At 64.5% G+C, this 57301-nt stretch carries 53 protein-coding genes (2 of these 53 cut by a window edge); 22 read left to right on the top strand and 31 right to left on the bottom strand.

The window, feature by feature from the left end:
• Window positions 1–98, bottom strand: the beginning of a protein-coding gene (pepN, locus tag DZK26_RS02190) for an aminopeptidase N (protein WP_116897273.1). 2548 nt of this gene lie to the left of the window's left edge; 98 of the gene's 2646 nt are visible here — the first part of the coding sequence; it begins with the start codon at window positions 96–98; its stop codon lies off the left edge, out of view.
• Window positions 99–137: 39 nt separating this feature from the next.
• On the opposite strand from pepN, the gene DZK26_RS02185 reads away from it, so the two are divergent.
• Both DZK26_RS02185 and DZK26_RS02180 read left to right on the top strand, forming a co-directional pair.
• Window positions 138–1091, top strand: a complete 954-nt coding sequence (locus tag DZK26_RS02185; protein WP_116897272.1) for a threonine/serine dehydratase — start codon at window positions 138–140, stop codon at window positions 1089–1091.
• A gap of 78 nt (window positions 1092–1169) precedes the next feature.
• Window positions 1170–1646, top strand: a complete 477-nt coding sequence (locus DZK26_RS02180) for a histidine phosphatase family protein (RefSeq protein ID WP_116897271.1) — start codon at window positions 1170–1172, stop codon at window positions 1644–1646.
• On the opposite strand, the gene DZK26_RS02175 is transcribed toward DZK26_RS02180, so the two are convergent.
• The 10 genes from DZK26_RS02175 to pilM form a co-directional block, all read right to left on the bottom strand.
• Complete coding sequence (locus tag DZK26_RS02175; RefSeq protein ID WP_116897270.1) at window positions 1625–2083, bottom strand: GAF domain-containing protein; 459 nt, start codon at window positions 2081–2083, stop codon at window positions 1625–1627. The genes DZK26_RS02180 and DZK26_RS02175 overlap by 22 nt on opposite strands.
• Window positions 2080–2685 carry a DUF938 domain-containing protein gene (locus DZK26_RS02170; protein ID WP_116897269.1) on the bottom strand — a complete coding sequence of 202 codons (606 nt, stop codon included), beginning with the start codon at window positions 2683–2685 and terminating at the stop codon, window positions 2080–2082. Before DZK26_RS02170 ends, DZK26_RS02175 begins: the two co-directional genes overlap by 4 nt.
• A gap of 5 nt (window positions 2686–2690) precedes the next feature.
• On the bottom strand, window positions 2691–4037 hold the full coding sequence (gene hutF, locus DZK26_RS02165) for a formimidoylglutamate deiminase (RefSeq protein ID WP_147306597.1): 1347 nt from the start codon (window positions 4035–4037) through the stop codon (window positions 2691–2693).
• Window positions 4034–4816 (bottom strand): N-formylglutamate deformylase, encoded by a 783-nt coding sequence (gene hutG, locus DZK26_RS02160; RefSeq protein ID WP_116897267.1) that lies wholly within the window; start codon window positions 4814–4816, stop codon window positions 4034–4036. The genes hutF and hutG overlap by 4 nt, the downstream gene beginning before the upstream one ends.
• A 96-nt stretch (window positions 4817–4912) precedes the next feature.
• On the bottom strand, window positions 4913–7573 hold the full coding sequence (locus DZK26_RS02155; protein ID WP_116897266.1) for a hypothetical protein: 2661 nt from the start codon (window positions 7571–7573) through the stop codon (window positions 4913–4915).
• Between the two features lie 60 nt (window positions 7574–7633).
• A complete protein-coding gene (gene pilQ / locus DZK26_RS02150) occupies window positions 7634–9802 on the bottom strand; it encodes a type IV pilus secretin PilQ (protein ID WP_181918272.1) in 2169 nt (722 codons plus the stop codon).
• A 65-nt stretch (window positions 9803–9867) separates the two neighbouring features.
• Window positions 9868–10398 (bottom strand): pilus assembly protein PilP, encoded by a 531-nt coding sequence (locus tag DZK26_RS02145; protein WP_116897264.1) that lies wholly within the window; start codon window positions 10396–10398, stop codon window positions 9868–9870.
• A complete protein-coding gene (locus DZK26_RS02140) occupies window positions 10395–11018 on the bottom strand; it encodes a type 4a pilus biogenesis protein PilO (RefSeq protein ID WP_116897263.1) in 624 nt (207 codons plus the stop codon). The genes DZK26_RS02145 and DZK26_RS02140 overlap by 4 nt, the downstream gene beginning before the upstream one ends.
• Window positions 11019–11021: 3 nt before the next feature.
• A complete protein-coding gene (locus tag DZK26_RS02135; protein WP_116897262.1) occupies window positions 11022–11609 on the bottom strand; it encodes a PilN domain-containing protein in 588 nt (195 codons plus the stop codon).
• Complete coding sequence (gene pilM, locus DZK26_RS02130) at window positions 11609–12682, bottom strand: type IV pilus assembly protein PilM (protein ID WP_116897261.1); 1074 nt, start codon at window positions 12680–12682, stop codon at window positions 11609–11611. Before pilM ends, DZK26_RS02135 begins: the two co-directional genes overlap by 1 nt.
• Window positions 12683–13089: 407 nt before the next feature.
• On the opposite strand from pilM, the gene DZK26_RS02125 reads away from it, so the two are divergent.
• From DZK26_RS02125 to mnmG, 4 genes are all read left to right on the top strand, one after another.
• Complete coding sequence (locus DZK26_RS02125; protein WP_181918271.1) at window positions 13090–15414, top strand: penicillin-binding protein 1A; 2325 nt, start codon at window positions 13090–13092, stop codon at window positions 15412–15414.
• Entirely contained in the window at window positions 15414–16064 is a 651-nt protein-coding gene (locus tag DZK26_RS02120) for a nucleotidyltransferase (RefSeq protein ID WP_116897259.1), read from the top strand. Before DZK26_RS02125 ends, DZK26_RS02120 begins: the two co-directional genes overlap by 1 nt.
• On the top strand, window positions 16061–17014 hold the full coding sequence (locus tag DZK26_RS02115; RefSeq protein WP_116897258.1) for a hypothetical protein: 954 nt from the start codon (window positions 16061–16063) through the stop codon (window positions 17012–17014). Before DZK26_RS02120 ends, DZK26_RS02115 begins: the two co-directional genes overlap by 4 nt.
• A gap of 276 nt (window positions 17015–17290) precedes the next feature.
• The gene (mnmG, locus tag DZK26_RS02110) at window positions 17291–19171 is read left to right on the top strand and encodes a tRNA uridine-5-carboxymethylaminomethyl(34) synthesis enzyme MnmG (protein WP_116897257.1); all 1881 of its coding nucleotides are present in this window, start codon (window positions 17291–17293) and stop codon (window positions 19169–19171) included.
• 16 nt (window positions 19172–19187) lie between these two features.
• Here the strand turns inward: mnmG and DZK26_RS02105 are convergent, their stop codons facing one another.
• The 3 genes from DZK26_RS02105 to DZK26_RS02095 all read right to left on the bottom strand — a co-directional run bounded on the left by DZK26_RS02105 (window position 19188) and on the right by DZK26_RS02095 (window position 24247).
• Entirely contained in the window at window positions 19188–20606 is a 1419-nt protein-coding gene (locus DZK26_RS02105) for a sodium:alanine symporter family protein (RefSeq protein WP_116897256.1), read from the bottom strand.
• A 129-nt stretch (window positions 20607–20735) separates the two neighbouring features.
• The gene (gene sppA, locus DZK26_RS02100) at window positions 20736–22571 is read right to left on the bottom strand and encodes a signal peptide peptidase SppA (RefSeq protein WP_181935605.1); all 1836 of its coding nucleotides are present in this window, start codon (window positions 22569–22571) and stop codon (window positions 20736–20738) included.
• Window positions 22572–22840: 269 nt separating this feature from the next.
• Complete coding sequence (locus DZK26_RS02095; RefSeq protein ID WP_220337021.1) at window positions 22841–24247, bottom strand: MATE family efflux transporter; 1407 nt, start codon at window positions 24245–24247, stop codon at window positions 22841–22843.
• Between the two features lie 104 nt (window positions 24248–24351).
• Between DZK26_RS02095 and DZK26_RS02090 the strand changes: the two genes are divergently transcribed.
• Window positions 24352–24945, top strand: a complete 594-nt coding sequence (locus DZK26_RS02090; RefSeq protein ID WP_116897253.1) for a hypothetical protein — start codon at window positions 24352–24354, stop codon at window positions 24943–24945.
• A gap of 20 nt (window positions 24946–24965) precedes the next feature.
• Here the strand turns inward: DZK26_RS02090 and DZK26_RS02085 are convergent, their stop codons facing one another.
• Together DZK26_RS02085 and panD are read right to left on the bottom strand one after the other, a co-directional pair.
• The gene (locus DZK26_RS02085) at window positions 24966–26390 is read right to left on the bottom strand and encodes a glucose-6-phosphate isomerase (protein ID WP_116897252.1); all 1425 of its coding nucleotides are present in this window, start codon (window positions 26388–26390) and stop codon (window positions 24966–24968) included.
• A 22-nt stretch (window positions 26391–26412) separates the two neighbouring features.
• The gene (gene panD, locus DZK26_RS02080; protein WP_116897251.1) at window positions 26413–26793 is read right to left on the bottom strand and encodes an aspartate 1-decarboxylase; all 381 of its coding nucleotides are present in this window, start codon (window positions 26791–26793) and stop codon (window positions 26413–26415) included.
• Window positions 26794–27108: 315 nt separating this feature from the next.
• On the opposite strand from panD, the gene DZK26_RS02075 reads away from it, so the two are divergent.
• Genes DZK26_RS02075 through DZK26_RS02065 form a run of 3 tightly spaced genes read left to right on the top strand, consistent with a single transcriptional unit; the run spans window position 27109 to window position 31345 of the window.
• Window positions 27109–27801: an ABC transporter ATP-binding protein gene (locus tag DZK26_RS02075; protein WP_116897250.1), complete on the top strand. Its 693-nt coding sequence runs from the start codon at window positions 27109–27111 to the stop codon at window positions 27799–27801.
• The gene (locus DZK26_RS02070; protein ID WP_116897249.1) at window positions 27801–30230 is read left to right on the top strand and encodes an FtsX-like permease family protein; all 2430 of its coding nucleotides are present in this window, start codon (window positions 27801–27803) and stop codon (window positions 30228–30230) included. The genes DZK26_RS02075 and DZK26_RS02070 overlap by 1 nt, the downstream gene beginning before the upstream one ends.
• Window positions 30230–31345, top strand: a complete 1116-nt coding sequence (locus DZK26_RS02065) for a lipocalin-like domain-containing protein (protein WP_116897248.1) — start codon at window positions 30230–30232, stop codon at window positions 31343–31345. The genes DZK26_RS02070 and DZK26_RS02065 overlap by 1 nt, the downstream gene beginning before the upstream one ends.
• A 256-nt stretch (window positions 31346–31601) precedes the next feature.
• Here DZK26_RS02065 and DZK26_RS02060 read toward each other — a convergent pair whose 3' ends face one another.
• From DZK26_RS02060 to erpA, 3 genes are all read right to left on the bottom strand, one after another.
• Entirely contained in the window at window positions 31602–32894 is a 1293-nt protein-coding gene (locus DZK26_RS02060) for an amidohydrolase family protein (protein ID WP_116897247.1), read from the bottom strand.
• A gap of 62 nt (window positions 32895–32956) precedes the next feature.
• Complete coding sequence (locus DZK26_RS02055; RefSeq protein ID WP_116897246.1) at window positions 32957–33769, bottom strand: hypothetical protein; 813 nt, start codon at window positions 33767–33769, stop codon at window positions 32957–32959.
• Between the two features lie 66 nt (window positions 33770–33835).
• Window positions 33836–34177 carry an iron-sulfur cluster insertion protein ErpA gene (gene erpA, locus DZK26_RS02050; RefSeq protein ID WP_116897304.1) on the bottom strand — a complete coding sequence of 114 codons (342 nt, stop codon included), beginning with the start codon at window positions 34175–34177 and terminating at the stop codon, window positions 33836–33838.
• A gap of 299 nt (window positions 34178–34476) precedes the next feature.
• Between erpA and DZK26_RS02045 the strand changes: the two genes are divergently transcribed.
• Entirely contained in the window at window positions 34477–34896 is a 420-nt protein-coding gene (locus DZK26_RS02045) for a CopD family protein (RefSeq protein WP_116897303.1), read from the top strand.
• Window positions 34897–35179: 283 nt separating this feature from the next.
• Here the strand turns inward: DZK26_RS02045 and nudE are convergent, their stop codons facing one another.
• From nudE to gspG, 10 genes are read right to left on the bottom strand one after another with little or no spacing between them, the layout of a single operon-like run.
• Complete coding sequence (nudE, locus tag DZK26_RS02040; protein WP_116897244.1) at window positions 35180–35743, bottom strand: ADP compounds hydrolase NudE; 564 nt, start codon at window positions 35741–35743, stop codon at window positions 35180–35182.
• Window positions 35740–36501: an inositol monophosphatase family protein gene (locus DZK26_RS02035; RefSeq protein ID WP_404976174.1), complete on the bottom strand. Its 762-nt coding sequence runs from the start codon at window positions 36499–36501 to the stop codon at window positions 35740–35742. Before DZK26_RS02035 ends, nudE begins: the two co-directional genes overlap by 4 nt.
• 35 nt (window positions 36502–36536) lie before the next feature.
• A complete protein-coding gene (gspN, locus tag DZK26_RS02030) occupies window positions 36537–37247 on the bottom strand; it encodes a type II secretion system protein N (RefSeq protein ID WP_116897243.1) in 711 nt (236 codons plus the stop codon).
• Window positions 37240–37722 carry a type II secretion system protein GspM gene (gene gspM, locus DZK26_RS02025; protein WP_116897242.1) on the bottom strand — a complete coding sequence of 161 codons (483 nt, stop codon included), beginning with the start codon at window positions 37720–37722 and terminating at the stop codon, window positions 37240–37242. Before gspM ends, gspN begins: the two co-directional genes overlap by 8 nt.
• Window positions 37719–38894 (bottom strand): type II secretion system protein GspL, encoded by a 1176-nt coding sequence (gene gspL / locus DZK26_RS02020; RefSeq protein WP_116897241.1) that lies wholly within the window; start codon window positions 38892–38894, stop codon window positions 37719–37721. Before gspL ends, gspM begins: the two co-directional genes overlap by 4 nt.
• A gap of 2 nt (window positions 38895–38896) precedes the next feature.
• Complete coding sequence (gene gspK / locus DZK26_RS02015; protein WP_116897240.1) at window positions 38897–39838, bottom strand: type II secretion system minor pseudopilin GspK; 942 nt, start codon at window positions 39836–39838, stop codon at window positions 38897–38899.
• Window positions 39835–40416, bottom strand: coding sequence for a type II secretion system minor pseudopilin GspJ (gspJ, locus tag DZK26_RS02010; protein WP_116897239.1), 582 nt, complete (start codon window positions 40414–40416; stop codon window positions 39835–39837). The genes gspK and gspJ overlap by 4 nt, the downstream gene beginning before the upstream one ends.
• Window positions 40413–40772 (bottom strand): type II secretion system minor pseudopilin GspI, encoded by a 360-nt coding sequence (gene gspI, locus DZK26_RS02005; protein ID WP_116897238.1) that lies wholly within the window; start codon window positions 40770–40772, stop codon window positions 40413–40415. The genes gspJ and gspI overlap by 4 nt, the downstream gene beginning before the upstream one ends.
• Window positions 40769–41269, bottom strand: coding sequence for a prepilin-type N-terminal cleavage/methylation domain-containing protein (locus tag DZK26_RS02000; RefSeq protein WP_116897237.1), 501 nt, complete (start codon window positions 41267–41269; stop codon window positions 40769–40771). Before DZK26_RS02000 ends, gspI begins: the two co-directional genes overlap by 4 nt.
• Entirely contained in the window at window positions 41241–41678 is a 438-nt protein-coding gene (gspG, locus tag DZK26_RS01995; RefSeq protein ID WP_116897236.1) for a type II secretion system major pseudopilin GspG, read from the bottom strand. Before gspG ends, DZK26_RS02000 begins: the two co-directional genes overlap by 29 nt.
• A gap of 79 nt (window positions 41679–41757) precedes the next feature.
• Between gspG and DZK26_RS01990 the strand changes: the two genes are divergently transcribed.
• The 6 genes from DZK26_RS01990 to DZK26_RS01965 all read left to right on the top strand — a co-directional run bounded on the left by DZK26_RS01990 (window position 41758) and on the right by DZK26_RS01965 (window position 48109).
• Entirely contained in the window at window positions 41758–42489 is a 732-nt protein-coding gene (locus tag DZK26_RS01990) for a 16S rRNA (uracil(1498)-N(3))-methyltransferase (RefSeq protein ID WP_116897235.1), read from the top strand.
• The gene (gene prmA, locus DZK26_RS01985; RefSeq protein WP_116897234.1) at window positions 42486–43415 is read left to right on the top strand and encodes a 50S ribosomal protein L11 methyltransferase; all 930 of its coding nucleotides are present in this window, start codon (window positions 42486–42488) and stop codon (window positions 43413–43415) included. The genes DZK26_RS01990 and prmA overlap by 4 nt, the downstream gene beginning before the upstream one ends.
• Window position 43416: 1 nt before the next feature.
• Window positions 43417–44274: a hypothetical protein gene (locus DZK26_RS01980; protein ID WP_116897233.1), complete on the top strand. Its 858-nt coding sequence runs from the start codon at window positions 43417–43419 to the stop codon at window positions 44272–44274.
• 51 nt (window positions 44275–44325) lie between these two features.
• Window positions 44326–45480, top strand: coding sequence for a trans-aconitate 2-methyltransferase (locus tag DZK26_RS01975; RefSeq protein ID WP_116897232.1), 1155 nt, complete (start codon window positions 44326–44328; stop codon window positions 45478–45480).
• Complete coding sequence (locus DZK26_RS01970) at window positions 45477–46889, top strand: MBOAT family protein (RefSeq protein WP_116897231.1); 1413 nt, start codon at window positions 45477–45479, stop codon at window positions 46887–46889. Before DZK26_RS01975 ends, DZK26_RS01970 begins: the two co-directional genes overlap by 4 nt.
• A 221-nt stretch (window positions 46890–47110) precedes the next feature.
• Window positions 47111–48109, top strand: a complete 999-nt coding sequence (locus DZK26_RS01965; RefSeq protein ID WP_117238625.1) for a hypothetical protein — start codon at window positions 47111–47113, stop codon at window positions 48107–48109.
• Window positions 48110–48294: 185 nt separating this feature from the next.
• Here the strand turns inward: DZK26_RS01965 and ppa are convergent, their stop codons facing one another.
• On the bottom strand, window positions 48295–48828 hold the full coding sequence (gene ppa, locus DZK26_RS01960; protein WP_116897229.1) for an inorganic diphosphatase: 534 nt from the start codon (window positions 48826–48828) through the stop codon (window positions 48295–48297).
• Between the two features lie 427 nt (window positions 48829–49255).
• Between ppa and DZK26_RS14230 the strand changes: the two genes are divergently transcribed.
• Window positions 49256–49546: a hypothetical protein gene (locus tag DZK26_RS14230; protein ID WP_181918270.1), complete on the top strand. Its 291-nt coding sequence runs from the start codon at window positions 49256–49258 to the stop codon at window positions 49544–49546.
• A gap of 173 nt (window positions 49547–49719) precedes the next feature.
• Window positions 49720–51741: a sodium-translocating pyrophosphatase gene (locus tag DZK26_RS01950; RefSeq protein WP_116897228.1), complete on the top strand. Its 2022-nt coding sequence runs from the start codon at window positions 49720–49722 to the stop codon at window positions 51739–51741.
• Between the two features lie 322 nt (window positions 51742–52063).
• On the opposite strand, the gene DZK26_RS01945 is transcribed toward DZK26_RS01950, so the two are convergent.
• The gene (locus DZK26_RS01945) at window positions 52064–52771 is read right to left on the bottom strand and encodes a M48 family metallopeptidase (protein ID WP_116897227.1); all 708 of its coding nucleotides are present in this window, start codon (window positions 52769–52771) and stop codon (window positions 52064–52066) included.
• A gap of 224 nt (window positions 52772–52995) precedes the next feature.
• Here DZK26_RS01945 and DZK26_RS01940 point away from each other — a divergent pair, with 224 nt between their 5' ends.
• From DZK26_RS01940 to DZK26_RS01930, 3 genes are all read left to right on the top strand, one after another.
• Window positions 52996–54906, top strand: coding sequence for an ATP-binding cassette domain-containing protein (locus DZK26_RS01940; RefSeq protein WP_116897226.1), 1911 nt, complete (start codon window positions 52996–52998; stop codon window positions 54904–54906).
• An 83-nt stretch (window positions 54907–54989) separates the two neighbouring features.
• Window positions 54990–56243: a metallophosphoesterase gene (locus tag DZK26_RS01935; RefSeq protein ID WP_116897225.1), complete on the top strand. Its 1254-nt coding sequence runs from the start codon at window positions 54990–54992 to the stop codon at window positions 56241–56243.
• Window positions 56240–57301, top strand: the 5' end (the start) of a protein-coding gene (locus DZK26_RS01930; RefSeq protein WP_116897224.1) for an AAA family ATPase. 2385 nt of this gene lie beyond the right edge of the window; the window shows 1062 of its 3447 coding nt (coding positions 1–1062); the start codon lies at window positions 56240–56242; the stop codon falls past the right edge of the window. Before DZK26_RS01935 ends, DZK26_RS01930 begins: the two co-directional genes overlap by 4 nt.

Here is a 57301-nt window from a genome sequence, read left to right as displayed (position 1 = left end):
AGGTCGAAATCGAGTTCGACGTGGTCGACCCACCATTCCGGTGGCCGGTATTCCTGGCGAAGAACGGGGGTGCGGGGCTGGTCTCCGCGTGCGGACATGACGAACTCCTGTAAAGACTGGATCGGTATTATAGGCGGATGTCTGTCAAATCCCTGCCGAACCCCGAGGACGTGGTCCGGGCGCGCGAACGCATCCGGTCGATGATCCGGGAAACCCCGGTCATGACATCCGATATGCTCGATGAGTTGACGGGCGCGACGCTGTTTTTCAAGTGCGAGCATCTGCAAACCACCGGCTCCTTCAAGCTCCGGGGCGCAAGCCATGCGGTTTCGCTCCTTTCCGACGACTGCCCGGGTGTGGCCACCCACTCCTCGGGCAATCATGGCGCCGCCCTCGCCCGCGCGGCCTCCCTGCGCGGTTTTCGCGCCGAAATCGTGGTGCCGGAAGGCGCGGTCGCCGACAAGGTCGAAAACATCCGTCGTCACGGGGGCAATATCCACTTCTGTGAACCCACCCAGGCCGGCCGCGAAGCGGCGCTTGCCCGCCTGGTCGATCAGGGTTTCGAGCCGGTGCCACCCTATGACGACGACCGCATCATCACCGGTCAGGGCAGTGCAGCGCTGGAGTTGATGGAACAGGTCGAGAACCTCGACATGATCGTCACGCCCGTGGGCGGCGGCGGATTGGTTTCGGGAACGGCCCTGGCGGCGCAGACGGCGGCCCGGCCGCCGAGGGTCGTGGGCATCGAGCCGTCGGGCGCCGACGACACGGCGCGATCGCTGGCGATGGGACGCCGGGTCGACGACCACCGCCCCGAAACCATCGCCGATGGCCTGCGCGCCCTGGTCGGCGAGCGAAACCTCGCGCTGATCCGGTGTCACGTCGATGCCGTCCTGACCGTGTCCGAGGACCAGATCATCTCGGCGATGGAGCGAGTCTGGGCGGAACTCAAGCAGACCGCCGAACCCTCGGGTGCGGTGGCCCTGGCCGGCATCATGGCCGACCCGGATCGATTCTCGGGTCAACGCGTGGGCGTGATGATCAGCGGTGGCAACCTGGCAGTGAGCGTCCTTCTCGGGGCATTGCGCTGACCAAGAGACGGCGACGCACAGCGGATCACACACTGGTATGCTGGCCGACCTTGAAGTGCACCGGGGAATCTTGTTCGCATGGAGTTATGGCTACTGCGTCACGCGCGCGCCAGGGCAGCAGCGTCCGACGAAAAGGACCGGGATCGACCGCTTACCGAGTCGGGACGTGAAACGGCCCGGGTACTGGGTGAGTGGATTGGCGCCTCGGAACTGTCCGTACCGTCGACCGTGCGTATTTCCCCGGCGACACGAACGCGCGAGACCGCCCGTCTGATGCTCGACGGACTGGAAGCACCCGAGCAGGTGGTCGAACCCGCGCTCTGGGATGCCCTCGAAGAAGACCTCATCGGCGTACTGCACAAACACCAGGAAGCGGACTCCCTGATGCTTGTCGGCCACAATCCCGGCTTCGAGTGGCTGGTGCAATGGTTGACCAATCAGCGCCCCAGGCTGGGAATCCAGCCCGGCACGTTGATCATCATCGACGCCGAAATGCCGCCGGCCCCGGGTTGCGGGGAGATCAGAAAGCTGGTTCAGCCCAGCGACCTGATGTAGGTTTCCGACAGCCGTTCCAGGCCTCGCTGGTCGGCCTCGTCGAAACGCCCCGGTCGCGGGCTGTCGATATCCAGCACGCCGATGACCTGACCGTCGATGATCAGGGGTACGACGACCTCCGAGCGGGATTCCGGATCGCAGGCGATATGCCCATCGAAGGCGTGAACGTCCGCCACGCGCTGGGTGGCCCGGGTGAGCGCCGCGGTGCCGCACACGCCCTTGCCCATTTCGATGCGCACACACGCGGGCCTGCCCTGGAAGGGCCCGACGATCAATTCATCGCCTTCCAGAAAATAGAACCCGGCCCAGTTGACGTCCGGCAGGGCCTCGTAGATCAGCGCGCTGAGGTTTGCAGCGTTGGCGATGCGGTGCTTCTGGCCCGACAGCAGCCCTTCGGCCTGCTGCGCCAGTTCGTCGTAGTTGACGGTCTCGGTCATTCACTTTTCCTGAAGATCAAAAGTCGATTGTTGGCCGGCATGGCGATTTCGGCCTCGGCGGTCCATCCCGAATCTTCGGCCATTCGACGCACTTTCAAGATATCGCGAAGGCCCATGTCCGGGTTGCGCTGACGCAGTTGCTCGTCGAAGCGCCGATTGCTTTCCGCGTCGAATGCCTCGCCGTCGCGAAACGGCCCGTAGATCACGAGCAGGCCGCCGGCGGCAACGCGCTCACCCGCGGCGCGCAGCAGTGCCGGCGTATGATCCCACGGCATGATGTGAAGCGTGTTGGCCGTATAGACCGCGTCCCAGGGGCCTTCCGGCCAGTCGCCGGAGTGCATCACGTCGAGTGCGAGTGGCGCGGGAAGCGCCGGCGCTTCGGCCTTCAACCGGGTCCGGATTGCCTCGAGGTTCTCCGGCAGGTCGGTGGTCTGCCAGGTGAGCCCCGGCATCAGTTCATGGAACCAGGCGGCGTGCTGGCCCGTGCCGGAACCGATCTCGAGCACGCGCGCATCCCGCGCCAGCCAGCGACCAAGTACCTCACCGATCGGTATCCGGTTGCGCTCGGCCGCCGGTGAATGGGTCAGTGAATTTTCCGTCATTTTCTTCAACTCCCGACAAGCCGGCCGCGCAACTCGGCCACTCGTTCGTCCAGGTCCGTCCGCGAAGGATGGCGACCCTGGCGCACGACCTGACGACCACCGACCCGAACCTGATCGATCATACCGGCACCATGGGCAAACACGAAGCTGTCCAGTTGCTCCGCTGCGGGCAAGCCGGCCAGGACGGGGTGAGAGGGATCGAGCACGACGAGGTCGGCCCGGCAACCCTCGCGCAACTCGCCGGCCGGTTGTTGCAGGGCCCTTGCGCCGGTGCGAGCCATGTGCCGCCACAGGCTGGTGGCAATATGTTCGCCGGTTTCGGCCAGTACATTGCGCTGGTTCAGCCTCAGCCGCTGACCCCACTCGAGCAGGCGCACTTCTTCGGCCGCCGAGGTCACCAGGTTGCTGTCCGAGCCGATGGCCACGCGACCACCGCCATCGAGGAATTCACGCACCGGGAACAGCCCGTCGCCCAGGTCCGCCTCGGTCGTGGGACAGATGCCCACCGCGACTGAACGCCCGGCCAGCGCTTGCACTTCCCGCTCGTCCGCGTGGGTTGCATGAATCAGGCACCAGCGCTCGTCGGGCTCGACATGCCGCAGCAGCCACTCGATCGGGCGGCAGTCATGGTATTCGAGGCAGGCCCGGACTTCCGCGGGCTGCTCGGAGATGTGAATATGGACCGGGCCTTCGCCGATATTGGCCAGCAGGTCAGGCAAATCACGGCCGTCCACGGCACGCAGCGAATGCGGGGCAATGCCGACGCGCTGAAGCCGCGCATCGACCTGGCCCTGCAGGCCGTTGACCAGGGCCGCGATTTCATCAAGCGACATCCCGAAAGGCTTCTGCCTGTCGCTCAGTGGCTGCCGGCCGAAACCGCCGTAGCGGTACCACACCGGCAGCAACGTCAAGGCCGTTCCCGCGCGCGCGGCCGCGTCGAGCACCTGCCCGGCGGTTTTCCTCGGTTCCTGATCACCCAGGCCGTGGGGATAGTGAAACTCCCCCGTCGAAGTATAGCCGCCTTCGAGCAGTTCCATGAAGGCCCGGGCGGCCAGGATTTCAAAATCCTCGCCCGATAGCATGCCGACGGCCTCGTACATGCGCTCGCGCCAGCTCCAGAAGCTGTCGTCCCGGCCGGCGCTCATTCCGGTCAGCCCGGCAATGAGCCGCTGGTGGATGTGCGAATGGACATTGACCATGCCCGGAATCACGGGTCCGGGCAAACACTCGGCCCCGGCATGGCGGCCCGGCAGAACGGCATCGATGAAACCGTCCCGCGTCAGTTCCAGCGTGACGTCGTCGCGCCAGCCGTCGCCCAGCAGGGCCTGCGGACAGTAAAGCCGGTCCGTCATGCCGGCCGCCACTGCGACAGCAGGTCGATCAGGCGCGCCAGCACGGTCACCAGCGGGCGGGCTCGATCCGGATCGAATTCGCGCGGCCGTGACTCGTCCATGTAGCAGGCCTGGGCAATTTCGAGCTGCAGGGCGTGGATGCCCTCTGCCGGTTGGCCATAGTGGCGCGTGATGAAGCCGCCCTTGAAGCGGCCGTTGACCACCGTCGAGAAACCGTCCGCTCCAGCCAGTACTTCGGCCACCTGCGCCTGCAGTTGTGCATTACAGCTTCGGCCTTCGTACGTGCCGAGGTTGAGGTCCGGAAGGCGGCCGTCGAACAGCCGGGGCACCGTGCTCCGGATGGAATGCACATCGAACAGCACGGCATAACCATGCCGCTGCTTGAGTCCCTCGAGCGTTTCCCGGAGCTTGTCGTGGTAGGGCTGCCAGTAGCGCTCGATGCGCTCGCTCACCTCGGCATCGTCTGGATTTCGATCCCTGTAGACCGGATCACCGTCGAAGGTCTCGGTCGGCACCAGGCCGGTCGTGGCGCCGGCGTAAAGCGGCTGGTCGTCGCGACCGCGATTGAGATCGATCACGTAGCGGGAATAGCGGGCGGACAGCACCGAAACGTCCGGGCCGGCAGCGTCTTCGACCAGCCGGTGCACGTGCCAATCGGTATCCGGTAACGCCCTGGCACGATCGCTCATTCGCGATTCGATGGACTGCGGTACTTCGACCCCCGCATGAGGCACATTGACCAGTAACGCACCGGTGCCGGCATGAAAATCGTAGAGCATGCCTTCATTGTACCGAGTCGTAAAAGCAAAGGGCCCGGCAGTGCCGGGCCCCAAAGTTCCAAGCTGATCGTCGCGGCTTTCGTGCCGCCCTTCAGATCAGTCGCCGCACGGATCCGGCGAAATGAGCGAGTCCGATAGATCGGAGCCCGTCGCCGAGAAGGTTCCCACAGGCGAGCCAGTGGAGGTGGTGAAGGTGCACTGCGCTTCTCGCGTGGTTTCTTCCTCGCCTTCGCCGCCACCACAGTCGGACAATTCCAGATCGACATTTGCAGTGGTTTCTCCGTCGGCGTCGGTCGTACCCGGACCCGATGCCAGGGTGATGCCACTTTCGCATTCTCCGGTCAATGCTACGTCCGGAAACGGCTCGCCGCTCGAGTCGAGCAGGGTCAGGGTGAGTCTTACCCTGTGCGGATCGGGCGAAGGATCCGATGCCGATGACGGATCGACCACCAGAGTTCCCGCACCCGGAGGTTCAACCGTAACCTCGGCCTCGGCTTCACCGTGAGTGAACAACACCGTCGCCGATTCACCGTCGGGCAGCATGTCACTCGTCTCCAGTTCGGTCAGAAGACAACCGCTTCCGTCACTGCCGGTGGCATCGGCGGTGAGCGCGGGCATGGGCGACCCGTCCAGGATGCCCGTGGCGCCGGAGATACTGCCGCGAATCCGGGCGAAGTTCACCGGCGCGCCGATGGCGTCGGTCAGGCAGAGCCGAATTTCCGCGGTGCTGTTACCCGCGACCGAATTGGGCGTGGCCGTCAGCAGCAAGGGCGCAATGCCCGGGAACACGGCGTTTTCAGCGTCTGCCACGGTCGTGGTCGTGTCTTCGCCGGTGCGATTGGCCTGCGCCCAAACGACGAGCGGTCGCCCGAGTTGGTCGATCGTATAGGTCATCTTGACGCTCACGCGACCGTCTTCGCCGATCGTACCCGCGCTGTCGATGACGCCCACTTCCGAGCGACCGATGACCCAGGGGATGACATGTCCGTCGTCGACGATGCTGCCGGAACCATCGTTGGCATTGAAATCCTGGTCGACCGTAACAGTGGTGTCGTCGATGACGCTGTCGATCGTCCGGACGGCTTCGTGCTCCCGGTTGCCGGCGACGCTCTTGCCGAAGAGGGCCAGCGTATCGCCCGGCTCAACCGCTTCATCCACGGCGGCCGGATCGTCCAGGAAGCCATCCGTATTGCTCAACACGTCGAACAGGTCACCGCCTTCTTCCGGATCACCTTCGCCCCCCGAGAACACGAACACCGGTGGCGTGGTTTGAGTCAGCGGCGCATCGACCTTGCCGAACTGCACCGGTGTACCCGACAGAACCGGGTTCCCGGCCTGGTCGGTCGCCTGCGCGGTTACGGTCAGCGAATAGGTTCCGTCTGGATTCGGCGGAACCACGACGCCCGTTTCCGGATCCGTCGTCGCTTCTTCCTCCGTTTCGATGCCCGGCGTTGCGCTGTTGATCTGTATGGCGTCGATGCTTGGACTGACGATCTCCAGTCCGAACAGCCGGCCGTCGCCGACGTTGACGGTCGTCTGCGCCGTTAACGGATCGAGCAGATCATTGTCGACGTTATTGTCGGCTCGATCGGCCGTTGCCGTGATTTCGTGAGGCCCGGTCGCGGTTGCACCGTTCAGCGAGAAATTGGCGATGCCGTTGACGGTCTGCACACTGATCTCGCTGCCCTCGACAGAGCCGGATGTACCGGTACCGGTCAGGCGTGCATCGCTGCCATCGGGCGCATCCAGCGACAGGATGACGTTGTTGTATTCAGCGCCACTGCCTTCGGGATTGGGCACCGGGTTATCCCCGGAGTCGCTGACCGCCAGCGACATGCTCTTGCTCGTGGACCCACCGGAACCCTGCACGTAAATCGGATCCGGGGATGCAGAAAAGTCCAGGTTGGCCGGCAGGAAATCGGCCGCGCCCTCGACGATCTCGATCTGGAACTCTTCGGAGAAGGTGTCACCGGAATCGGCGTCCTGGGCCGATACACTGACCGTCAATGTGCCGGGCTGATTGTCGCTGTGCACGAAGACGGTGGCCACGCCGGCCGTCATGGTGACCGGTCCGCTGCCGTAAAGCTCGAAAAATTCGTTGACGTCTTCGGTTTCGGGATCGTCCAGTGTCGAAAAGGCACCCAGTGAAACCGGCGATACGGCCACGGCAATCTCGCTGTCGACGACGTTACCGGCGCTGCCGTCGGGATTGCGGTAGCGCACGGTCAGTTCGTTGATGAACGGCGAGCCCATGAAAATCTCGACGCCCTCCGTGTTGGCCGGCATGGTGCTGTCACCCTCGATTTCCAGGCGCGCCTCGGCATCCGGATCCTCGATCACATCGATGTCCCGTGTCGTGGAAATCGTCCCTGCACCGCTCGGATTGGAGCCCGAGGCCGACAGCGTTACGGTTCCGGTATCGGAGCGAGCCGTGAAGATGAAGCTGGCCTGGCCGCCGCTGGTACCTGTCGTTGCCGAAGCGCCGGAAGAGGCGCCGGACTCGTCGGCGGCAACCACCCCTCGGCTCGTGTTGTCCGAGCTCAGTGTCACCTGGGTGCCGTCGGCTACGGCCGAGCCATCGGCGGCACGAAAACGCACGGTGACCTGCGTCGAACTGTTGGTCGGCACTTCATTGGACTCGACCGTGATGCTCATGCTTGCCTGACCGCCATTGTCGAAACTGCCGGAGGAACTGCCCCCACAGGCGGCAAGAAGGGCGGTGGCTGCCAGGATGATGCCGTATCTGATTATCTTCATGAATCGAAATCCCGAGTTTTTTGATGTGATGTTCATTGCTGGTTCGCTCCCTCGCCCGGATCAGTCGGCCGCGACCCGTTCATCCAGGATCGACGGAGTGACAAAAATCAGCAGTTCGCGCTTGAGGTCTTCGGTGCCCCGCTGACGGAAAAGGCCACCCAACACGGGCACGTCACCCAGGACGGGTACCTTCTGTTCCTGGAACGTACGTTCTTCCTGGAAAATACCGCCCAGCACGACGGTCTGACCATTGTCGACCAGGATGCGGGTGGACAACTCGCGGGTGTCGATCGACGGAATGAATCCGCCCCGGCCATTGGGGAAGAGTTCCCCGACCGTGTCCTGCTTGACCTGCAACTGAAGCTGTACGCGGTTGTCCGGGGTAATCAATGGCGTGGCACGCAACTCCAGCACCGCCTCCTTGAATTCGACGTTGATGGCCCCGGCCAGGGAACCGCCCTGCGTGGATTCGAAGGGGATTTCCACACCCTGCAACACGTAGGCCTCGGCCTGGTTGGCCGTGATGACCCGCGGCGTCGAGATGATCTCGCCGCGACCCTCGCTTTCGAGCGCACTGAGCTCGAGATCCAGCAGCATGTCGGCAGCCAGCACACTGAAGCCGAGGCTTCCGGCCGGATTGGCAACCGGCAGGTTGACGTTCAGGCGGTCACCGAGCGCTGGCGGGGTGACCGGCGTGCTCGAGCCGGAACCCGAACGGCGGTTGGCGAGCCCTTCGCGAACCATCTGGTCGGAACCCTCACTGGTGGAGGCCAGCGTGTAGAGATTGCCGCGCGAATCCTGACGCGCGCCGGTCACACCGAAGCGAACGCCCAGTTCGTGATTGAAGTCGTTACGCGCGATGACGATGCGCGACTCGATCAGGACCTGTCGCACCGGCCGATCGAGATCGGCCACCAGCTCACGCACCGCGCTGATGCGTTCGGGCGTATCGTTGACCAGCAATGTATTGGTGCGCTGATCGATGCTCACCGACCCGCGCTGTGAAAGCAGTCCGGAACCACTGTCGCCACCGGTCTCTTGATCAGACTCACCGCCTTCCGATGCGGACTTGATCAGCGTCGCCATCTCGTCAGCGTCGGCATAGCTGAGCGGAATGATGGCCGTTTGCAGCGGTTCGAGCGTCTGACGGTCGGCACGCGCCTGCAGAATGGCCTGTTCGCGCGCGGCGATTTCCTGCGTCGGCGCAATCCAGATGACATTGCCCGATTGACGCATGTCGAGATTCTTGGTCTCGAGCACGATATCGAGCGCCTGGTCCCAGGGCACGTTGGTCAGCCGCAGGGTCAGGTTGCCGCTGACGGAGTCGGAAACGACCACGTTCTGCTCGGAGACGTCGGCAATCAGCGCCAGTACCGAACGAACCGGAATGTCCTGGAAGTTCAGGGTAATGCGATCACCGTCGTATTCCCGATCCTCGAAGAAGGTCAGCTCGCGATCCTCGGGTTCTTCCTGGTCGGGCCGACCCACCTCGACGACCACCTGGCCGTCCGACTGGTAAGCAAGATGTTCATGGGCACCTGCCACTTCCAGGTTGAGACGGACATTGTCTCCGCGCTGCTCGGGCGTGATCATCTGCACCGGCGTGGCGAAATCACTCACGTCCAGGCGCTGATACTGATCCGACGGCAGGTGGGTGTTGAACAGATCAACCCGCAGTCCACCGGCGCGTTCGTCCACCGACAGGTTGACGCCGTCCTGGTCGACATTGACCAGAACCCGGCTTTCACCGTCCGGCCCGCGGCGGAAGTCGATGCCGGTGATTTCAAAATCACCGGAACCGGTATCGGACACAGTGCCGGTGTCGGCCACGGCCTCGGCCGTCGTGCCGGCACCGCCCGTTTCGATCGCCAGGATCAACTGGTTGCCCGAAACCTGGACTTCATAGGGCGCGTTACGGGCCATGTCCACGACCAGGCGCGTACGGCCACCGGCGCTCAAAGCCCTGTAGCTTTGCGCCGGTCCGGCGCTCACCGCTACGCTCGAGGCATCCACGCGGGAATTCGTGTCGGGCAATTCCAGCACGATTCGAGGCGGCTGCTCGGTGGTGAACACGGACGGATCGCCTGGTTCCCCGTCCAGGGTGAGAAGAAATCGTACCTCCCCGGACCCGCTTTCGACCTGGATATCGGTCAACTCCGTGGCCTGGGCCATGGAAACCATCCAGAACAGCCCGATCAGAAGCGCTATCGCTTTGCTACTGCTGTTCATTGTCCATCTCCCGTTCATCGCCCATGAAGACTTGATCATGATGTTCAATTCCTTGCCGGTATACATTAGTCTTCAGCCATGGTCACGCGTACCCGGCGCTCGACCCAGCCGCCACGACCATCCTGTACAAGTTCACGCACTTCGACATGGCCCGGCTGGACATCCAGCACCAGGCCATGGTTCTGCCCCATGTAATTTCCGTCACGTACGCGGTGGACGACGTTCTCGTTGTCCTGAATGAGCGCGTACTGGTTTTCGTCGATCTCGAGCGTACCGACCATCTCCAGCGTATCGAGAGGAAACTCCTCGAGATACTCCTTGCGACGATCGGGGTCGGGGCGCAATCCTTCACCATCGCCGGCAATTTCTTCGTCTTCCTCGCTGCTGCGACCGACCAGCTGGAACGGGTCACGCGCGTCCATGGCCTCGTACGACACGACTTCCGGTGTCCGTACCGGCGGTATCGGATCGATCGGCTCGGGCTCGCGCTGGCGAACTTCGGCGGTCCAATCACGCAAGTCCCCGGTGCCCTTCTCGCAGCCGACAAGCACCAGGGCGAGCATCAGGATCGACAGGCTCCGCATCATCACGCTCATTGGGTTCCTCCCGTCGATATGGCTCCGCCCTCGGATTCATCGAGATAGCGGTATGTGGTCACCACACCTTCCAGGCGCAGGCGACCTCGCGATCCCTCGACCGGTTCCAGAGAAATATCACGCATCGTCAGGATGACCACCCGCGAAAGCGAGGCGACCGAACTGACGAAATTGCCGAACTGGTGGTAAGTGCCCACCATTCGCACGTTGATCGGCTGCTCGGCGTAAAAATCGCGCTTGACCTCGGCCTGGGGCTCGAACAATTCGTTGTCGATGCCCGCGCCCAGGGCAGTCTGGGAAATATCGACCAGCAACTCCGGCATCTCGGTCTTCGACGGCAACTGGCGCAACATGACCTCGAGCATCTCTTCCATTTCGGCAAGCTGCTGCTCGTAGGCTTCCAGGTTGGCCGCTTTCTGCTGCTTGGTCTCGAACTCCTGCTTGAGTTCGCGCTCGACCTGCGCACGTTGATCGAGCGTCTCACGCTTGTCCTTGATGATGTAGAAATAGCCGCCCACCACAATGACGATAGCCAGCAATCCCAGCAGGATCGCCTTGACGCCGGTCGAGGCCGAACCGATGTTGTTGAAATCCAGATCTCTGATTTCGGAAAGATCCATGGCTCAGGCCTCCTCGTCCTGCGCTTCGGCTTCAACCGCGTTGGGTGAGGCCATGCGGGCACGCAACTCGAAGCGGAAGGGCTCGGCACCGCCGCCTTCTTCACCCTCGATAGCTTCGATGATGCTCAGAACCGGGTCGTGCAGCCACTCGGCCTGCTCGATATTGCGCATGTAGTCGGATACGCGCGTCTCGGACTGGGTAGTTCCCTGGAGGGTCAACTGCTCCTCGCTCTGTTGCACCGAGTTGAGCCGAACACCTTCCGGGATGGTCAGGGCCAGCGCGTTGAACAGGTGCACCATCATGGAGCGATTCTCCTGTAGCCGTTCGATGACGTTCTTGCGCGCCAGAAGGTTGTCGCGCTTGGCCTCCAGCTCCTCGATACTGGCAATTTCGCGATCGAGCTTGCGAATCTCGCCTTCGAGATACTGGTTGCGCGCCTCCTGGGCATCGATCTGTCGTTCGACCAGGTGTGAACCGAGGAACACCAGCAGGACCGCTACCGCGGCTGTCGCCACGAGCGCAATCATGAAGTTTCGCTGTCGTTGCTGACGCAGGTTCTCACGCCAGGGCAGAAGATTGATTCTGGCCATCAGTCAAACCCCCGCAAGGCCAGCCCGCAGGCTGTGGTCAGTGAAGGCCGAATCCGTTCCAGACGGCCGGCATCGATGGAGGGGGCCAGGCGCATCCCTTCGATGGGATCGGCCACCTCGCAGGAAATCCCGACTTCGTCGCCGACCGCTTCGGCCAATCCCGGCGTCGACGCCGCACCACCAGTGAGGAACAGGGTGTTGAGGCCGGAATAATCGCTCGAAGAGGAATAGAACTGGAGTGCTCGACCGATCTGCTGAATAACGCTTTGGCGAAACGGCTCGAGAATCTCGTCCTCGAAACCCGCCGGCGGTGTTTCGCCGCGTTGCAGAAAGGCGGCCTGGTCGGCGTCCATGCCGTAGCGGCGCATACAGTCTTCAACCAGCTGCTGGCCGCCGAAGGCATGTTCGCGGCTGTAGATGGCGCGGTCACCGCGCAGCGCTATCAGCGTCGAGGCCGACGCGCCCATGTTGAGCACGCCGATGGTTTCACTCTCGCCGATACCGGCGTGCTTGCGTACCAGGTCGAAAGCGTTGGCAATGGCGTAGGACTCGACGTCGACGACACGAAGGCCCAGACCGGACAGGTCCGCGACCTCACGACACAGATCGACGTGATCGGTCTTGGAAGCAGCCAGCAGAATCTCTACCAGGTCGGCGTTTCGCGGAGCCGGGCCCAGAATCTCGAAGTCCAGGCTCACTTCCTCCCGCGGGTAGGGAATGTACTGCCCGGCCTCGACTTCGATCTGGGCTTCGATGTCATCTTCGGAGAGGTCGCCCGGCAGGTTGATGACCTTGGTGATGACCGCCGAGCCGCTGACGGCCATCGCGCATTCCTTGGCCTTGCTGCCCGAGCGCTTGACGGCTCGCTTGACGGCTTCGGCGACCCGATCGGTATCCGAGATATTGCCCTCTGAAATCGCGCCCTCGGGAACCGGCTCGACTGCAAACGCCTCGACACGATAGCCCGGACCGCTACTGCCAAGTTGCAGCACCTTGATGCTGCTGGTGCCGATGTCGACTCCCACCAATGGGGGCGGCGCAGCACCCAACAGCTTTCTGAGAAAGTTACTCATGTTGTTATCTTCAGCCCTCTGGTCGGCATGGCCGTTTAACTGGTTTATTCTTTCTTGACCTGCCCGACAATGCCCCCTGCAACGCCGGTCTGGACAAGTATACGTGTGTGCTACCCTCTGCTCAAAGGTCGTCCGGACCTGAATTTCGTGGGCACTTTTGCCCCGTAACCCCGTCCAAAACGTTCGTCATTCCGACTTGTCTGTGCCTACATTTACCATAACTCATGGTCCGAATAAAGCCTTTAATAGTTTTTTCTATCCGCCTGTTTTTGCTGCTGTTCATTCTAGCGGCAATTGGCGCGCTCATTATCTGGGTCACAATCGTCCCCTCTCTGCCTTCAGTCGAATCGCTCAGGGACATTCAGCTGCAGGTGCCGTTGCGGATCTATTCGGCCGATGACAGGCTCATGGCCGAAATCGGCGAACAGCGACGTCGACCGGTGGCTGTGGACGACGTGCCCGAACGCCTCAAGCTCGCGTTCCTGTCCGCTGAAGACGATCGCTTCTACCAGCATCCCGGCGTCGACTGGCGAGGAACGTTGCGGGCAGTCTGGCTTTACTCGCTGAGCATGGGCCAGGGCCGCGTTCCCGGCGGCTCCACGGTCACTCAACAGGTCGCGCGGCGGTTCTTCCTGTCGACCGACTACTCGGTCACGCGCAAGCTGCGCGAGATGCTGCTGGCCTTCAAGGTCGAAAGCGAACTTTCAAAGGACGAAATCCTGGAACTCTATCTCAACAAGGAGTTTCTGGGGCATCGCGCCTACGGGGTAGCGGCGGCCGCGCAGGTTTACTACGGAAAGACGCTCGACGAACTGACCCTGGCCGAAATGGCCATGATCGCAGGGCTGCCCAAGGCGCCCTCGCGCGACAACCCGATATCCGGCCCCCAACAGGCCATGGGCCGGCGCAACTGGATCCTGGGCCGGATGCTGGAACTCGGCCATATCAGTGAAACCGAACATGCCGAGGCGGTTGCCCAGCCGAATACGGCCAGCTACCACGGCCCGGTTGTCGAACTCGACTCGCCTTGGGTGGCCGAAATGGCCCGCCAGGACGTGGTCGACCAAGTCGGTTCGGAAGCCGCCTACAGTGACGGGCTGATCGCACACACGACCGTTCGCTCGGAGTTGCAGGAGAAAGCCAACCGCGTCGTGCGTGACGGTCTGATGGACTACGATCGGCGCCATGGCTGGCGCGGACCCGAAGACCGCGTATCCGAAGACACGCTGGACGATCCCGAAACCCTGGCCGAGCGGCTGGACGCCATGCGACCCATCGCCGGCCTGCTGCCGGCGGTCGTGACGGCCACGGACGAGACCTCGGCCCGGTTCCAGTTAGCCGATGGCACTTCCGTCGAACTTGACCTCGAAGCGCTGTCCTGGGCAAGGCCGTTCGTCAGCAGCGATGCCGTGGGCGCCGCGCCGCAGGCCGCCGGCGACGTCGTCGCGATCGGCGACATCGTGCGCCTGAAAAAGATCGACGAAGAGTGGCAACTGGCCCAGATCCCGCAGGCCGAGGCCGCGCTGGTCAGCATGAAGGCCGAAACCGGCGAACTTCTGGCCCTGGTCGGCGGGCTGGATTTCGCGCACAGCCAGTTCAATCGGGCCACGCAAAGCCGGCGCCAGCCGGGCTCTGCGTTCAAGCCGTTCATCTATTCGGCTGCGCTCGACCACGGTTACACGCCGGCCTCGCGAGTCAACGATGCTCCGGTGGTCATCGACGACCCCTCGATGGAGCGGGAATGGAAGCCCACCAACTTCAGCCATCGCTTCTTCGGCCCGACCCGCCTGCGCGAAGCCATGGTCAATTCCCGCAACCTGGTGAGCGTACGCCTGCTCATGGACATGGGCATCGAATACGGTCGCGACTATGTCACCCGATTCGGCTTCGAGCGCGACCAACTGCCCAACGGGCCGTCCATGGCACTGGGGTCGGCATCGATCACGCCGCTGAGCCTGACCGCCGGGTACGCCACGTTCGCCAACGGCGGCCATCGGGTGGAGCCGCACTATCTCTACAGCATCAGCGATACCGACGGCGAAACGCTGTTCGAGACCGAATGGGCCCTGCCCTGCCGGGACTGCCCCGAAATCCCGCCGCCCAACCCGCCGGCGGAGTCGACTTCATCCGACGAAACAGCCCGCGAACCGATGCTGCGCCGTCCCGAGCTGGCCGACGCCGAATCCGATTCAGCGCGAGAAGAGTCGGACCAGCCCGATACTGAACGACTCATGGGCCCGCCGCGGCCGAAGCGTGCCGAGCAAGTGCTCCGACCCCAAACGGCCTGGCTGATCGACTCGATGATGAGCGACGTCATTCGTCGCGGCACCGGTCGCCGGGCGCTGGCCCTGGAACGTGACGACCTGGCCGGCAAGACAGGCACCACCAACGACCAGCGCGACACCTGGTTCGCCGGCTACGGTGGCGGCATCGTCACGGTTGTCTGGGTGGGCATGGACGACAACGAGTCGCTCGGTCGACAGGAACAGGGGGGGCGAACCGCCCTGCCGCTGTGGGTGGACTTCATGGACACCGCACTCGAGGGTCGTCCCGAAACCCGGCGGCCCGTACCGGTGGGTGTGACGCGCGCACTGATCGACCCGGAAACCGGGCTGCGAGCGAGGCCGGGCACGCCAGACGCCATTCAGGAGTGGTTCCACGCCGACAACCTGCCGCCCCTGGAAAGCAGCGATGACAGCGGCGAGCAGGCCGATCCGTACGAGGTCTATTGATGGGCGACAAGCAATCGAGCCGAAACAGCCGCATCCGGCTGGAAATCGCCGCCGAGGCCGCACGCATCATGGCCACCGAGGGCCAGAAGAACTACCTGACGGCCAAGGAAAAGGCCGCACGGCGCGTCGGTGCATCCTCGCGCACGAGCCTGCCCTCCAACAGCGAGGTCGAACAGGCCCTGCGCGAATGGCAGAGTCTCTACGGCGGGGTTGAGCACTCGCTCACGCTGCTCGAACTGCGTGAAGCCGCCGCTTCGGCCATGCGATTCCTCGAGACCTTCCGGCCGCGCCTGGTCGGCCCGGTACTCGAGGGCACGGCCGACGAGCACTCGCGCATCAGCCTGCATGTGTTTGCCGACGACCCCGATGCGGTCGTCCACTTTCTGATCGAGCGTCACCTGCCCTTCACGCAGGAAACCCGCCGCATCCGCTGGCACGACGGCAGCGCCCGAGACCTCGAGATCGTCGTGCTCGAAGGTGGCGGCAACGCGATCGAACTGATCCAGATGATCGGCCCCGAGGCGCGCCAGGCGCCCCCGAGTCCGGTCGACGGGCGCGCCCAGCGGCGGGCCGCACTGGCCGAGGTCGAGTCGATGATCGCCGAAGATTCAGCATCGGTTCATGCCGACGGATTACAATCCAGGCTATGAGAATCCGTCACCACGCCACCGGATGGATCGCAGCTGCCCTGCTGGCACTCGTGCTGGGCGGTTGCGCGACGTACTATCCCGCCGGCCCGGATCGAGGCGTGTACTACGAAAAACCCCAGTACCGCAGCACAAGGATCACGTATGTCGACCCGCTCGTCTATCCCTACTGGTCGCTGGACTATTTCTATTACAGCCACTATTACCACCCCTACTCGGTCGTGGTGCACCGCTACGATCCCTGGTATTACCCCTACCCGGGCTGGTACTACGGCTACGGGCCCGGTCCACGCTTCGCCGCTGGCCGCGGCCGTTTCCACGTTCCCTGGTACCGGTACCCCGACCGCTACGCCACTTACCATCCCTGGCGCGCCGGCACCCGCGTGAGTTTCGGTCATTATTCGCGCGACCGCTACGATCGCTACGATCGGCGAGAAGCCCCCCGCGACAGGCTGCGTGACATCAATTCGCGGCTGCGCGATATCGAATCACGGCGCGCACGGACCGTGCGCAACCAACGGCCCGATCAACGGCTGTTGCCGGGGGCGGCTCCCCGGTTGCCGGCCACCGGCCGCGGTGCGGCAGCTTTTCGCGATGGGCGATCCATGCCGCCGCTCCCGGCACGCCGCGCCGAGACCGGCCGTCGCAGCGCAAACGAGCGCACCTCGCTGCTCCAACGACTGCGCGACATTGATCGCCGGGCCCGCGTTCCGGAACGAAGGGAGCGCCGGCGCGAGCCGTCCGGCGAGCTGCGGCCGCGAGATCAAGAGAGCCGGCCACCGTCAGCCCCAATCGAGCGCACGTCTCCAAGCCGCCAGCGCAGCGTCGACCCGTCTCCGCCACGCAACCGGTCACAACGCCGGCCGACCCGCGAGTCCACCCGCCCACCGCGGAACACTTCGCGGCAGCGTCGAGACCAGTCCGAGGAATCCGACCAGCGCGATCGGCGCTGATGTCAACGACCACCGGCCAAAGCCGGATGGGCTCGGCCATCCGGCTTTGGCCGGTGGTCGAAACACCAAATCACAAGCACCAATTTACAAACAAGCACCAATGTTTCAATGATCAAAGTGTGGCGTCAGCCATTCGAGGCGCCCCGATTCGTTTTGGTCATTGAAAGTTCCGTCATTGGGATTTGTTTGTAAATTGGTGCTTGGGATTTGGAATTTTTCCAGCTCCCGGTAAAATAAACGCAATTTCACGCACTTGGCGGATTACACATTAGTAACATGCGCTACCCCGATATCTTTGATGTGATCGTCATCGGCGGCGGTCACGCCGGCACCGAGGCCGCCCTGGCCGCGGCGCGTACGGGTGCGCGCACCCTGCTGGTGACCCACTCGATCGAGACGATCGGCCAGATGAGCTGCAACCCCGCCATCGGCGGCATCGGCAAGGGACACTTGGTGCGCGAAATCGACGCGCTTGGCGGCATCATGGCCCAGGCGGCCGACGCCGCCGGCATCCAGTGGCGCCGGCTCAACTCGCGCAAGGGCGCGGCCGTTCGGGCCACGCGCTGCCAGGCCGACCGCACGCTCTACCGCAACGCGATCCGGAAAGCCGTCGAGGCGCAGGAAAACCTGACCCTGTTCCAGCAGCCGGTCGACGACCTGGTGGTCGAAGGTGACCGGGTCACCGGCGTTCGCACGGCCATGGGCCTGATCTTCAGCGCACCGACCGTGGTGCTGACCACCGGCACCTTCCTGGGCGGGCGAATTCACATCGGCGAGACCAACCTGGCCGGCGGACGCGCCGGCGACGCGCCGGCCAACGCCCTGGCCGAACGACTGCGCGAACTGCCCTTCACCGTCGGCCGACTCAAGACCGGCACGCCGCCGCGCCTGGACGGACGCAGCATCGATTTCAGCCAGCTCGAAGAACAACGGGGTGATGAACACCGGCCGGTCTTTTCCTTCCTGGGCGACCGCAGCAAGCACCCGGAACAGGTCTCGTGCTTCATCACGCGGACCAACAAGGCCACGCACGAACTGATCCGCGCCAACCTCGACCGCTCCCCCATGTATGCCGGCCACATCGAAGGCACCGGCCCGCGTTACTGTCCGTCGATCGAGGACAAGGTCGTGCGGTTCGCCGACAGGGACTCGCACCAGATCTTCCTCGAGCCCGAGGGGCTGGGGCTGAACGAGTGGTACCCAAACGGCATTTCCACGAGCCTGCCCTTCGACGTGCAGGTCGAACTGGTCCGTTCCGTTCCCGGCCTGGAAAATGCGCACATCACGCGTCCGGGCTACGCCATCGAGTACGACTTCTTCGACCCGCGCGAACTCAAGGCCAGCCTGGAAACACGGCACCTGGCCGGGCTCTTCTACGCCGGCCAGATCAACGGCACGACCGGCTACGAGGAAGCCGCCGCCCAGGGCCTGATCGCCGGGCTCAACGCCGCCCGCCAGGCACGCGGCGAATCCCCCTGGACACCGGGTCGCGACCAGGCCTATATCGGCGTGCTGGTCGACGACCTGATCACGCAGGGCGCACCCGAGCCCTATCGCATGTTCACCAGCCGGGCGGAATTCCGCCTGCACCTGCGCGAGGACAATGCCGACCTGCGGCTGACCGAAACCGGCCGCGAACTCGGCCTGGTCGACGACGCACGCTGGGATCACTTTTGCCACCGCCGCGACGCCATCGTGGCCGAGCGCACGCGCCTGGCCGACCTGCGCGTCCCGGCGCAATCGGATCTGGCGCAACGCACGCGTGAAGCGCTCGACATCGATATCAAAAAGGACGTGACCGCCGAGGAGTTGCTGCGGCGCCCGGAAGTCGACTATCGACCCCTGATGCAGGTCGACGGCATCGGCCCCGGCGTCGAAGGCGAAGACGTGGCCGAACAGGTGGCCATCCAGATCCAGTACGCCGGCTACCTCGATCGCCAGCATGCCGAAATCAAGCGCCAGCGCCGTGCCGCCCGGCAGACCATTCCCGAAGATTTCGACTTCGAGACGGTCAAGGGCCTGTCGTCCGAACTGCTCGAGAAACTCGAAAAGACCCGCCCGCACACCATCGACCAGGCCAGCCGCATTCCCGGCATGACGCCGGCGGCGATTTCGCAGCTACTGGTCTATCTCAAGCGCCACCGCTCGGCGGCCTGAAACGTGGAACCGCTAATTACTTCCTGACGCGATCGACGGCGTCGGCGGCGTCCTTCCAGGCTTCCCGGTCGATATTCAGGTCCGGAAAATCATCGGGATCGAATACCGGCACCTTGCCGGCCCGCCACTGCCGATCGTAATCATTCATGAGGCGGAAACCGACCTTCATCAGCAAGGCCAGGGCCACCAGGTTGAACACGGCAAGCAGGGCCATGGTCAGGTCGGCAAAGCTGAAGACCGTGGTCAGGTCCTGCATCGAGCCCCACAGGATCAGCACCAGCATCAGCAGCCGGAAGACGATGAAGAAGATCGGATTGTCCGGCGTCATCCAGCTCGACGAGTTCTCGCCCAGGTAGAAGTTGTAGAGAATCGAACTGAAGGCGAACAGGGTCAGGATCACGCTGACGAAGGTCTGGCCCCAGGGGCCGACATGATCCTGGAGTGCGAGCTGGGTCAGCACGACGCCGTCATCGACCGCGCTCGTTTCGTGAATGCCCGAAATCAGGATGATGAACGCGGTTGCGGTACAAATGATGGCGGTGTCGATGAACACGCTGAAGGACTGGACGATGCCCTGGTTGACCGGGTGCGGCACGAACGCGACGGCGGCGACGTTGGGTGCGCTGCCCAGACCGGCCTCATTGGAAAACAGGCCGCGGCGCACGCCCATCATGATGGCCGCGCCGATCCCGCCGCCGATCGCTTCTTCCAGGCCGAAGGCGCTCTTGACGATCAGCGCGAGCACACCGGGCACTTCCGCGTAATTGATGCCAACAACCGCCAGCGCCACGATCACGTACGCGACGGCCATGACCGGGACGATGATCTCGGTCACCCGCGAGATGCGTTGCACACCCCCGAAGATCGTCAGGCCGACGACGATGGTCATGACGATGCCGGTGATGTGCATCGGGACGTCGAACGCTTCCTCGAGCGACGAGGAGGCCGTGAAAGACTGCAGCGCGACGAAAGCCAGGCCGAAGGTGAACAACAGCAGCAGGGTGAAGATCATGCCCAGCTTGCGGCTGCCCAGGCCCCGCTCCATGTAGTAGGCGGGCCCGCCGCGGTAGGTCGAGGTCTTGAACTCGGCAACCTTGAACGCCTGGGCCAGTGAACACTCGAAGAAACTCGTGGCCATGCCGATCAGGCCGACGACCCACATCCAGAACACCGCACCGGGACCGCCGAGCGTAATCGCCACGGCCACGCCGGCGACGTTGCCGGCACCGACGCGGCCGGCGACGCTCAAGGTGAGCGCCTGGAATGAAGAGACATGCCCGGGGTGGTGCTTGAATGCCTGGCCCAGCACCCGGAACATTTCGAAGAAGTAGCGTATCTGGACGAAGCGCGAGGCGACGGTAAAGATCACACCGATGGTGATCAGTACCGCGACCAGGACATACGTCCACAGGAAGTCAGTAACGGCTGCCAGCATGGTTAGTGGTTCATCCCCGTTTGATGAAAGCGCCGTGCCGGCCGGACGGGTTTCCGGCCGGCCGGCACGGTTGCGCCATCATACTCAAAGCACCGAAGGATTGAAAACGCCAGGCACCGGAGCCCTACCTCAGCGCGGCGCCTCGCACAGGCAGTGGGCCATCACACCGGGTCGACCCGCTTCGGCCTGCGTGAATACCAGCCTCAGATCGTCGAGCATGCGTCGGCCCAGATCGCCCGGCAGCCAGGAGCCGATACCACGCATGGCATCGACACCGGCCATGCGGATGGAGGCGCCGGCCATGTCCACGAAGAATTGCTCGACGGGCGAGAGCTCTCGCTGGACGTATTCCAACTCGTACTTCTCGCCGATACCCGCGCTGCGCGCGGCCGAAGCAACGGCCTCGTCGAGCGTGCCGAGCTGGTCGACGAGGCCGCGACGCTGGGCCTGAGTGCCGGTCCAGACGCGGCCCTGCGCGACCTCGTCGACCTGATCGATCGCCATGTGGCGGTGCTCGGCCACCAGTGAGATGAATTCGCGGTAGCCGTGCTCGATGAAGCTCTGCAGCAGGGTACGGGCGGAATCAGGCAGCGCGCGGTCGGAACGCAGGGCACCGGACAAGGGCGTGGTGCCCACGCCGTCGGTGTGAACACCGATCTTGGCCAGTGTGTCCTGGAAGGTGGGGAAGAAGCCGAAAATACCGATCGACCCGGTCAGCGTGGTTGGATAGGCCCAGACCTCGTCGGCGCCCATGGCAATCCAGTAGCCGCCGGAGGCAGCGACGTTGCTCATGCTCACGACCAACGGCTTGCCGGCCTCCTTCAGCGCCATCAGCTCGCTGCGAATGGCTTCCGAGGCGAACGCGCTGCCCCCGCCGGAGTCGATGCGCAGGACAACCGCCTTGATGCGATCTTCCTGTGCCGCCCGGCGAATCAGGCGGGAAGTCGACTCCGAACCGATCGTGCCCGGAGGCTGGTTGCCCTCGACAATAGCGCCCTGGGCAACGATGACTGCGACACGATCGGCGCGCGGATGCCACTGGCGCGCGGCCTTCGCGTAGGTCCGGAAATCGATCTGCCGGAAGCCGTGTTCCGGGTCGCTGGTACCGCTATTGGCCAGTTCGGCCCGCAATTCCGGCCGGGTGACCAGACGATCGACCAGGCCGCGATCGAGCGCCATCGCGGCAAGGTTACCTTCGGCGGCCTCGACGGCACCGGCGTAATTCTCGGTCAGCTCGACCAACACCTCGACCGGCAACCCGCGATGTCGCGCGACCTGGTCGAGCCAGCTCTGCCAGAGATCGCCGAGCCAGAGTTCGCTCGCACGTCGGTCGGCGTCGGACATGTCGTTGCGGATGAACGGCTCCATGGCCGACTTGTACTCGCCGACACGAAAGAGGTTCACGTCGACCTCGAGCTTGTCGAGCCCCTCGGCGTAATACTGGCGGAACCGGCCATAGCCTTCCAGCAAAAGCAATCCATCGCGGTCGAGCCAGATCTCGTCGGCCATGGAGGCCAGCATGTACTGGCTTTGCATCATCATTCCGCCGTAGGCGACAACCTGCTTGCCCGAGTCGCGGAAACGCGCGAAGGCGTCGGCCAGTTCGGTCTGCATGCCCGGCGGCAGTGCCCAGAGCTTGTCGGTACGAACCAGGACCTGCACGATTCGATCATCGCCGGCCGCGTAGTCCAGCGCGGCCAGGATGTCGCGCAACCGGGTCTCGAGCTGCTCCTGCCCCAACGCCTCGTCGATCGCCCGCTCCATCGGTGTGCCCGTGTACTCTTCGACGACCGTGCCCTCGGGAGCGATGACCAGGGTGCTGTCCGAATCCACCATGATTTCGTCGGAGGAAAAGAACAACACGCGGATGATCAGGGCCAGCACGATCAGGAAGAGAATGTTGAACACGGCCATGCGAAAGGCCGTCAGGCCGCGCCAGAAGCCCAGCCACAGCCGGACGAGCACGTTGGGTCTCGAATTCGAAGTCATTGAAGGTTTATTGCGCTGAAAAGATGGGCTTGCATTCTACCCAGCCTGCGTGGACGCCCACAATGTGCCATTGGTCACTGACAGACTCTGCACACGACTGCGCTCGACCCCACAAGGGCACTCACAGTCGACAATCCAGCGGCGCCTCGACTGTTTGAACATTCGAATTTCGGACATTCGAATTTGTTTGGTACTTGGTGCTTCGAATTTGGGATTTAAGCGGCGCACTTCTCCCGAGGCCATAATCACGAAGCCACTTCCCTGATTTCCTCCCATGAAGCGGTAATCCGCAAAAATCGTCCGCCGAGCAGGAAGGCGGCTACCGTCAGCCCGGCGATGATGCCGCACCACATTCCCGCCGGGCCCCAGTCCTGGCGAAACGTCAGCCACCAGCCCACGGTCATGCCGATCAGCCAGTACGCGAGCACGCTGTAGAGCATGGGCACGTGCGTGTCCTTGAGCCCGCGCAGGGCGCCGGCGGCCGACACCTGCAGACAGTCGGCCAGCTGGAACACCGCGGCGAAGAACAACAGGCTGGCGGCCATGGCCACCACCTCGGGATCGGGCGTGTAGAGGCGCGCGATCAGCTCGGGAAAGAGCACCATCGTGACCGAGGCCAGCGCGCCGATGGACAGTGCGATGCCGATGCCGACCAGGCCCGCCCGGCGCGCCCCGGCGCGGTCGCGCCTGCCGACGGCGTTACCCACGCGCACCGTGATGGCGCCCGACAGGCCCAGCGGCACCATGAAGATCAGCCCGGAGAAATTGATCGCCACCTGGTGGGCGGCCACCGGCAGGGTCCCCAGCGTGCCGATGGCCAGCGCGCTGGCGATGAACAGGCTGGCCTCCAGGAAAACCATCAAGCCGATCGGCAGGCCGAGCACCAGCAAACCGCGCAGTTCCCGCCAGTCCGGCCCGCTGAAGCGCCCGAATACGTCGAACGGTCGGTAGTAGGGACGCCACTGCACCCAACCGGCCATCATGAACAGCTGCAGCCACAACACAACGGCCGTGGCCCAGCCACAACCCTCCGCACCCAGGGCGGGAAAACCCAGCTTGCCGAACATCAGCACATAGTTGAGCGGCACGTTGAACAGAATGCCCATCACGCCGATGTACATCGTCGGGCAGGTGTGGCCGGTGCCTTCGGAAAAGAATCGCAGCACGAACATCCCGGCCAGTGCCGGCATGCCCCAACTGATCGCCAGCAGGTAGCGATGGGCCAGCGCGGCGACATCGGGCTCGACCCCGATGACGCCCATCACCCAGTCGCCGCGGCGCATCAGCACGAAAAATACCGCCGAAATGAACAGGGCCAACCACAAGGCCTGGCGCGTCAGCTCACCCGCCTGTCCGCGCCGGCCGGCCCCGTCGAGCTGCGACACGGCGGCCGAAACCGCCATCATCATCCCCACGACGAACACCATGCCCGCCGCCCAGATCGACGACCCGATAGCCACCGCTCCCAGATCGAGCGCGCCCAACCGACCCGCCATCACGGTGTCGACGAAAGTCATGGCATAGCTGGTCACCTGGCCGACGATCAGCGGGCCGGCGAGCAGCAGCGTACGCCGTATTTCGGCGGGCAGGTCGGGAGCGTGCGCGCTGGCGGACATGCGGTCGTGGACGCAGAAACGTTGGAGAAACGGCATTGTCCGCGGCCGTGCCAGCGCGCGCAAGCCGGTTCTTTAACACGCGGCTGTTACTCTGTTTTTCTGGCTGTTGTCTGGCCGACGATTTCCGCAGGAGTGAATTCATGCCGATCATCGGACTGCGCCCGATCATTTTCTGCCTCGCCCTCGTGACGCTGACGGCCTGCTCGACGCGCGAGGTTCAGGATTCACTGGCCGGCGCCACCGCCCAGCAACTGCTCACGCACAGCATCGACGACCTGGTCCGCGCCCTGCCAGCGGACGACTTCTCACCCTACGCCGGCAGACGGGTTCACGTCGTTAGTCACTTTCCGGAATACACGGGCGTAAAGCAATACGCGGACGAACGCCTGGGCGTCGAGCTGACCCGGCGCTACGACATCGACGTAGTGGATGACGCCGATAAAGCGGACATCGAGCTCCAGGTCTTCTACACCGCGCTGGGCACCGATCAGGACCAGAAGGGGTTCTACATCCCCATCGGATTCATGCCGGGCGTCGACGAAAGCACCCAGGTCAACCTGGTCACGCTTCAGCAGTTTCACGGCGTGGCCGAGATGTACTACTTCATCGGACCCACCGGAACCGAACGCCGCGGCGCCATACTGCAATCGCGCACACGAACCGACGCACTCGGCCTGCCGATCATCACCATTCCGATCTCCAGCATCGATCGCGCGGGAGAGGGCGCGGACTGACCGCGAGTGTGCCCCGCCACTCAGGAATCGAGCTGCCGCCGAATCTCCCTGGCCAGGCGCTTGCCTTCTTCCACGCCCCACTGATCGAAGGCGTTGATGTGCCAGATGACCGACAGGGTGTAGACGGCATGTTCGAGAGTGGCCAGCAGCCAGCCGAGATGGCCGGCATCGAGTTGGTCGACCAGCAAGGTGGCGACCGGCCGATTGCCGGGCATGTTCTGGTGTGCTTCGCCGTCGCTGCGGCCGTTGGCAAACGCGCTGGCCTGGGCGTACAGGTGGGCGAGCTGGCGGCGCTGCCAGTCCGGATGGTCGTGATCGGCTTCACGGGCGCCGACCAGGATCAACGGATGCGTGTCCAGCCCCTGATGCAGGGCCTGGAAGATAGAGTGCTGCAGGTCGGTTCCCCGGCCGCCGAAGATCAGCGGCACCGTCGGCTCGTCGATCGGCTTGCCGTCGAGATTCACGCCCTTGCCCAGGCTTTCCATGAACAGTTGCTGCATGAAGTCGGCCAGCAGGGCCAGGCGCGGCTCATAGCTGACGATGCCCAGGGTGTCGCAGTCGAGTTCGCGGCGCAGGTAGTGGACCAGCAGACCGAAGACAACGGCCAGCCCATTCACGTCGGGTTGCCGGCGAAAGTCGCTATCCGCCGTCTCGGCGCCGGCCAGCAGTGCACGGAAGCGCTCGACTCCGATGACCGCCGCGGCACTCACGCCGACCGAGGACCACAAGGAGAAGCGGCCGCCGGTCCAGGACGGAAACGGCAGGATATGCGCATCGTCGAGCCCGAATTCCCGCGCACGATCGACATTGGCGGTGGCCGCCCAGCTTCGCCCGGCCCAGTCCGAACCGAGCCAGTCACGGGCCGCCTGGGCCTGCAGCAGGGTCTCCTCGGTGGAAAACGACTTCGACGCGATTACCAGACCGGTAGTGGCCGGATCGAGCCGCCGACACAGACGCTCGAAGCGCCGGCCGTCGAGCGTCGACAGCCAGTGAACGCGCACGGCCCCGTCATCCGTATCCAGAGCGTCGGCCACAAGCCTGGGTCCCAGGTCGGAGCCGCCGATACCCACATGCAGCAGGTCGGTCAAACCCGTCTCGCCCGCATGCAGGCGGCCGGCCACGGCCAGGAATCGCTCGCGCTGGTCGATGACTTCTGCCGCGGAATCCGCATCCAGACCATCGAAGGGCTCTGAGGAACGCAGGGCCATGTGCAGGGCTGGCTGATTTTCGCTGGGATTGACGACCTGCCCGGCAAACAACCGCTCGACGGCTGTCGACAGCGCCCATTCGGCCGGAAGTGCGGCCAGGGCCGACAGGCCATCCCGGGAGAGGGGAATGCGGGAATAATCCAGGTTCCAGCCACCGCCGGTGCACACAAAATCGCGCGTGCGATCACCATCGGCGGCCATCAGTTCGGAGACGAGCGGAATGTTGTTTTTGTGCAACACTCTGCTACCCCGTTCGAAGTCAGGCGGCCTGCACGGGAACCCGGCCGGCCGTGCGCGCAATGCGGTTGTCGGCGTCGGGATAGACCAGGCGAGGCTGAAGCTCCGCCGCTTCGGCCTCGCTCATGCGTGCGTAGGCGGCGATGATGACCAGATCACCGGCGTCCGCCTTGTGCGCCGCCGCCCCGTTGACCGAGACGACACCGCTGCCGCGTTCGCCGCGAATGGCGTAAGTCACGAAACGCTCACCGCTGGTGATATTGTAGATATGTACTTGTTCGTGCTCGAAAATTCCTGCGGCCTCGAGAAGGTTCTCGTCGATCGCGCAGGAACCTTCGTAGTCCCGTTCCACCCGGGTGACGGTCGCGCGGTGAATCTTGCCTTTCAACATCGTAAGCTGCATGTCGATGACCCCCGATCCAGTCGGATTAGCTGTCTGTCATCCAAAAAAAACCCCTCCCCTGGTCGAGGGAGGGGCAACGGATGTCGGAGTGATGTACCTCGCTTCGCGCCCTGCGACCTTAGTTGAACCGTTGCGGTTTTGCCAAGGTTGGTGGTAAGTCTACCACAGCTTATGCAGGAATGCCAAGAAAAGTGACATGTCGCACAGTCTTGCAGAGCACGATTCTTTTGAGGGACCAGCGCCTGAAAAGTTCCTGCGGCGTTGACGCCTTTTCTTCCATAATGCCCTTCCAGCTTGTCGTTGAGAAACCTGTCAATGAACGAAACCAGCCCGTCACCGCCCCCGGCACTCGCCCTCGAGGGCGTCACCCGCCGCTTCAGCGACGGCGAGCGGGTTGTCACGGTGCTCGAAGGACTCGATTTCCAGGTGGAAGGGGGTGAGCGCGTTGCGGTGATGGGTGCCTCCGGGTCCGGCAAGTCCACGCTGCTCAACCTGGCCGCCGGCATGGACCGGCCCGACGACGGCCGCGTCCGATTGCTGGATGAACCGCTCGACGCCATCGCCGAACCCGAGCTGACTCGCTTCCGGGCCCGCCACGTCGGTCTGGTCTTCCAGGACTTCAATCTCATCGATTCCCTGAACGTGCGCGAGAACATCGCCCTGCCGCTGTGGCTCAACGGCCTCGACAGTACAGGTGGGGAAATCAAGGAACTTTCGGAAACGCTGGGCATAGCCGACTTGCTGGAGCGTTTGCCCGACCAGCTTTCGGGCGGGGAAAAACAACGCGTGGCGATTGCCCGTGCCCTCATCCACCGGCCGGAAGTGCTGCTGGCCGACGAGCCCACCGGCAGCCTCGACGAGGCCAGCGCCGAACGTGTGCTGGCCCTGTTCGACCGGGTCACGGCCGACAGCGGCTGCGCCCTGGTCCTGGTCACCCACAACCCGCAGGCCGCAGCCATCTGCGACCGGCAACTTCAGTTGCGCGGCGGCCGCCTGCACGGATCCTGATGCGCCTGCTGATTCAGTCCTCCCGACGTTTTTTCCGGCGCCATCCCGGCCAGTTCATGCTGGCACTGGCGGGTATGGCCGCCGGTGTGGCCGTGATGACCGGTGTTGCCCTGATGCGCGATGTGCTGATCGACTCGCTCGACGGCGCGGCACAGGCCCTGGCCGGCCCCGGCAGCGTGCGTGTGACCAGCCCCGGTGAACCACTCGATGAAACCCTGTTCGCCGAACTGGCCCGAACACCCGGGGCACCGGCGCTCACGCCCGTGCTTCGCCAGCGCGTCCGTTTCGATCAACAGCGTCTCGAACTGCTGGGCATCGATCCCTTCTCGGGCGGAACCCGCGGGCTGCTGCCGCCGGCAATACTCGGGGCGTTGCTTGAATCGCCCGCCGCCGCGGCCGCCAACGCCGCCACCCTGGAACGGCTCGATCGATCACCGGGCGATACCCTGTCGGTGGGATTGGGCGAGCGGACCCTCGAACTCGACCTGGTCGGTCCGGTGCCGGCAGGTCACAACCTGGACGATCGTCTGCTCATGGACATCGCCGCCCTGCAGGATCTCATGGGTCGCCAGGGTGAATTGAGCTGGATCGACGCACCGGCCTCCGCGCGCGGCTGGCTGCAAGAACGGCTGCCCGATTCGCTCGATCTCGGGACGGCGGCCGAGCGCCGCGATGCCGCGGCCCGATTGACCGAGGGCATGCGCGCCAACCTCACGGCCATGGGGCTGATCAGCCTGACCGTGGGCCTGTTCGTGATCTTCAGCGTCCTGTCGTTTCTGCTGGTCCAGCGACACCGCAGCCTGGCCCTGTTGCGCGCCGTGGGCGTGACCGGCAACCGCATCACCGCCCTGCTTCTGACCGAAACCGCGATCGTGGCCGGTCTCGGCGCCCTGATCGGTCTGGTCGGAGGCACGCTGCTGGCTGACAGCCTGATCGGACTGGTGCGAATGCCGGTCGCCGAACTTTACGGGCTTCTGGCGCCGGCCGGCGTCCAGCCGACCGCAGGACTGTACGTGACGCTTTGGCTGATCGCCGTGGGTGCGGCGTTGCTCGCCGTCACGGGCCTGATGCGCGAAGCACGCCGCATCCCGCCCGGTGCGATGCTGCGCCCGCCGTCGACCGACGGCGGACCCCGGCTTGTGGCCGTTGCGGTTGCATTCATATTAATGGCGCTGGCCTTGGGTATCGTGCTGGCCAGCTCGAATCTGCCGTTTGCCTTCCTCGCCCTGTTCCTGGCCCTGGGCGGCTTCGCGCTGCTGGCGCCGGAGCTGGGCATCCGGATACTGTCGCTACTTCGTCGCATTGCACCGAATCGCCTGCCGGCGCGGGCGCTGGCCCTGCTGCTGGCCGGACAGGCGCGCATACGGCCTGCCCTTGCGGCCCTGAGCCTGGCCCTGGCGCTGGCCGCCGGGCTGGCGATGATGGTGCTCGGGTTCCGTGCTGCCGTCGATGACTGGATCGACCGGCTGCTTCAGGCCGACAGCTACGTTTCTACCACCCAGTCCGGCGTCGACGACGCCACCAGCGAACGCATCGCCAACTTGCCGGGCATCGAAACCATCTCCAGTGCCCGGCGCGTGACCGTCGGCGACGGCCGCCAGCTGGTGGCCTACGACTTGCCGTCGAGGGCATGGGCGGGATTCGAGTGGCTTGCCGGTGAGGGACACGCGGCATACGATGCGTTTCGCGCCGGGGAAGTGGTCGTCGTCTCCGAGCCGCTGGCCCGGCGAGACCAGCTCGAGGTGGGCGATGAAGTGCGCCTGGAAACGCCCGAAGGCGTGCGGCATTTCCCGGTGGCCGCCATATACCGGGACTACGCCAGCGAGCGCGGCAGCATCGCCATGCACGCGCCCCTCTACCGCGAACTCTACGACGACCCCTTGCGCGACAGTCTCGGCCTCTACTACGCCGAAAACGATTTCGACGAGCAGGCACTGGCCGAACGCCTGCGCGCCATCGACGCCGATCTGCAGCTCACGCGCCGGGAATCCGTGCGAGAGACAACGCTGGCGGTTTTCGACCGGACTTTCCGCATTTCCTGGGCCCTGGCCGCGCTGGTGGCCATCATTGCCGTCATCGCCCTGGTCAGCGCCCTGCTCGCCCTGGGCCTGGAGCGCCGGCGCGACTATGCCACGCTGCGGGCGCTGGGCCTGACCCGCGGCCGGCTCCACGCCCTGGTGGTCTGCCAGACCGCTGGCCTGGCTCTGGCGGCCGCCCTCGTAGCCGTGCCCTTGGCGATTGCCATCCACCTGGGCCTGTCACTGGTCATCCAGCCGCGCGCCTTCGGCTGGAGCTTGCCCCTGAGCTGGCCGCTGACGCCCCTGGCGATCATGCTGCCGCTGGCCGTCATCAGCGGCCTGGTGGCCGGAATTTATCCCGCCTGGCGCATCGGCCGGCGCGATCCCGCACCAGAACTGAAGGGCGAGTGATGCGACGCGACCTGTTGATTCTCACCACCATTGCCCTGGCCCTGGTCGCCTGGCTGGCCTGGCAGACACGCCCCGAGCCGGCGCGGGATGGCCGGCTGAACACCAGCAACCTGCTCAACGATGCCCCGGAGTCGTTCCGGCAGGTGACCGGGCCGAGGCCGTTCGAGTTTCCCGCCGACCACGCCGCCCACCCCGGCTATCGCAACGAATGGTGGTATTTCACCGGCAATCTCGATGGGCCCGACGGCGACGCCTGGGGCTTTCAGTTCACGCTTTTCCGCTTCGAGCTCGACGCGGGTCCGCGACCGGACTCGGCCTGGACAGCCGATGCCGTCTGGATGGCCCACCTGGCGCTCAGCGATGCCGACCAGGGCATTTTCCACCAGGCCGAGCGATTCGCCCGGGGCGCGCTCGACCTGGCCGGCGCCACCGAGAAGCGCTGGTGGCTACGCGACTGGCAGGTCACACGCAACGAAACGGGATTCCAGCTTGAAGCCGGCACGGATTCCTTCGGCCTAGACCTCGCCATGGAACCCATCCGGGAGGTCGTGAGACAGGGCGATCGCGGGTACAGCCAGAAGGGACCGCAAGCGGGCAATGCCTCGCACTACTACTCGATCACCCGCCTGAAAACCAAAGGCGCCATCCAGGTGGATGGTGAAACCATTCCGGTCGACGGCCTGGCCTGGCTCGACCGCGAGTGGGGATCGAGTCAGCTCGCCGGCAATCTTGCCGGTTGGGACTGGTTTTCGCTGCAGCTCGACGACGGACGCGATCTCATGGTCTACCGCCTGCGCACCGAAGACGGCGAGGCCTCGCGCTTTTCCGCCGGCAAGGTCGTCTACCCCGACGGCGACTCGCGCACGCTCGGCCGCGGGGATTTTACGGCGACACCCCAGCGCGATTGGCAGGATTCCGAAGGCCACCAATGGCCGGTTGCCTGGCGCGTCGAGGTGCCCTCCGAAGACTTGAACCTGGCGGTCGAGGCGCGCTTCGACGAGCAACGCTGGTCAGGCGCGGTCAGCTACTGGGAAGGAGCGGTGGGCGTGCGCGATGCCCAGACGGACAAGTCGATGGGGCGGGGCTACCTCGAACTCAGCGGCTATGCGGAATAGATTCGTACAAAATCTTTAAAACGCAAAGACGCTAAGCAGCAAAGATACGCAAAGAAGAACACAAAACTAAAAATCAATAACCACGGAAGACACGGAAGACACGGAAATAAAACCAGGAACATATCAAGCAGATTGTCTTGTTGCAGTTTCCGTGTTTTCCGTGCCTTCCGTGGTTTTATGTTTTCTTTTCTTTGCGTTCTTTGCTGCTTAGCGTCTTTGCGTTTCAAAGGTTTCAGGTTTTTAGCTACTACAACGCTCAATCGCCCGCCGAACCGTCTACGAAGATCCGCCCGTCGCGCATGACGAAGCGGACGTCGTTGAGGACATCCACATCCTCTAGCGGGTTGCCGTCCACCGCGATCAAGTCGGCGGCGTAACCGGACTGCAGTCGGCCCAGTTCGTCTTCGCGGCCGAGCAGTTCGGCGGCATGGATGGTGGACGACCGAAGCGCATCCGCCGGGCTCATGCCGGCTTCGACCATGTAGCCGAATTCGCGCGCGTTGGTTCCGTGGGGACACACGCCGCAGTCGGTGCCAAAGGCGATGGGTACACCGGCGGTGTGCGCACGAGAGAAAGTTTCCTGGATGACCGGACCGATACGGCTTGCCTTCTCGGCCACCACCGGCGGAAAGTAGCCTTCCTCCTCGGCCTTTTCGGCCACGAACTTGCCGGCCGAAATGGTGGGCACGTACCAGGTGCCCTTTTCGATCATCAACCCCATGATCTCGTCGGTCATGTAGGTGCCGTGCTCGATGGAATGAATGCCGGCCTCGACCGCGCGCTTCATGCCCTCGGCACCGTGGGTATGGGCGGCCACGTGAAAGCCATAATCGGCCGCGGTTTCGATGACCGCTTCGAGTTCGTCCATCCTGAACTGCGCGTTCTCGCCGCTGCTGGCCACGCTGAGCACGCCGCCGGTGGCGGTGACCTTGATCAAATCGGCGCCGTCCTTGTAGCGCTGTCGCACGGCCGCCCTCGCCTCGGCCACGCCGTTGAGCACGCCCTCGCGCGGGCCGGGGTCGCCGGCCAGATCACGACGCCAGCCGTTGGTGGGATCGGCGTGGCCACCCGTGGTCGCAAGCGACTTGGCGGAGGTGAAAATGCGCGGGCCCGGAATGCGATCGGCATTGATAGCGTCGCGAAGGGCAATCGAGGCATTGAAGGAATCACCCAGGTCGCGAACGGTGGTGAAGCCGGCTTCGAGGGTCTTGCGGGCATAGTCTGCGCCACGCAGAGCCACATCGGCTTCGTTGAGGGTAAACCGCTCGATATAGGAAGAACGACTCGACTGGGACGTCAGATGGGTATGCATGTCCATCAGTCCGGGCATGCAAGTCAATGAAGACAGATCCACCTGCTCGACACCTTCGCCCCATTCGGGATGCCCGGAGCGCAGCTCGGAAACCTTACCGTCGGCAACCACCACGGTATGCGCCCCGAGCCGCTCACCCGCCTCGACATCGACCACGCCACCACAACGAACCCAGGTTTCCCCGAGCGCTGCTCCAGAAATAGCCACCAACCCCACGAAGACCAGCAATCGATTCAAAACACTATCCTCCAAAAGTCACTTCACACTTCACACTTAACACTTCACACTTGTCACTCACGTCAAACAATCCATCCCGCAATCAACATCAGACTCAATACGACCAACCACAGCACCAACATCCGCCAGGCGAGTTGATGACCACGCTTGAGGCCCGCCTCGCGCGTTTCGGCGTCGCTCAGCACCTCGGCCATGACTTCGTCGATCAGGCGCGGCGAGAAGATCCACCAGGCCCGGTCGCGATGGTAGTGCTTCCAGGCCTGGGCGACGCGGTCGAGATCGGTCACGAGACCGAGCGCCAGCGTCATCAGCACCAGCACCGGCCACTCGAGAATCCAGCGCAGGCGGGCCAGCCAGTCCAGTTCCTCGGCGGAGAGATCATGGATCTGCATGGCTTTCTGGCACAGGCGATAGAGCAGAGCACCAGGAATGCCCAGCAGGGTGAACCAGAACAGGATGGCGAACCATCGCGTGCGCGCGCCATGAACCACCAATGCACCCGCCGCCGAAGGAGAGGCGTCGCCGTCCAGGCCCAGCGCCTGTGCGGCATCGCGCCCATCGGCGTGATCCGCTTCCTCCAGCAATAAATGAACATCGCGATCGAGATCGCGCGGGCCCAGCGTGTAGACAAAGGTCGCCAGGGCCAGCAATGCCCACCCGAATCCGCCCAACAGAAGCATGGCGATAGCGGTGGCCAGCCAGGCGGCCAGCAAGGCGGTGAGGAAGACGGCGGCAAGCGCCAGCCAGGCCTGAGAGGGAAAACGCTCTCTGAGCGCCCCGGTCGGCCAGAGCAGCCAGTCGAAACTACGCCAGCGGCCGACGGCCGTGAAAGCGTGGCTCAGCAACAGGCCGATGAGAACGATCAGGATGGTCATGCGACTTTGATAACACGAATCGACCAGCCCGCGCCAGCCCGAACGCGACGGTTGAAGTCCCGGCCCTTAGGCGACGCCGAAGGAGGAGCCACACCCACAGGTCGTGGCGGCATTGGGGTTGCGGATGACGAATCGCGCACCCTGCAGGCTTTCGCTGTAGTCCACTTCGGCGCCTTCGAGATACTGAAAGCTCAGAGGATCGACCACCAGCGTGACCTCCTCGCGATCGACGGTGATATCACCATCCTCGATCTGCTCATCGAAGGTGAAACCGTACTGGAAACCGGAACAGCCGCCCCCGGTGATATAGACCCGCAGCTTCAGTTCGGGGTTGCCTTCTTCCAGGATCAGCTCGCGCACCTTATTGGCGGCGGAGGTCGTGAAGATCATGGGTTGGGTATCGCTCATCATGGTGCTCCGGGGCATGCGATTACTTTCGACAACGAAGATATTGCGTCTGTTCGCTGCAGCTTCAATGCTAGCGCGGGACAGTGAGAAAAAGAAAGCGGCCTGTCGGCCGCTTCAATATGGTGTGCCCCAAACCGGATGGCTCGCACGTTGTTCTTATGCATTCATGAAGTTGAAAATTCATGAATTTTTTGTGATGTGCGCGTTGTTTATACATGGTCGGTCGGGTCGACGTCAAGTTGCCCACCCACGCTGATTACTGGAGAATACCGGCCTCGATCATCTTTCAGGAGCCCCGCATGCGCTGGCTCGAGGCCTTCCATGTCGTCTTCGTCGTCACCTGGTTCGCCGGGCTTTTCTACCTCCCCAGGTTGTTCGTCTACGCCGCCGAGAACCCGGCCGGGCACACCTTCGAACTGCTCAAGATCATGCAGCGGCGGCTGCTCTACATCACCCACATCGGCGGCGCGCTGGCAGTGGGGTTCGGCCTCGCGACCCTGATCGGCGAACCCTGGCACCTGAGCACCGGCGGCTGGATGCACGTCAAGCTCGCGCTGGTCGCCGCCCTGATCGGCTACCACGTATGGTGCTGGCGCCTGGTACAGGTCTTCGCCCGCGGCGAGAACAGCCACAGCTCGAAGTGGTACCGGGTGTTCAATGAAGCACCGTCAGTACTCCTGATCGCGGTCGTCGTGCTGGTGATCGTCAAACCATTTTGAGTTCGCTGGTTCGCTGGTTCGCTGGTTGGCTGGTTGGCTGGTTGGCTGGTTGGCTGGTTGGCTGGTTCGGCAGCCGATCGGTTTGCGGGGCGGCTTCGCCGCGTTCGATGACGGGCGCCCTGATCACCTCTCGGATGATGCCTGGGCTAACGCGGCGCAGCCGCACTGCAAGGCGGGCAGTTACCGAACTAGCAAACCAGCAAACAAGCCAACCAGCCAACAAGTCGCCCACGGCGACCAGCGCCAACGAGCCTCGGCCCGGTAGAAACCGGCAGGGCCGCCGTCAGCCGCCGGCCAGCATGTCCCTTGCCATGTAGAGCGCTGCGATGGTGCGACCTTCGGTGCAGTCTTCGCGGCGGATGAGCGAGATCAGGTCGTTCATCGGCCACTCGACCACCTCGATGTCCTCGGGCTCGTCGCCGGGCAGACGCGACTCGTAGAGGTCGCGGGCCAGAATGATGTGCGTGCGGTGGGTCATGTACCCGGGTGCGAGCGTGAGGTGGCCCAACTCGGTCAGCGAGCGTGCCCCGTAGCCGCATTCTTCCTGCAGCTCTCGGTTGGCGCCCTCGGCATAGGTCTCGCCCGGCTCGAGCCGCCCCTTGGGCAATCCCAGTTCATAACGGTGGACGCCGCAGGCATATTCCCGGATCAGCAGGACATGGTCGTCGTCAGGCATCGCGACGACGATCACCGCACCGACACCGCGGCTGATCAACCGCTCGTAGGTACGGCGCTCGCCATTGGCGAATTCGAGGTCGAGCTGCTCCACCCGAAACAGGTCGGCCGGACGACGTTCGCGCCGGTCGTGGATGATCGGCAGGGGGCGGGAAGATTCACGATCCTTCATGAACGTGAGGATAGCAACTGGCGATGCAGTTCGGGGCAGGCCGCCAGCACCGAGGTGGTCTCCAGGCTCGGCGCCAGCCCGTCCAGGTCGGTCAGGACGCCGCCGGCCTCTTGCACGATCACCGAAACCGCGGCGATATCGAGGATGTTCACGTCGCTTTCGACGACCACGTCCTGCCCGCCGTCGGCCAGACGATGGTAGGAATAGAAATCGCCGTAGCCGCGCGAGCGGGCCGCGCGCGACACCAGCTCGCCCACCCAGGGCCAGCCGGCGCCGCGGGCGAGCGTACGCAGGTTGCCGAAACACACGTCGGCGTCCTCGAGCCGCTCGATCGAACGCACCCGCACCTGCCGGTCGTTGATGAAGGCACCCCGGCCTTGCAGGGCGCGGACCCGTTCACCGAAGGTCGGTGCCGAGGAGACACCCAGCACGAGTTCACCGTCGATCATCAGGGCGATCTGCGTGGACCAGAACGGCAGTGAACGGATGAAACTGCGTGTACCGTCGATCGGATCGATCAGCCACAAGTAATCGCTGTCGCCTTCCCGGCCGTATTCCTCGCCAAACAGGGCATGCTCGGGAAAACGTTCTCGGATTATTTCGCGGATGGCCTGCTCGGCTTCCCGGTCAGCGACCGTCACCGGGCTTTCGTCGGACTTGAGTTCGACTTCGAGCTCACGCCCGAAATGGCGCATGGCGATTTCGGCGGCGGCGTCGGCCGCCGCCAGCGCGGTCTGCATGGCCTGGTCGAGATCGATCACGGACTACACTCCTCTTTCGAATTCCCTGCCGGCTACCAACCCAGCGCGCCGCTGAGCTGGACACGGACCTGGCCGTCGGGCTGGGGTTCGCCCAGCCAGGCGATCTGGCGCAGCAGCTCCGGCCGGTCGGCGCTGGCGCGCAGCCACAGATCCACATCGTATCGCTCCGCACCCAGCTCGATACCGCCGCGCACCTGGATGGCGCCCGACTCGGTGGACTCGACCCGGGCACGCTGGCCCTGCTGCCGGGAATCGAGCCGGACGGTGATCTCACCCAGCGATTCCTGCACCGCCCCCTCCAGGCGCGCATCGCGCCAGACCAGCCGGCCGTCGATCTCCGGCGGCTGACCTTCGGCGATCAGCGCACGGGCCACGTCAAGCTCGACATGCCCGCGTGGCCTGGCATTGACCATCCAAAGCCGCGCATCGAATCGATTCATGTCGATCGTGCCCGTGACCGCGGTCAACTCGGTCGCACCGGTATTCAGCCGCCACTGGCCGTCCAGTTCAACGCCGTCGCCGCGCGCCTGCCAGGACCAATCGCGGCCGCTGTCCCAGCGCCAGTTCACGTCCAGCGGGGCAAAACCGGGCTGTTGCCACACGGCCTCGCCACGCCACAGCGTGCCCTGCACATCGCGTACTTCCTCGCCCACATCCAGCCGGGGCACGACCACGCGCGCCGGCAGCGTGACGACAATGACCAGGGGCACCGCCAGGAGGATCAACCAGAGAAGTTTACGCATTGCTTATAAGAGTGACCCGAACGTTGACCTGCCCCTCATCGCCGGTCGTGTCGACCTGTAGCTGATCGACCTGTACCGGCCGGCTGCGCGAAAACGCCTCGAGCCAACCCATTACTTTGACAAAGTCGGCCCCCTCGAGCCACACGCGTACTTCATCATCACCGGTCGGCTCGATTCGCGCCATGGCACCGGCCAGCCCGGCGGCACGCGCCGTCTCGTCGGCCAGGCCGAGCAGGGACCGCCCGTCCAGGTCGCGGCTGGACCGGCTGTTCTCGCGAAGTCGCTCGGCCATCGGAGCCACGGTCTCAAGCCAGTTGAGCAAGGCTTGTTGCTGAGCGATGCGCTCGCGCTCGGCTTCGCGCGCCTCGGCCAGCGGTTCCCAGATCCAGACGTAGACCAGGGCGACGACCAGCACCAGGCCGGCCAGGCCGATCAGACGCCGCTGCCTCGGCTCGAGCTGCTGCCAGGCATTCATGCGCCACCTCCACGGCTGATGCGAATGCGGCCGCTGGCACCCTGTTCGTCCAGGCTGGCGGTCTGCACCTCGGCGGAAAGATCGAGCGCGCGCAGACGCTGCTCGAGTTGGTCGAGGGCGGCCACGTCGGGCGCTCGCAGCCCCAGTTCCAGCACGCCGTCACGATAATCGAGACTGTCGAGCTGAATCTGGGCCTGGCCGTCGATGACCGGGGCGACGCGATGCATCAGATCGAGCAGGCCGGCGGCCTGCCCGAATCGCAGCCGGGCGAGTTCGCGTTCGGCCTGGGCCTTCGGGCGAACAATGCGCCCGACATCCGGAAACGCCTGTTGGAATTGTTGCTCGATGGCGGTCTCGAGTTCCGCGGAACGCTGGCCGAGCTGATAGCGCTCCAGCGCGGCATGCCCGATGATCAATACGACCGCAACGGCGGCAAGGATGGCCGTCCAGCGCCATCGCGATCGTGTCGTTGCTGCGGAACGCGGTGCCCAGGATCCGGCCAACAGGTTCAGGTCGACGGAATCAGCCTGTCGCACCAGGATGGCCGGCAGAGGCTGGCCGTCGCCGCGGTCGGCCGCACCCCGCAGGTCGACCCAGTCGGGACGCTCGCCGCCGTACCAGTCCCACTCGGTGTCGGCCGGCGCCACCGAATCGACCATGTCGCCGGCCAACTCGGCATCGAAACTGGTAAACGACCAATCGCCCCATCGCACCAGGATGCGGCCGTCGTTTTCGGCCAGGCTGACGCGACCCGGCTGCCAGGGCAGGCACAGCGCATCGGGCAGCATGCGTTCGGCCTCGACGTACTCGAGCCGTGCGGCAAGATCGGCCATGACTGCGTTGGCGATGCTCACGCAGCAAAGCTGGCCGGCATCGTCGCGCGGCCCCGCCACCACGTGTTCGTCCTCGGCGCTGCCGGCCAGATGTTCCTCGGCCGCCCAGCGCATGGCCTGCTGCAGTTTGTGCCCGCGCAGCGGCGGCAAGTCCAGTTTCAGACCCAGGCAGCGCGAGGCATCGAGCAATACGATCGCCGGCCGATCGAGCGGCCAGTCGGGTTCGGCGGGATCGCAACCACCCGAGTCCGTCACCCTGGAACCACGGTCGACTTGCGCCCAGGACCATTGTGATCCGGCGGCATGGATGACCAGCCTTTCCGAGCGCGCTCGCGCCATGTTCAGGGCACCCCCTGGCTGAAACGACGGAAGCCATCATAACCTGCCGCCGAGCCGTTCATCAGGCGGAAATAGTCGCGCTCGACGCCGTCGATGACCACCCGCGCCTGGGCCACGTACCAGCGGCTGCGGATGGCCAGGCGAATGCGCTCATCGGGACGAATGACCGGCGCGACCAGAGGGTGCTCGACAAAGCGCACCGGATCGGAATACGGTCCATCGGCAACCACCCGTCGGGCCTGTTCGACATCGAGCTCGGCGATCACGGCAGCCAGCACTTCCGGCCGCGCCGTATTGACGTTGATTCGCAGTTCGGGCTCGGGCAGTGCGACAACCAGCGGGGAAAGCTTGTGCCACGCAGCCTCGTCGACGCTTCGCAACCAGCGTAGTTCACTGGCGTTGGCCATCAGTACGCCGGCGGTCCGGTAGGGCGGATCCTGGCGGGCATACCAGTCGTTGGCCGCGCTGCCCGGCCGGGGCATCACCGCCCCGTCGAGCCAATCGGCCAGTTCGTCGGCGATAATCGGATTGAGATCGAGTTGCTCGAGCAGACGGCGGAAGGCCTCGCGTGCCTCGTTGGCCGTCGCGCCGTCCGGGTGCGCCAGCGCGTTGAGATTGAACAACGCGCCCTGGTCGATGAGGCGACCCTGAACCATGCCCCCGGGCACATCGAACGGGGCCGTCCAGCTACCGTCGAGCGCCGATGAGCTCGCCCCCTCGGCCATGGCCTGCTCGAGCAATTTTCCGGCCAGCACCGACATGCCCCGGGCGTATTGCCAGGAACGTTCGGTGGCCAGCAGTGCCTCGCTGCGGGCCAGCGAGCGCTGGCCGCGTTCGAGCATTACCGTGGCGATCACGGCGGCGAGTGCGGCGGTGATGAGCGCAATCAGCAGCGCGCTGCCGCGCTGTCGTTCATGAAACCCCGGAACAGCGATCGATTTCATTTCAGCACCACCACGCGGCGCACCCGGCCGAAACGACGCGTGTCGATCACTACCTCGATGGCCGACGGCAACCTCGCCAGTGCTTCACCGGGCGGCCAGCGCTCCTGCCAGCCTCCGGTGTCGTCGCGATAGGAAAAGCTCAGCGACTCGATCTCCGGCAGGACGGTTTCGGTCATCGCCTGGCTGTCGGACACGCGATCGGTTACCGGCCAGCGGATACGCTGCAGTTCGCTACCGGCCATCTGCCAGCCGAAGCGCTGCAGGGTGGATCGTTTGACGTCGGCGGGATTGCTCCAGCCCGAGCGCGTTGCCGACAGGCTGCGTGGTTGCCCGGACAGCGCGGGCTCGGTACGGCCGGCGGCCGCGGCTACCGGCCTTGCGGCCAGCTGGCGCAGGTCGGCATCCAGCCGGGCGACGGCGACCTGCAGTGCGCCGAAATCCTCGCTGCGGTCGCGATGGCCGCTGGCGGCACGGCTGAGTGCGTCCAATGCGACATAGGCGCTGGCCGACAGGATACCGAAGACCACCACGGCCACCAGAACCTCCACCAGGGTGTAGCCACGAACTCGCCCGTTCATGGCGCCAGGAACCCGGTATGCATGACCACCGGCGAACTGCGTTGCGGCGCGTCGTAGACCGCGACGTCGACGCGCAGCAATTCACCGCCGGGTGCGGGCTGAATCAGCATCTCCCAGTACCAGGTGCGTTCGCCCATGTCCGTACTGCCCTGTCGCTGTCCGGTCGAGACACCGGCCTCGAGTTGCAGTTCGGCCAGGGCATTGTCGGCCACCCACAGCGCCCAGGTCCGCTCTTCCAGCTCACCCTGGCTGTCGAGCACCTGGCTGCCGGCCCGACCCAGCGCGGCCACCGCCACCGCCACCACGACCAGGGCAACGAGCACTTCCAGCAGCGTAAAGCCGGCCGATCGCCTCATTGCCGGTTCTCCAGCGCCAGCTGACCGGCGGGATCGCCGGTCAGTGCCGCGGTTTGGCCGGCCAGGCGAAGTTCGAGATTGAAATCGGTCATCTCGCCCAACGGCTGGCAAACCAGCTGCGGCGCGTCCGGTTCGGCTTCCAGCGCCACGGCTCGGTCCTCGACGACCAGGTCGAGATCGACCGAGCCCTGCCAGGCGCGCGGTCGGGCGACCTCATCATCCGGCAACGGCGCCCAGCCGGAGCCGGTGGACTGCCAGAAATCATAGCCTTCTGAAGTCAGACGAACGCCGCGCGGCTTCGACTGAAACAGCGCCTGCTCGCACTGGTAGTCGATCAATGCGGCCAGGCGATCGAGCTGCTCGACCGGCTCGGCGCCCGAACGCCAGGTTCCCAGCCGAAGAATCACCAGCGAGGCCACAATGGCGGCAATGGTCACCACCACCAGCACCTCGATCAGGGTGAACCCACTAGTCCTGCCAGTTGCCGATCTCTGCATTATTGCCCTCACCGCCGGACGTACCGTTGGCCCCGAACGACCACACGTCGATCTCGCCGTGAACACCCGGGTTGAGGTACTGATACTCGTTGCCCCAGGGATCGGTGGGCAAGTTGTCAATATAGCCGCCCTCTTTCCAGTTGGGCGCCGGAGGCTGTCCCGAAGGTGGACGAACCAGGGCCTCGAGGCCCTGCTCGGTCGACGGATAATTGAAGTTGTCGAGCTTGTACATATTGAGCGCCGTGACCAGGGCCTGTACGTCCTGCCGGGCCTTGGTCACGCGGGCCCGCTCGGGCTCGTCCATGACGCGCGGCACCACGACCGCGGCCAGAATGCCGATAATGACGACCACGACGAGAATTTCGATCAGGGAAAAACCGCTGTGAGCGCGCTTGCTGATGGTGTTCATGGTTGTTTCGGGGCTGTTGCTGCCAGTTGGGGCCCCATCATACGCGCAAACGATTTGCCGGCAAGATGAGTAGAAGCTGATGCGCAGGATCCGTATTTACACCGAACAGGCGCTCGAGACGGAGCGAACGGTCGAGCTCGAGCCCGGGCCTTCGCGGCACCTGGTCCGGGTGCTGCGGCAGCGAAAAGGATACCCGCTGGTCCTTTTCAACGGTGACGGTCATGAATACTTCGGCACAATCACCGCCACCGGGCCGGGTGATCACTGCAGCGTGGCGATCGAACGCCGCATCGAAGTCGACGTCGAATCGCCCCTGTCGATCGACCTGGTACAGGCCGTCGCGCGTGGTGACCGCATGGACTGGTGCATCCGGAAAGCCTGCGAGCTGGGCGTGACGGGAATCCGGCCGGTGTATACGGAACGCACCGAGGTGCGGCTGGAAGGCAAGCGCGCCGACAAGCGTCAGCGTCACTGGCAACAGGTGGCCGTCGCCGCCTGCGAACAAAGCGGGCGAGTCCGCGTACCCCCGATCGAAGCGCCCGTCAAACTTACAGAATTGAACTGGCCGCCGGGCCGACGACTGCATCTCGACCCGCTGGCCGAAACCGCCCTGAGCCGCATCGAGCCGCCCGATCAAGACGGCTTCATACTGGTAATCGGGCCGGAAGGTGGCCTGACCGAACAGGAAATGAGCTGGCTCGAACGACAGGGCAGCACCGGTACCCGCCTGGGCCCGCGGGTATTGCGAACCGAAACCGCGGGGCCGGCAGCGATCGCCGCCCTGCAGACCGTCCTTGGAGACTGGCGATGAACGAACCATCCGATTCCCCGCGCTGGCTACAGGTACGCGTGACCGTCGACGAGCCGAGCGTCGACGAGGCCGAAGCCGCGCTGTCGGAGGCCGGGGCCCATGCGGTGAGCCTGCTCGACGCCGCTGACGTGCCGGTACACGAACCCGAGCCCGGCAGCACGCCGATGTGGCCGCAGACCATCGTCGAGGGCCTGTTCGACGCCGACGTGGACCGATCGCTCATCGGCGACGCCCTGGCCGAGGCCGGGCTCGGTGAAGCAACGGGCAACCTGCGCTTTAACGAACTCGTCGAGCAGGACTGGGAGCGGGCCTGGATGGATCGCTATGAACCGATGCGTTTCGGCAGCGACCTGTGGATCTGCCCGTCCCATCTCGAGCCCGACCCCGACTGGCCGCTGGTAATCAGGCTCGATCCCGGGCTGGCCTTCGGTTCCGGCACCCACCCGACCACCGCTCTTTGCCTGGAGTGGATCGATTCGATGAATATCGACGGCAAGGACGTGCTCGATTTCGGCTGTGGCTCGGGCGTGCTCGCCATTGCCGCGGGCCTCAAGGGCGCCGGCCGGCTGGTGGCGGTCGACCACGACGCGCAGGCCCTGCTGGCCACGGAGGAAAATGCCCACCGCAACGGCCTCGACGGCGAGATCGAATGCCTGCTGCCGGAAGCCTTCGAGCGTCAACCGGAGGACCGAAAGCATTTCGATCTGGTGCTGGCCAATATCCTCGCCGCGCCACTGGTCGAACTGGCGCCAAAGCTGGCCGCCTGCCTGCGCCCCGGTGCCACGCTGGTGCTCTCCGGCATCCTGCCCGAACAGGCCGAGTCGGTGATCGAAGCGTACGCCGATCTGGGCCAACCGATCGACTACAGCGAACGGGACGAATGGGTCAGACTGGTCTTTTCACGCCGCGCGAGCGAGGAACGATAGCGTGCGGGCATTGACCTGGCTGCATCACCAGTTCGCGGACCTGCTGAGCGATTTCGTTCTGCCGGGGCTGGCAGCGCTCCTGCCGCAACGATGGATGAACCGTTTGCTATGGCAAGCAGCCGGCCTGGCGTGGCTGTTTCCCGACAGTGCCCAAGCGATCGAGCCGAGCGAAAACGCCTGTTTCGGAGAGGTTTCCGACCTGCGTCGGCGGTGGGCCTGGACCACCCTCGTGGAAGCGGCACAAGCCTGGCGCCTCATCTTCGGATTGCGTCCCCGCCTGACGGTCAACGGGCACTGGCCTCAAGAGCCCGGTTTCATCGCAGCGGGAATGCATTACGGCACCGGGATCATTGCGCTCTGGCATCTGCGCCATTGCGGACTACGGCCGCGTTTCGTCTTCCGGCCCGTGGCGCGGAACGATCTGCCCGGCCGGCCGGTGAAACGGGCCTGGTACCGATTGCGGACCCGCCTGATCAAACAACTGTGCCCGAATGGGCCGATCACCACCGGCGGCGCCAGCCAGCGAATCAGTCAGGCGCTCCACGAGGACCGCTCGACGCCGGTGCTGCTTTTCGACACGCCCACACAGGAACCAGGCGACTGGTGCATGCGCGTCGGTCAAGCTGAAATACCGCTGCGATCCGGCGGGGCCAGGCGCTTCGGCCAGACCGGAACCCCCGTGGCCTTCTTCGTCGTCACCGTCAACCCGGACACGGGGGAAAGCGAACTGGCCATCACCCGACTGGATCCCCATCGCCCGGTTCAGGAACAGGTCATGGAGTACATGGAACAGGCCATGAAGCACGATCCCGGACAATGGCTTCTATGGCGCGGCGTCGAAGGACTCTTCCGGCACTGATCGGTGATAGCATTCCGCGTCAGTCCGACGCGCCGCAGACACTTCCCGGCCATGTCCCAATCTCTTTCGCCCGAACTGATCGAAGCCGCCCGCCGGGCCCAGCGCGACGAACGCCTGGCCGGGACCCTGGCCGCCCAATGCCCGGAATTGCAGGCAGACGGACTCGATACCCTCGTTCATCCCGAATGCCAGATGCTGGCCCACTCCCTGAAGACGCACGGTGACGCCAACCTCGCCGTCAGCCAGTACTTCGCCGTGGCCCTGCAGCAGTACCGGGTCGTGCGACAACTCATGGAGCGGCTCTTCATCCAACCCGACCGGATCGAGTTCCTGGACTTCGCCTGCGGCTACGGCCGCCTGCTGCGCTTCCTGGTGCATCGCCTTCCCCACGAATCCATCCATGCCGCCGAAATCCAGCACGATGCCGTCGAGTGGGTGCGGCAGCGTTACGGCATCCACGCCCTGGCCTCGAGCGCCGTCCCGGAAGATTTCGATCCCGGCCGGCGATTCGACATGGTCTGGGCCGCCTCCCTGTTCTCCCATCTGCCCGACGAGCTGTTCGGCCGATGGCTGCAACAACTGGGCGACTTGCTGGACGCCAACGGCGTGCTGTGCTTCAGCGTGCACGACGAGGCGACGCTGCCAGCCGACATGTCGGTATCCGACGATGGCGTGCTCTACATCGCCGGCAGCGAGAACGCCGACCTCGATCCGGCCATTTACGGCACGACCTTCGTCAGCCAGGCTTACGTCGAGCGCGCAATCCGCACCCGCCTCGGCACCGATACCGCCATAAAGCGCCTGCCGCGTCTGCTCGCCCACGAGCAGGATGTCTACGTCGTCGCAAAGGACCACCGCGATCTTTCCGTACTCGACGGCTTTCGCTACGGCACCCGCGGCTGGCTGGATGAACTGCACATCGACGACGAGGCCGGCACGCTGTGGCTGGCCGGCTGGGCCGGCTCGCTGGATGCCGCGCCCTTCGACTGCGTCGAGATTGGTCTCGACGATCGGGTGCACCGCCAATCCGTCGGCGAGCCGCAGCCAAAGGTGGCCGAAGTCCTCGGCCGGCCCGGCCTGGCTGACAGCGGGTTCTCCTGCACCCTTCCGTTGCCGCAATCACCGGCCCCGTGGCTGTCGCTGAGCGCCGTGGCCGAAGACGGTGAGCGCGCCCTGATCTATGCCGGCCGACTTCATCGTCGATGACTTTCGATTCACTGACCTTCGCGCTGTTCATCGTCGCGCTGTGGGGCCTGGTCGGGCTGTCGCGCGGCTGGCGGGTACGCAAGCTGGAACTGCTTGCGGCCAGCTACCTCTTCTATGCCGCCTGGAACCCGGTCTTCATCTGGCTGCTGGTGGTCTCCACCGTGGTCGACTGGAATGCGGCCAAGCGCCTTCACGCCAGCGAGAACCCACACCGCCGCAAGGCCTGGCTGCTGCTGTCGGTGGTCGTCAACCTCGGCCTGTTGAGCTGGTTCAAGTACGCCGACTTCTTCATCGCCAACTACAACCAGTTCGCAAGCTGGCTCGGTCTCGCCGCGTTCCAGGCACCGCTGATCGATGTCGTGCTGCCGATCGGCATCTCCTTCTACACTTTCCAGACCCTGTCCTACACCTTCGACGTCTACCGGCGACGCATCACGCCCGGCGACGACTTTGCCGACTACGCCCTGTACGTGAGCTTTTTTCCGCAACTGGTGGCCGGGCCGATCGTGCGCTACGAGCAGTTCGCCGGGCAGCTTGCCAGCCCGCGTCACATGACAGCGGCGAACCTGGAGACCGGCACGGCATTGATGGTAGCCGGCCTGTTTCTGAAAACGGTGCTGGCCGACAGCCTGTTCGCACCGGTGGTCGACTCGGGGTTTGCAGCGGCCGACAGCATCGGCACCCTGGCCGCCTGGTCGAGCATCACCGCCTTCAGCGGCCAGATTTACTGCGACTTCGCCGGCTACTCGCTGTGCGCCATCGGCGCGGCGCGGGTGTTCGGCTTCGTACTGCCCAAGAACTTCCACGCCCCCTACGCCGCGGTCGGCTTCTCGGACTTCTGGCGTCGATGGCACATCACCCTGTCGACCTGGATCCGCGACTATCTCTACATCAGCCTCGGTGGCAGCCACCACGGCCGTGCCCGCACGCTGGGCAATCTGATCGTCGCCATGGGCCTGGGCGGGCTATGGCACGGGGCGGCCTGGACCTTCGTGCTCTGGGGCCTGGCCCACGGCCTGTGGCTTGTCATCGAACACGCCCTGCGGCCGCTTGGCAATCACTTGACCTGGCTGGGCAACCGACTGATGCAGCCGGTGTGGATGGCTGTCACCTTTGTCGTCGTCACGCTGACCTGGGTGCTGTTCCGCGCCGAAAACCTGCCCCAGGCCGGCGCGTTCTACCGGGCATTGCTGACCGCCTCGGAATCGGCCATGACCACTGCCGGCTGGCTGGCCCTGGCCGCCATGGCCGGACTACTGGCCTGGCATGTCGCCATACGACGAATCGAGATCGAAGGGGTCTACACCCGCCTGGCCGTGCCGGCACGCGGCGTAATGATCGGCCTGCTGCTGACCGCCGTGCTGCTGAGCCCCGGTGAGAACCGGGCGTTCATCTACTTCCAGTTCTGACCTGACGAGCCTCTGCAAAACTACTGCGCGACCGCCTGACGGCGTCCGGCAGCGTAGGCAGAGTAGCTTTGGCGGCTTTCCGAAGGAAAGAAGCCAGAGCGGAACGACGTAAAGCGCGTGCTCAAAATCCTCATGTATTTGCATATACACTGCGGTTTCTCCGCTCCGGCGGCCACCATCAGACGATCGCTCGCTACGTTTTGCAGAGGCTCTTTCTGTCCGTGACTGGTAAAGCGCAAGCCATCGCTGTCATCGTTATCGCCGGACTGGTCGCCGCCGCCGCTGTGGGGGGCTGGGAATGGCTCTGGCGCGAGCGCGGCTTTACGCCGGCACTCTACGACGACCGCGACCTGTGGGCGGCCCATCGCCACCGGGTGGTGAACGTCGACCAGGCGCACAATTTCACCGTTATCGGCGCCTCGCGCATCCAGCTGGCCTTCTCGACCCGGGCCTTCGAAGACACCCTGCCGGATTGGGAAGCCACCTTGCTGGCAATCAACGGCCATTACCCGGTCGCGGTGCTCGAGGACCTGGCGGCGGACGAGGATTTTGCCGGTGTGCTCATGGTTGCCGTCGACGCGCGCGGCCTGGCCCACTGGCACCACGACATGAGTTCGCCCTGGGTGCGTCACTATCACCGCGATTTCGGGCCGCAACGGCGCATCGAACGCCGCCTGCTCACGTTCCTGCAACAAAGGCTGGTCGTCGTCGGCAGTCCCTTCAACCTGGTTCGTCGGCTGGAAGGCTGGATCGAGAATCAGCCACCACCGAAGAGTTACACGACCCTGGAGTCCGACCGAACCATCGCCGCCGACTACGAACAGGCCGACGTGCCGGGACTGCGCGAGCATTTCACGCAAGCGCTGGCTGCCGACTACGAAGCGCATCCGCCGCCCTCGCCGGGGCGCTGGTTGAGCGACCTGGAGCGGATCGAGCAAGCCGTATCGACCATCCAGGAGCGCGGCGGCCGAGTGGTCTTCCTGCGTATGCCCACCGCCGACAGGCACTGGCAACTCGACCGGGAAAACTATCCGCGCGAGCGTTACTGGGATCGGCTGGCCGAGGCGACCAGCGCGACCACCATCCACTTCCAAGACCATCCGGAACTGGCGAACCTGGAACTGCCGGACACCTCCCACATCGACCAGAGCGACCGCGCGAGATTCACCCGGGCACTGGTCGATATCCTGAATGAACACAAGGTCCTGCCCCAGCGTTAATTTTCAAATTCCAAGCACCAATTCTCAAACAAGGACCAATGTTTCAATGACCGAATGATCAAAACATGGCCCCAGGCTTTCGAAGCGCCCCGGTTCGTTTCGGTCATTTGTAAATTCGGTCATTGAGATTTGTTTGAAAATTGGTGCTTGGAATTTGGAATTTCAGAGCCCCACCACCGCCTCTGCTACTCGCCCTTCCCGAACGCCTCTATCGCCTTCATGATCTCACCACGCGCCTCGTCCGGCCCATGCCATCCGAGCACTTCCACCCACTTGCCGATCTCCAGATCCTTGTAATGGCTGAAGAAGTGGCGAATATTGCGCCGGCTGAACTTGGCCAGATCATCAATCGACTGGATGTCCTCATGCAGCGGCGAGACCTTTTCGATGGGCAAGGCGGCAATCTTGACGTCGCGCCCGGCCTCGTCCGACATCTCCAGAAAACCGATCGGCCGACAGCGGATGATTGACCCCGGCAGCAACGGCACGCGGATGAGCACCATCACATCGAGGGGATCGCCGTCCTCGGCCAGGGTGTTGGGCACGAAGCCGTAATTGCACGGATAGCGCATTGCCGTGGCCAGCAGCCGGTTGACGTGGATGCCGCCGGTCGCTTTGTCGACCTCGTACTTGACCGGCGGGCCATCGAGCGGAATCTCGATGATGGCGTTGAAGTCGTCAGGCGGATTGACGCCTGGCGGGATGTCGTTGACGTTCATGGATGGCGCCTGCTTGCGGAAACTGCAGTCGCGATTATACCCATCCTCGCTAAAGGCTCGGCCGGCGGCACCTTTAGAGGGAAGCTCCTTAACGAAGACGGCGGCGGCGGAGCACTGATTGGCGCATTCTCCTGCTGGCGTTTGGCTCGGGTTCCGACTCACCCTTCGGCTCCGGCTCCGGCTCCGACCCCGACCCTGACTCCGACTCCGACTCTGGCTCTGGCTCTGGCTCTGGCTCTGGCTCTGGCTTTGGCTCTGGTTCTGGCTCTGGTTCTGGTTCTGGTTCTGGCTCTGGTTCCGGCTCTGGTTCCGGCTCTGGTTCTGGCTCTGGTTCCGGCTCTGGCTCTGGTTCTGGTTCTGGCTCAGGTTCCGGTTCCGGCTCTGGCTCTGGTTCCGACTCTGGCTCCGGCTCGGGATTGAGCAACGAGTGACCATCGACAGCCACATCACTCACCGACTCAACGCCACGAATACTCGAAAGTTCGTTGATCAAGTATTCTGGATCGCCGAATTCTGCTCCGCTTTCGGCTTTCAACCGAATTACATGGCCAGACTCACCTTCAACAAAGCGGTGCTTTTCAAACTGCAGACCAGCACGATTAATGGCGGAGATAGCGGCGGCGAGAATGCCCGTCTTGCGGGCGAGCGACAGTGTGATGACAACGTCAGCCATGTCGGGTCGATCCCTCTGTTTCTATTCTGGATTTTGTCGTTCTGATCCCGAGTCGCATGCACCGATCGGACTGGCTACGACCACGGGGAAGCGGCAGAGTATAGCAAGAAACGCGGTTTTTCCTTACAATTACCCGGTTTTGCGGGCCCGCGCATCCTCGTCGGGACCGCATGCTCGCGCTTTTTCCGCCAAAAACGCCTGTATTTTCGGGAGAAAACATGAACCAGTTGATGATCCCCCCGGTGCTCGGGGTCGTGGGCCTGATCGTGGCCTTCATTCTCTATCGCGTGGTGATGCGCTATCCAGCCATGGAGGGCAAACCCAGTGAGATCGCCTTGTTGATCCAGCAGGGCGCCTCGGCCTTCATGCGCCGCGAACTGACGCTGATCGGCCTGTCGGTCGCCGTCATCTTCGTCGCGCTGTCGGTATCCGGCCTCGGCATCCAGACCGCCATCTCCTTCCTGGTCGGCGCCATCTGCTCGGCCGCGGCCGGATTCTTCGGCATGATCGCCGCCACCCGCGCCAATGTCCGTACGACGACGGCCGCCCATGAAAAAGGTGTCGCCAGCGCTCTGAGCGTGGCCTTCTACGGCGGCTCGGTGATGGGGATGCTGGTCGCCTCGCTGGGCCTGCTCGGCCTGGGCACCCTCTACGTGGTCTTCGGCGCCGATCCCGAAACGGCCCATCGCATTCACGGCTTCGGCATGGGCGCCAGTGTGGTCGCCCTGTTCTACCGTGTCGGCGGCGGCATCTTCACCAAGTCGGCCGACGTCGGCGCCGACCTGGTCGGCAAGGTCGAGGCCGGCATTCCCGAGGACGACCCCCGCAACCCGGGCGTGATTGCCGACAATGTCGGCGACAACGTGGGTGACGTGGCCGGCATGGGTTCGGACATCTTCGAATCATACTGCGGCGCCATGATCGCCACCGTCGCGCTGGCCACCGTGATGGTTCAGCAGGCCGGCGGCGGTTACGTCGAAGGCCTGGGCGAAGGCTCGGCCATCATGGCCTTGCCGCTGCTGCTTTCCTCCCTGGGCCTGGTGTGCTCCATCGGCGCCATCATTCTGGTGCGTGCCTCCTCGGGCAGAAGCCCGGAAGTGGCGCTTCGCACCGGCACCATGTCGGCAGCCATCGGCTTCATCGTGCTGGCCTTCTTCCTGATCAAATACCTCGGGATCGAGACGGGCGTGTGGTTCGCCGCGCTGATCGGCGCCGTCGGCGGCATCGTCATCGGCCTGTCGACCGAGTACTTCACCGCCGGCAAGCCAGTGCGGGACATCGCCCGCGCGGGTGAAACGGGGTCGGCCACCGTGATCATTGCCGGCCTGTCGACCGGTATGCGCTCGGTCGTCATTCCGATCCTGTCGATCTGCGCGATGATCTTCGTCGCCAATGCCTCGGCCGATCTCTACGGCGTAGGCATCGCGGCAGTCGCCATGCTGGCCACCGTCGGCATGACCATGGCGATCGACGCCTACGGTCCCGTCGCCGACAACGCCGGCGGCATCGCCGAGATGGCCGGCCTGGGCGAGGAAACGCGCAAGATCACCGACTCCCTCGACGAACTGGGCAACACCACGGCGGCGATCGGCAAGGGCTTCGCCATCGGCGCCGCCGCCATGGCCGCGCTGACCATCATCTCGGCCTATATCGCGGAGGTCGCCCATCGCCTGCCCGGCTTCGCGCTGGAGATCTCCGACCCCAACGTGCTCATCGGCATGTTCATCGGCGGCATCTTCCCGTTCCTGGTCGCGGCCATCACCATGACCGCCGTCGGCGACGCGGCCTTCGAGATGATCCAGGAAATCCGCCGCCAGTTCCGCGAGATTCCGGGGCTGCTCGAAGGCAAGGCCGAACCGGATGCACCGCGCTGCGTCGACATCGCCACCACCTCGGCGATCAAGCGCATGCTGCTGCCGGCCGCACTGGCCGTGCTCGGACCGGTCGTCATCGGCTTCGGCCTGGGCGCCGAGGCACTGGGCGGCATGCTCGGCGGCGCCCTGCTGGGCTGTGTGCTGCTGGCGCTGACCATGGCCAATGCCGGCGGCGCCTGGGACAACGCCAAGAAGCACGTCGAGAAGGGCAACTTCGGCGGCAAGGGCTCGGAAGCTCACACGGCCAATGTCGTCGGCGACACCGTGGGTGATCCGCTCAAGGACACCTCGGGCCCTTCGATGAACATCCTGATCAACGTCATGGCCATCGTCAGCCTGGTGATTGCACCACTGCTGTCGCACTGATTGCTTCAGCTTCAGTGTTGTGCATTAGAAACGCGGCCGCTGGCCGCGTTTCTTTTATCGGGGATTGGTCGATGCGGAACAGGGGGAATGTAGCGCGTCAGAAAATTCCAAATCTCAAGCACCAAATTTCAAACAAATTCGAATGACCGAAATTCCAATGATCGAAACGGGGCCGTGCCCCGCCGTGAGTGGCTACCGGCCCTCGAAACTTACCGTCTTCGAGAATCACTCAGACGAAGCCGGGGTTTGTTTGGATCATTTGATCATTGGTCATTGAGATTTGTTTGAAAATTAGTGCTTGGTACTTGGTCATTACCGACGATCAGCTTGCCGTCACCCAGTCCGGAAGTCGATTCCAAACGATCTTGAGCTCCCGCATTCGTTGCCGGTAGTCGGGGCAGAGTTCGCCGACGCGTTGCCAGAAGCGTGGCGAGTGATTCGGGTGCTCGAGGTGGACGAGTTCGTGGATTAGAACGTAGCGGCAGGCTTCGGGGGAGCAGAAGAGCAGCCTGGCGTTGAGTGAGAGGTTGCCATTGGACGAACAACTGCCCCAGCGCGATTTCTGGTTGCGGAAACTCACCCGGCCGTAGTTCATGCCGTGCATTTCGGCCAGGTCATCGACCCGGGACGTCAGCGTCTGGCGGGCCCTTTGTTTCAGCCAGTGTTGCAGCCGGCCGGCAACGGCCTCCCTCGTTTCGTTCGGCGGCAGGTGCACCAGCGACCCGGGATTGACCCCGTCTCCCCGCGGCACGTTCCCATCCGGGTTGCCATAAACCACACCCCAAACCTCCCCGACCGCCGGCAACTCGATCCGCTCCGGCCACATCCCGCATACTTTCGGGTCGCGCGCCTCGCGCTGTCGCGCCAGGCGCTCGCGAACCCGCGCCACCCATGCGTCCTGCCCCTGAACGAAACGATCAATATCGCTACGCCGCACGCCCTTCGGTGCCGTGACCACCAGTGCACCGTCACGGTCGACACGCAACTTCAGGCGGCGGGCGCGGGGGTGATGGCGGAGACGGTAAGACATTGGGAGGTTTCAGGTTTCAGGTTTCAGGTTTCAGGGTTCCGGGTTCCGGGTTCCGGGTTCCGGGTTCCGCACTTGGAAAGGATGGCACTGCGATACCATACCGGCAAGTTCGGTTTTGGCGTCTCCGATTTTGTCCCTTGTTTTTACTGAAACCTGAAACCTGAACCCTGAAACCTTTTCTCAAATGCCCCCCTGACCGACTTCCACACCACGCGTAGAGACGCATGATTCACCTGTCAAACATCACGCTTCGCCACGGCCCCGAGCCCCTGCTCGAAGACGCCTCTGCAACGATTCATCCCGGCCAGAAGGTCGGGCTGGTCGGCGCCAACGGCAGTGGAAAATCGAGCCTGTTCAGCCTGCTTCTCGGCGAAATGTCCGTTGACCAGGGCGAGGCTTCGCTGCCCGACGACTGGACCATCGGCTATATGGCCCAGGAGATCGACGACCTCGACAGGCCCGCAATAGAGTACGTAATCGACGGCGACCAGCGCCTCAGGGAAGCCGAAGCCATGCTGGAAGCGTCGGAAGCGAATGGGAACGGCCACGCCATCGCCGAAGCGCACGCCCAGCTGGACGAGGCCGGCAGTTATACGGCGCGCTCGCGAGCCGGTTCGCTGCTCAACGGGCTGGGCTTCGCATCCGAAGCGCATGAAAAACCGGTGGGCAGCTTTTCGGGCGGCTGGCGCATTCGCCTGAGCCTGGCGCGGGCCCTGATGACACCGTCGGATCTCCTGCTGCTCGACGAACCCACCAACCACCTCGACATGGAAACCGTCGTCTGGCTCGAGAGCTGGCTCAGGCGTTTCGAGGGCACCCTGGTGGTGATCTCGCACGACCGCGACTTTCTCGACAATGTCGTCGATCGCATCGTGCACATCGAACACCGCCAACTGAACACATACACCGGCGGCTACAGCGACTTCGAGCAGCAGCGCGCCGAACGTCTGTCCCAGCAGCAGGCGACCTTTGAAAAGCAGCAGCGCCAGATCGCCCACATGCAGAAATTCGTCGACCGCTTTCGTGCCCAGGCGAACAAGGCGCGCGCGGCCCAGAGCCGGCTCAAGGCGATCGAACGCATGGAAAAGGTCGCACCCGCGCATGCCGACTCGCCCTTCGACTTCGTCTTTCCCGAGCCGCCGCGCGCGTCCAACCCCCTGGTTCATCTCGATGAGGTGCGATTGGGCTACGGCGAGACGGTCATCCTCGACGGCATTTCGACCAGCCTGGCACCGGGCGATCGCGTCGGGCTGCTCGGTCTCAACGGTGCCGGCAAGTCGACCTTCGTGCGCGCCCTGGCCGGCGAACTGGAACCCATGGCCGGTCAGATCACGCGCACACGCAATCTCAGAATCGGCTACTTCGCCCAGCACCAGCTCGAACAACTTGACTCGGCGGCCAGCCCGGTCACGCACCTGCAGCGTATCGCCCCCGACGAGCGCGAGCAGAAGCTCCGCGATTTCCTCGGCGGATTCGATTTTCGCGGCGATATGGCCACCGCTCCGGTCGGCCCCTTCTCCGGCGGCGAGAAAGCTCGGCTGGTGCTCGCCCTGCTGGTCTGGCAGGCGCCCAACCTGCTGCTGCTCGACGAACCCACCAACCACCTCGACCTGGACATGCGCCACGCCCTGACCGTCGCGATGCAGGGCTTCGAGGGCGCCGTGGTGACCGTCTCCCACGACCGCCACCTGCTGCGCAACACCGTCGACGACTACTGGCTGGTCGCCGACGGCGGTGTGCGCCGATTCAAGGGCGACCTCGACGACTACCGGCGCTGGCTGGCCGAGCGCTCAAGCGCAACGGACGGACTCGCTTCCTCGAGTCCGGAGAATCCAACGCCGCACACCGCTGGCGCCCGCAAGGCCAGGCGTCGGGACCAGGCCGCCCGCCGGGCGCGCATCAAACCACTGCAAAACCGCGTCGACAAGCTCGACCGCCAGCTCGAGAAGACCAACCGTGCGCTGGTCGACATCGAGTCCGAACTGGCCGATTCAGGTCTCTACGAAGAAGAACAGGCCGACCGGCTGCAACAGTTGCTGGCGCGCCAGGCCGAGCTCAGACAGACGCTCGAGTCGATCGAGAGTGAGTGGATGGAAGCCGCCGAGGCGCTCGAAGCCGAACGGGCTACCGACTGATTCACGTCAGCCGTCCGGATTCGATCTTGTCGCTCCTTCGCGAATCCTTTATGTTGAACCGTCGTTTCTGAGGGCCCCGACACGTGACCACGCTGCTTGCCATCGGTGACATGCACCTGGGACGCCCGCCCGCGGCGATTCCCGAGGATCTGCGTGGCCGTCGCGGCGAGCTGGGTCCCGAGGTAGCCTGGTCGAGGTCCGTCGACGAGGCGATTCGCCGCCAGGTCGATGCCGTGATCCTGGCCGGCGATCTGGTCGACCACCGCCGGGATTTCTTCGTTGCCTACGGCCAGCTCAAGGCCGGCGTGGAAGAACTCGCCGCGGCCGGCATCCGCATTCTGGCCGTCGCGGGTAACCACGACACCGAAATCCTGCCGCGACTCGCCGGTGAAATCGAGCATCTGGAATTGCTGGGCCCGGACGGACAATGGCAGACGCAAAAAGTCGACAAAGTCACCATCCTGGGCTGGTCCTTTCCGCGCCCGCAGGTTCGCCACAGCCCACTGGAAAGCCTGTCCGTGACGCAGAAGGGCACCGTCATCGGCCTGCTTCACTGCGATCTCGACCAGGTCGACAGCCCCCATGCCCCGGTCAGCCGACGCGAACTCGAGGAGGCTCCGGTGAACGCCTGGCTGCTGGGCCACATTCACCGCCCCGACAATCTCGACGAAGACCGGCCGATCGGCTACCTCGGCTCGATCTCGGCATTGCGCGCATCCGAAACCGGTCAGCGCGGTCCCTGGCTGGTGCAGATCGAGGGCCGGGACATCGCCGTCGACCAACTGCCGCTGGCGCCGCTGCGCTACGAAGCGCTCGACATCGACTGCAGCGAACTCGAAGACGCCGCCGAACTGGGCGAAACGGTGCTGAACGCCGCGCGCGAACGCCTTCGTCCCCTGGCCGAACATGATTGCCCCCCGACGGCGGTCGGTCTGCGCATCACCTTGACGGGACAGACGCCCGCTGCGGCAAGCCTGGGTGCGGCCGCTGCCGAGCTGGCCGCCGATGGTCGTTCCTGGGAAGAGCACGGCATGGCCTGTTTCGTCGACAAGATCGAGTCGCTCGTCGTGCCCAGGCTGGACCTGAAACGCCTGTCGCGCCAGACCGATCCCAGCGGTCTGCTGGCGCGCCGCCTGCTGGCGCTGGAGTCACCCGGGGACGAGGAGTACCAGCGACTCGTCCGCCTGGCGCGGGAATCCATGTCACCGGTGCTGCGCGCCCGCGAGTTCCGCGATCTCGAGAGCGAGCCCGATGACGCTGCCATCGCCGCCTGGCTGCGCCGGGCCGGACGACTCGCCCTGACCCGCCTCGTCGCCCAACGCGAGGAAACGGGATGAAGCTCGAGCGGATCGACATTCGCAGCCTGGCTGGGCTGGAGGGGCCGATCTCGATCCGGTTCGAGCCCGACGCGATCAATTTCATCACCGGCCCCAATGCGTCGGGCAAATCGAGCATCGTGCGCGCGGTGCGCGCCCTGCTCTACCCGGAACTCACGCCCGGTTTCTGTCACATTCATGCACGCTGGCGCGTCGGCGATCACACACTCGAGTGCGAGCGCCACGGCGAGCAGGTCACCTGGCTCGAAGGCACCGAACCCTCCCCGCCACCGTCGCTGCCGGGCAGCGAAAGCATCGGCGCCTACCTGATCAGTTCCGAGGACCTGGCCCGCTTCGGCGACACCGACGCCCATATCGCCGCCCAGATTCGTACGCTGCTGGCCGGCGGCTACGACCTCGACGCCGTCCTTGACGAGCCACCTCTGGCCCGCTCTCCGCGACCGCAGAAGCGGGCCCGGGAACTGGGCGAGCTGAGCCGGGCGATCGAGGACAAGCAGGACGAATACGCCGACCTGCAGGACGAGCTCGACACGCTCGACGCGCTGCAGCGCGAACTCGAGGAAACCGGACTCGCCGCCGATGAGCTGCGCGCCTGCGAGGACGCGCTCGCCCTGGCCGACGCCATCGCCGCCAGGAATGCGCTCGAGAATACGCTCATCGAGGAATTCGCCGGCGGCATGGACCGCCTGCGCGGCGACGAACTGACCCGGCTAGACCAGATCGAGGAGCAGATCGCCCAGCGCCGCAAGGACCTGGGACTGACCGAGGAGGCGCTCAAGGCCGCGGAGGAACGACTGAGCGCCGCCGGCGGCGTCGACCCGCAGCAGCTCGAGGCGGTACAGGCGGAACTGGCCGACCGGCGCGACGAACTGGCCGAAATCGAGCGCAGAATCGATCAGCACGCTGCGGCGATGGACCAGGCCATGCGCCAGCGCAAGACCGCCGGCGAACGCTTCGGAAGCCTGAATGCCGACGCCCAGCCCGAACTACCGCTGGATCAGATCGAGGACTTCGAACGGCAAGTCGATCGCGTGCTCGATCAGCGCGAGAAGGTACGC

Source organism: Wenzhouxiangella sp. 15190 (genome assembly GCF_003417465.1).
Taxonomy (GTDB): Bacteria; Pseudomonadota; Gammaproteobacteria; order Xanthomonadales; family Wenzhouxiangellaceae; genus Wenzhouxiangella.
This window is presented reverse-complemented; position numbering and strand designations above follow the sequence as displayed.

What these genes read in the sequence shown, in the direction of transcription:
- DZK26_RS02185 (WP_116897272.1), top strand. Translation starts at nt 138, where the DNA reads ATGTCTGTCAAATCCCTGCCGAACCCCGAGGACGTGGTCCGGGCGCGC.
- DZK26_RS02180 (WP_116897271.1), top strand. Translation starts at nt 1,170, where the DNA reads ATGGAGTTATGGCTACTGCGTCACGCGCGCGCCAGGGCAGCAGCGTCC.
- DZK26_RS02175 (WP_116897270.1), bottom strand. Translation starts at nt 2,083, where the DNA reads ATGACCGAGACCGTCAACTACGACGAACTGGCGCAGCAGGCCGAAGGG.
- DZK26_RS02170 (WP_116897269.1), bottom strand. Translation starts at nt 2,685, where the DNA reads ATGACGGAAAATTCACTGACCCATTCACCGGCGGCCGAGCGCAACCGG.
- hutF (WP_147306597.1), bottom strand. Translation starts at nt 4,037, where the DNA reads ATGACGGACCGGCTTTACTGTCCGCAGGCCCTGCTGGGCGACGGCTGG.
- hutG (WP_116897267.1), bottom strand. Translation starts at nt 4,816, where the DNA reads ATGCTCTACGATTTTCATGCCGGCACCGGTGCGTTACTGGTCAATGTG.
- DZK26_RS02155 (WP_116897266.1), bottom strand. Translation starts at nt 7,573, where the DNA reads ATGAAGATAATCAGATACGGCATCATCCTGGCAGCCACCGCCCTTCTT.
- pilQ (WP_181918272.1), bottom strand. Translation starts at nt 9,802, where the DNA reads ATGAACAGCAGTAGCAAAGCGATAGCGCTTCTGATCGGGCTGTTCTGG.
- DZK26_RS02145 (WP_116897264.1), bottom strand. Translation starts at nt 10,398, where the DNA reads ATGAGCGTGATGATGCGGAGCCTGTCGATCCTGATGCTCGCCCTGGTG.
- DZK26_RS02140 (WP_116897263.1), bottom strand. Translation starts at nt 11,018, where the DNA reads ATGGATCTTTCCGAAATCAGAGATCTGGATTTCAACAACATCGGTTCG.
- DZK26_RS02135 (WP_116897262.1), bottom strand. Translation starts at nt 11,609, where the DNA reads ATGGCCAGAATCAATCTTCTGCCCTGGCGTGAGAACCTGCGTCAGCAA.
- pilM (WP_116897261.1), bottom strand. Translation starts at nt 12,682, where the DNA reads ATGAGTAACTTTCTCAGAAAGCTGTTGGGTGCTGCGCCGCCCCCATTG.
- DZK26_RS02125 (WP_181918271.1), top strand. Translation starts at nt 13,090, where the DNA reads ATGGCCGAAATCGGCGAACAGCGACGTCGACCGGTGGCTGTGGACGAC.
- DZK26_RS02120 (WP_116897259.1), top strand. Translation starts at nt 15,414, where the DNA reads ATGGGCGACAAGCAATCGAGCCGAAACAGCCGCATCCGGCTGGAAATC.
- DZK26_RS02115 (WP_116897258.1), top strand. Translation starts at nt 16,061, where the DNA reads ATGAGAATCCGTCACCACGCCACCGGATGGATCGCAGCTGCCCTGCTG.
- mnmG (WP_116897257.1), top strand. Translation starts at nt 17,291, where the DNA reads ATGCGCTACCCCGATATCTTTGATGTGATCGTCATCGGCGGCGGTCAC.
- DZK26_RS02105 (WP_116897256.1), bottom strand. Translation starts at nt 20,606, where the DNA reads ATGCTGGCAGCCGTTACTGACTTCCTGTGGACGTATGTCCTGGTCGCG.
- DZK26_RS02095 (WP_220337021.1), bottom strand. Translation starts at nt 24,247, where the DNA reads ATGCCGTTTCTCCAACGTTTCTGCGTCCACGACCGCATGTCCGCCAGC.
- DZK26_RS02090 (WP_116897253.1), top strand. Translation starts at nt 24,352, where the DNA reads ATGCCGATCATCGGACTGCGCCCGATCATTTTCTGCCTCGCCCTCGTG.
- panD (WP_116897251.1), bottom strand. Translation starts at nt 26,793, where the DNA reads ATGCAGCTTACGATGTTGAAAGGCAAGATTCACCGCGCGACCGTCACC.
- DZK26_RS02075 (WP_116897250.1), top strand. Translation starts at nt 27,109, where the DNA reads ATGAACGAAACCAGCCCGTCACCGCCCCCGGCACTCGCCCTCGAGGGC.
- DZK26_RS02070 (WP_116897249.1), top strand. Translation starts at nt 27,801, where the DNA reads ATGCGCCTGCTGATTCAGTCCTCCCGACGTTTTTTCCGGCGCCATCCC.
- DZK26_RS02065 (WP_116897248.1), top strand. Translation starts at nt 30,230, where the DNA reads ATGCGACGCGACCTGTTGATTCTCACCACCATTGCCCTGGCCCTGGTC.
- DZK26_RS02055 (WP_116897246.1), bottom strand. Translation starts at nt 33,769, where the DNA reads ATGACCATCCTGATCGTTCTCATCGGCCTGTTGCTGAGCCACGCTTTC.
- erpA (WP_116897304.1), bottom strand. Translation starts at nt 34,177, where the DNA reads ATGAGCGATACCCAACCCATGATCTTCACGACCTCCGCCGCCAATAAG.
- DZK26_RS02045 (WP_116897303.1), top strand. Translation starts at nt 34,477, where the DNA reads ATGCGCTGGCTCGAGGCCTTCCATGTCGTCTTCGTCGTCACCTGGTTC.
- nudE (WP_116897244.1), bottom strand. Translation starts at nt 35,743, where the DNA reads ATGAAGGATCGTGAATCTTCCCGCCCCCTGCCGATCATCCACGACCGG.
- gspN (WP_116897243.1), bottom strand. Translation starts at nt 37,247, where the DNA reads ATGCGTAAACTTCTCTGGTTGATCCTCCTGGCGGTGCCCCTGGTCATT.
- gspM (WP_116897242.1), bottom strand. Translation starts at nt 37,722, where the DNA reads ATGAATGCCTGGCAGCAGCTCGAGCCGAGGCAGCGGCGTCTGATCGGC.
- gspL (WP_116897241.1), bottom strand. Translation starts at nt 38,894, where the DNA reads ATGGCGCGAGCGCGCTCGGAAAGGCTGGTCATCCATGCCGCCGGATCA.
- gspK (WP_116897240.1), bottom strand. Translation starts at nt 39,838, where the DNA reads ATGAAATCGATCGCTGTTCCGGGGTTTCATGAACGACAGCGCGGCAGC.
- gspJ (WP_116897239.1), bottom strand. Translation starts at nt 40,416, where the DNA reads ATGAACGGGCGAGTTCGTGGCTACACCCTGGTGGAGGTTCTGGTGGCC.
- gspI (WP_116897238.1), bottom strand. Translation starts at nt 40,772, where the DNA reads ATGAGGCGATCGGCCGGCTTTACGCTGCTGGAAGTGCTCGTTGCCCTG.
- DZK26_RS02000 (WP_116897237.1), bottom strand. Translation starts at nt 41,269, where the DNA reads ATGCAGAGATCGGCAACTGGCAGGACTAGTGGGTTCACCCTGATCGAG.
- gspG (WP_116897236.1), bottom strand. Translation starts at nt 41,678, where the DNA reads ATGAACACCATCAGCAAGCGCGCTCACAGCGGTTTTTCCCTGATCGAA.
- DZK26_RS01990 (WP_116897235.1), top strand. Translation starts at nt 41,758, where the DNA reads ATGCGCAGGATCCGTATTTACACCGAACAGGCGCTCGAGACGGAGCGA.
- prmA (WP_116897234.1), top strand. Translation starts at nt 42,486, where the DNA reads ATGAACGAACCATCCGATTCCCCGCGCTGGCTACAGGTACGCGTGACC.
- DZK26_RS01975 (WP_116897232.1), top strand. Translation starts at nt 44,326, where the DNA reads ATGTCCCAATCTCTTTCGCCCGAACTGATCGAAGCCGCCCGCCGGGCC.
- DZK26_RS01970 (WP_116897231.1), top strand. Translation starts at nt 45,477, where the DNA reads ATGACTTTCGATTCACTGACCTTCGCGCTGTTCATCGTCGCGCTGTGG.
- ppa (WP_116897229.1), bottom strand. Translation starts at nt 48,828, where the DNA reads ATGAACGTCAACGACATCCCGCCAGGCGTCAATCCGCCTGACGACTTC.
- DZK26_RS01950 (WP_116897228.1), top strand. Translation starts at nt 49,720, where the DNA reads ATGAACCAGTTGATGATCCCCCCGGTGCTCGGGGTCGTGGGCCTGATC.
- DZK26_RS01945 (WP_116897227.1), bottom strand. Translation starts at nt 52,771, where the DNA reads ATGTCTTACCGTCTCCGCCATCACCCCCGCGCCCGCCGCCTGAAGTTG.
- DZK26_RS01940 (WP_116897226.1), top strand. Translation starts at nt 52,996, where the DNA reads ATGATTCACCTGTCAAACATCACGCTTCGCCACGGCCCCGAGCCCCTG.